Below are 56790 nucleotides of genomic sequence, written 5' to 3'. Positions count from 1 at the left end.
TCCTGATTGATCTGTATGCCGGAATCATTAACCCTGAGAGAAACCTTGAATCCATAAGCATCTTGCATATTCGTTGCTTCATAGAACAAATCATTGCATAGTTCAGATACTTTCTTACGGTTCATTTCTGTATCCCAGATATTCAAATTGATAGATACTTGGGATAAAACGCCTGACTTTGTTCCGGTATATTTCGTCTGAAAATCACCTAAGTCCGCAAACGGATATCCAACATCGTTCATAGGCCTGCTCTCATACACCTTTTTATCCAGCTTCCCGGATAGGAGCTTCCATATTGCATCATGTATTGCCTGTTCTGCAGTTCTCATGACTCCCTCCTACCTCAACAGCTTTTTCATATCTGCTTGGAATTTTGCTTCCTGCTCGTCAAGCGCGGGCTTTACGAACGGTTGTGCATCCATGAATCTTGTACCATATTCCAGATACGGTGAATACTCTGTTGTTGGACCTGATTCTGCCGTCATTCCTCCGTCAGTTATCTCTAAATCAACGCTCCGCTTTGTTTCGCCAGTCTGATATCCCTTCTTGAAGTCTGCATTATCCTGTATTTTCTGCTGTAGCCCCATACCATTCATGCGTACAACCTTTTTAACATCATTCAGGGTTACATTCTTTCGCAGCTGTTTTTCCAGTTTATCTAATCCAACAATCTTAATTTCCGCCATTTTCCGTCACCACAAAGCTGCATCTATCAGTCGGATAACGATCCGTATCGACTGTATATGCTTTTCCTTCCATTTCGATATAATCGTACGGCCGGTCGAATGCTCTTTGCAGACGAACGACATAGCGGTTCGGTTTAACATCGCCGAACACAGCTTGCTGCCTCTCGCTATTCATGTGTGTTACATTAGCATACTTCTTTTCCCGGATGCTCTTTTCCTCGTTCCATACCCCATTGTCCGGATCATATTCCTTCCGCCCGCTCTTAACAAAGATAATCGGTGTGTTGTATCTCATATAAACCTCAGCACTCCTCTTTTCTTTCCTTCGCGCCTTGCAATCCATTCCTTAATGTCAGAATCGTATGCATCGATGTCATTAGCATCGTCAAAGGAAATACTTTCTCCTTCCTGGCTGTAACTTGACATTCCCTCGTTCCCGAGGCGGTTAAATCTTGCAACGGAAACCTCACACACAATATATTCCAGTTCAGGCGGCACTTCTTCAATGTCAGACGGCAGGCGAAGAAGCACCTGCCGTTTTGCATGTTTTATTATCAGATCTATCTTGTCATCCAATCCGGATTCTCCGGAATCCACATCGACTAACAGTTTTACATCTTCAAATATTGACATTCAATCACCTACTCCGCTGCACTTTTTCCAGACTTCGCCTTTTTCGGACTGGGATCCTGGTTTTCGTCCTTTGCCGCTTCTTTCGGTGTCTCTGGATTTTCCTCTTCGACAAGTTCAATCAGCGGAGTTTTCTGCAGATTGTTACTTCCGGAAAGCTCGGCAATTCTTTCCTCGGAAGGCTTGAGACCTTTCCGTGGATACTCATCTCCGATTTCATATTCATGGTACAGATCTCCGCTTTTGGTTTTCTTTACATCCTGCAAATCAGCAAATGCTTTAATGACTCTATACATATTCCGTTACCTCCTATGCTCCTGCCGGTGTGATAGTTGAGATTACTACTCCATCCAGAAGTTCTGCATAGAATACAACTCCCGACATAATTAATGTTGTAATTGACGCATTATCGGCAGCGATTTGATGCGTCATACCCACGAGCCCCGTAGTATCTGAAGTAAGATTAAACGACTGCGCCAGATCGCCACTTCCTGCCGGCACATAAGCACCCCTTAAATTCTCCTTTGCCGTAGCAATTGTTTTTCCTTTTGCCAAAGCTGGCGTTACAATCGCAGTTCCAAGTCCAAGGAAATTTTCAATGTATGTCCAGCCGAACGCAGTCTGCATTGTAATCTGCGCAGAACCAAGATATTCTGCAACGTCATCTGAAGAAACAAAAAATACAGGTGTCGCATCTTCATCCTCGTAAAATTTCTTCACTTTTCCCCATCCTGCTGCAAGCGCACCCTGAAGAGTGGTTCCTACAGTAGAGCCGGTACCAGTAAGAAGAACATTATAAAAGTTTTTCTTTATATCTTTTCGGATTCCAGAAACCAGCTTCTCATCTGTCTGGTTGATTGCAATATTTCTGCCTACTTTCTGTATTGCCTCCGCAGTTGTCTGCTTGCGGTATTTATTGAGGCTTAACTCAACGGTTTTTGCAAGCTTTCTGTTAATTTTGGTCAGCGGAATAGTTTCTCCTTCCGCTACCTGTTCCGGAGTATTCACCTGTTCCATCTTATATACTTTAATCAATGTACCAGCAGACATTGGCTCAAGATCTGCAATCCCAAGCAAATTCTGAAGTTCCGTAATATTCGAGCTTAATCTAGTAGTAAAGTCTACCGAAATTGCCGGTTCCAAATCCGTGGCCACTACTTCATTTTCCGGTGCTGCAAAAATCTGCAGCTTCATATCTTTCATTTTCATATTTTTATTCCTCCTATTATTTAAATAAACTCATATTTTCGCGAATAAGGCGCTGTCTCTCAGTACGATCTTTTACAGCGAGAATCTGCTCTTTGGTTAGTTTTGAAGCCCCTCCTGATTTTGGTTCGTCGCCTTTCAGTGCTTCCTTTACAGCCTTTCCAACTTCTGCACGAAACAGTGCTGCGAATTCTTCTACTGCGCTTTTAGTAGATTCCGCATCGTCTTTCACAAGACTTTCCAGAAGCCGATCGCTTACATTGATATCATCATCCTGCAAAATCGCCCTTGCCTGATTCATCATTTCGGTACGCGTAGATTCTCTCTCGTACTTCTGAATTCGAGCTTCAAGTTCCTTCATTCGCTTTTCTGCCTTTTCCTCAGCTGTCATATTTCCCAGCTTCTCGGCTTCAGTAACTTTCTTTTCCTGCTTTTTCTGCCACTCAGCGAATTTTTGATCGATAATTCTATTAAGATCATCATCTGTGTACTTCTTTTCCCCTGGCTTTGGACCTGGATCAGGAGTTGGTTCGGGTTTAGGTTCCGGATCTGGATCCGGCGTTGGATCAGCAAATAACTGTAAGCTCATTTTTCTCAGCTGCTTTTTCGTAAATGTACGTTCTATTTTTCTAAAATTCATTTTGTTAGCCTCCGTTTTTGAATCTGTCATTGATTTCCGTAAGGATTTTCGAGTCTCACGCCTGCTCACCCGTAGTTTATAGTTTCCACGCCTAACTTCCATAGCTTTTATTGAGTTCCATGCCTGCTCGTTAATCAATCCGGACATTATCCGGGAACTCACGAGAAATCATACATATGCCGATAAAAAAAGAATCCACCAGAGTTTTGCTTACACCTGATAAATTCTTGTATATCATTCTGCAATTTCCATTATCGATATCGTATTCGATATCATCATCCGTCAATGCTTCAATCGAAGCAATCAAATTCTGAAATAAACACGATACCGCGCTACATACAATATCATATCCGTATGTCGCATACCCTGCGTGTCCGGAAATATCAATCTCGCCCTCTCGGACATTTACTACAATCAAGTAGCATCTCTCCTTTCTCTTCCGGTCATTCCCTACCGGTGGGAGACTTTGGATCACCGCCTTTCTACTGATAACCGCTTGCCGTCAAAACATACTGCATCTCCAATTTCCGCAATCTCATCGCCAATCATCACTCCTTTCAAATGTGATGCACCGTCAATAACACGATACACAAATCTTATTGTTCTGTAATTTATCCGTAATGCCAGCCACTGGGGCGCCAGCATATCCGAATCTTTTGTTATGGTGTACGAGCGCTTCACAGGCAATCAACTTCTTTAAATGTCTGGAATATCTTCGGAGACTGGATTGCAAACCAATCCACCATCTCTTCATTTTCTGCCCATGATCCGTAGTAGTGAGAAGCATTTGCGGACAGCCCACTCTCAGACAAATACGCATGGATGATCTCATGCCTGAGGACATCTTTATCGCATCGCTCCCTTCCCGTAGCTGTCATATCTTTGTCATTGCATCTTTTAATCCAAATATCTCTGTCATGCCTATTGCAAAGGCCTCCGGCATTTTCTCCAACTTCACTTAGATAATCCGGGAATTCATCCACAAATTTAATATTGTAATTAGTTCCGAGTATATTTACTATCTTCATAGCTCCTCCTTAAAATGGGTATAAAAATACCACCGGTCAATTACTGACTGGTGGTATCTACTGTTTGTTTAAATATCCGTTTTCATATAAAAATTTGTTTTCCTCGACTGTTAATACCGAAAAAGGGTTGATCCATGTGTCATCTTCCGAACTAGGTCCATCATACTTGTATTCTGACGGAATAAACCCAAGCTTTTCGCAAATTCTTTGATATTCTTTTTCTCTATCCATCAAAACACCTCCAAACTGATTCCTGCATCATCTAACTGTTTCTTTACGTTTTTAGTATACCCATCTTTTAACAACAGGTCAAGCGCTGAAACCGCCATTGGCGCATTAAACCTTTCATTGTCAACAGAATATTTATAAACCGTCCCATCATGACAAACAACCAGTCCGTATTTATATTTCCTGTCTTTGCACGCCATGATATCGGGAAAACTCGGTACACTGCTTCCAGGATGATTGTGTATAGCAATAACAGTATATGGCTTTGCCTCTTTCAGCATTTTCTTCATACTATCACTTGGAGAAGCTGTATTCTCTTTGTCATAATTTTTATTAATTTTCGCATTCCCCGTCTCACTATCCACAAACGCCAGATCCTCATACACCGTTCCAGAACGATGCTCTAACATATCAAGAGCATTTTCCCACAGTGATCTGCTGATTTTATTCTCTCCAGTGATATCAGTAAATTTTCTTCTGTATCCCGCAGAACTAATTGCAGATGTATTGATAACAGCATTTTTATACTTGTATTTTCGTTTACTCCCTTCTTTTTCTGAAAAAGTCCTTGACCGGTTCCACTCTTCTGTGGTTCCGCCATTATCCAAATAATACAGCCATTCTTCGTATTCCTCACTATCCATCCAAGCGGCTATACTACATCGACAATTCGGATGCATCGGCGGCGCGTTTACTGCAATTTCCATATCTTTAATCTTAAAATGCTTTCCGTTCAGCTCCTTGCATATTCCGCAGGCAGTTCCATTGCAAATAAATTGATAATCTTCAAACTCATTCTTCTCAAGAGACTGCTTCTGAGCTTCTATCTGCACTCTGGCGAGCTCCGTCCGCATAAGTCTCTCTGCATTGTACTCAGATACTCCGAATCTCTTCCGAATATGCACAGCGAGCTGCCGTGGATTCTTACCCTGGATCATTCCTTCCATCAAGAGTTTTGATAGCTCAGATTTTAGCATGTCCTGATACATCCAGATACGATCTGAATAAGTTGCATTTGCGAACGATGCATTCACAATAGCATGAGCGTATTTCGCATTATTCCTCACCGTCCCTCCAAGGATTCCAGCCATGCGTTCGAATTCCTGCAGGGATCTCTCAGTCAGAATCTGATCAAAATATTTTTGTAAACCGTCAAACCCGTCCACCAATTCAAGTCCGATATTTGCTTTCAGCATTTCAAACCGGTTTACCTTCATCGTAAGATTATATAGCCGCATCTCCTCATTTGCCTGATCGGAGAAGTTTTTTTCTTTCACATACTTTGCTGCCTTTCGTTCATATGCTTCGATATCCAGTTCAGAGACACGCTTCTTTGCTTCTGCCAGTGTAATTCCTTCTTTTTTGGCATACTTTGCATAAAATCCGTTAATCTCTTTTTGAATGTTATCCAACATATATTCGTAGCAATCATTGATAGCTTTTGAATACTCTTCTTCGGTCTTCAGGTTTTTCTTTAGGTTTTCCGCCTCGCGCTTCTGCCAGTATTCCTTACTGCTTGTCATTTGCATCAGCTCCAAACATTCGATTCATCACTGCATCATTGCCGATCTTATTCTGTTCTTTTTTCATCCGTCCGATTTCTTCCGAAACATTATCCACAATTGACAAAACTTTAAGCTTCGTCTCTTCTGACACAACACCCTCCAATTTTGATGCAATGTCGGATTCTTCTGCAAGGTTTGCAGGATAATTAGGAGTGAACTGGTATTTTATATTTAACCAATCATCTTTTTTCACACCGTGACTCTGCGATATTGGATTGGAAAATATCAATTTGTATCTGCGATTCATACCAGAAGTAAACTTTCTTTCTTTTTGTCGGAACAAGTTGTTCATCGACTGAAGTTTATATCTAAGCGCTATTCCAGAAGATGTTCCGAAATTTTCATCACTGATATTAGCTACCATTGACATCTGAAAAATCAAACGTTCTAGACGATTAATTAAATTTTCCTGAGTCGTATCTGCATTTGGTTTTTCAAGAAAAGCGACCGTTGGCATCGGAGACCCATCATCACCGCCTTCGAAATTAATAATTCTATTCCTTCTGATGTATGGAATGTCGTCATCATTAATTTTCGGACCTAGTATTTTCATATATGCATCTGCGAAATAATCTACGTCATTGGCTTTCTCAGAAATAGCTTTATTGTAAGCGTTGATTGCGGGCAATGCGCTTTCAAACAATCCCATACGTTCATCATTTTCGATGTACTCAGATGCCGGTACGCCATCGAAGCCATGTTTTTTAGGTTCACCGGTCCATTTATAAGTTCCCGCATTTTCAAAATGCTGCACTACACGGCTGTCAGACCAGCTTCCACGCTCGATATTATCCGCATCTTTGTAATACCTCACAAAAAACAGTTTTCGCTCTAAAATTGAATTATCAAAAATAAAAAATGATTCCATAGGAGATAAATACGTGATACCAATTTCACCGCCTGGATCCACGTAGTACATCTCATGTCCAACTCCGTGTATATCGCTTATTTTTGATATTTCAGCATTCCCATTGTCTTGATCATTGTATTGATCCAAAAATTCTAGATAAGCTGCAACTGTTTCGTTTTCACTTGTTGTTTTAATCGGTATTCCACAAAAAAAACCATTAAATGTATCTACGATATATTTTGCAAAATTAACACTGATTCGATTATCCGGTTTCCAGTCCGGCTTCTTCGGCTGATCATATATTTCGTATTTATTCTCATAAGCATTTTGCAACTTTTCATATCGGTTGTTTACAATCTGTTTATGCTTTCCTATGTATTCCGCCAATAAACTCGGCGTCATAATTGTTCCCGATGGAACCCTAAATATCGTATCATTCATTTATATCCCTCCCATTACTGGATTGTATCTCGGTTTTTTCTTTTCAAGTGACCGCAATAAGCTTGCCGCACTGTCCGGCGAATCATCGTGTTCTGCATGTTCTGAATAATCAAGAATTTCATTGATATATTCCGGATCCGTATCTTCCAACCAGACAATATTCTTCCAATTGCTTCGAAGATAAGTCGATATCTTCACAAATTTATTCATCGATTCGTCGTATGGATTTACACTGTATCCGAGTCCGCGCAGCTCCTTGGCCAGATATCCCTTATCAGCATTCTTTTCGCAAGATATTGAGCCGGCGCGGAACATCTTGTGATAAACTCCAATTTCGGATAAGCAGTCGTCCACATGCTTGTCCCACCGCTTTCCAAATCCAACGATCCGCCCATCCGAGATCTTATGGAAGATCGTGTATGCCGTACCGTCAGCTCCGTCATAAGCAGCATCTATATGAGCTACGCCGTTGTAGATCAGCTCTTTTTCTTTCGTGAACTTCGGTTCCTTAAACATGGCATCTTTATCTGCGATGTGCTTCAGCTCATAATTAGCAGCAAACAAGCTATCGCTCATGCTCTGCCGCAATTCTTCCAGTTTGTCTCTTTTGATCAGTCCGGTAGAATAGCAGTCGTACTTTCGAACATTTGGCATGATCGATATTGCATCTTCTTTATGCCAGGGCGTCCCAGTGTTGATGAAACGCCCACCACGGTTGCAGATATTCTGGAGCTCCATGTACTGAATCTTTGTCCGCTCACGCTCAGCCTTGCTGATACGATCCTTCAAATTCACAATGTCATCCGTCACAACGATATCGGCATGCTTACCGGTAATGCTAGTCCCGATACCAAGTCCTACTACCTGGGACACGCCCTTTGTGGATGTGCATAGATTTGTATGTATTTCGGAATTGTTCTCCTTTATCAAATCCAATTCGGTTCCATACAGATCGCGAACAACACTCTGCATTGCGCCGCTCTTTAATATCTTCTGCGACTGCGTCAGAACCTCAGTAACGTCATCATCCGTCTTCCGGAAGAACATCACATTTTCGTTTGGCTTGATCACAGTATGTATTGCCAGAAACAGAGATAGATCTGTCGTCTTGTACGAACCGCGATGCGCAAGCAGCGTCTGATCAGCATCAGCATACAAAAAAGACCTCAACCACTCATTGTGTAAAGTAGTCAGGTCTTTAAATCCTACCCAGTGTCCAATTTTATATGGTTCATTCCACAGGAGGTCCAGAACCGCTTGCTTTTCGCTGTTCAAAGTATGCCTCCATTTCTTTTATGGAATCGTCAATTGCCGGAGTCTTAACATCCAGTTTGTCATTCCACATGCCTAGGTGACGCCCGAGAAGCTCTAATGCCTTCTCTTTATCATTCAGCTTTATCTCGATGCCGTTCGCGCCTTCCTTGATTCCTGCAATAGCCCGGATCTGGTTGTCCTCCAGTTGGCTGGTATCTTTTATTACAACTCTTCCTCCGCGTAGTTCAACATAGTCTGTCACTTTCGCGAATGCAGATGCTGCAAGTTCCCGGACAACACGATCCTGCGTGACCTCTGTTCGCTCCTGGCGTTCTTTCATTCGGTCTGAAATATATTTCGCAACCTTGACATTTCTCAACATCCTACTTCCAGCCTGTGCTGCCGTTTCATCTTTTTTTACGTTTGGATACGCTACACGGTAAGCCCGAGTGGCATTCAAATCAATCAGGTATTCATCTGCAAATATTTTCTGTTTGTCTGTCACTTTGGCTCACCACCTTTCTTCACATAGAAAAAGCACCTGGTTTTTACCAAGTGCTTGGTTCAAATTTTGTCTCATCTGAAAGACATTCTAAATGGCGTCTTAAGTTTATTGATCATTCGTCTCTTTTACTCCCATATTTACTCTTTATGTAATTCTCGATTTTGTTTGCGTTATCCAACTTCCTGCTATTTACAAATTCAATCATATACTCAGCCATTTCATCTTGAGAACACTTGCAAATATTCATCATCGTAGATAGCAAAAAATCAATTCGAACATCATCAATATTATTTTTAAATGCCTCTTCTGACTTTATTAATTTGCCATATATTTGTTTTATCTTATACAATCCTACACAGTTGACAACAAGTGAAACTAAATAGAAGATATTGAAAAGTAAATGGTATATTAAGACCCAAGATATTGCCCAAAAAGCTGTTTCTTTTATTAGTTTTTCTTCACTAATAACGCACAATAATATACCGATAATACAAACTACTTCAAAAGCAATACTCTCAGACAAAAACACATAACTATTTAAGAATATTTCAATTGCATTCTCGCCATTTATTTCTTCTATAGAAATTATTTCTTCTTTCGAAAAAAGCGTCACGATAATGGCAATTCCACCTATCGAAAATCCTAATAAACCAATTATTCCACCAAGTACAGTTTCCATAATTTGAATAATCATATCCTGTATCGCATAAAAATTATCATATATTTTTAAATGATGCATTATGAGGATAATTACAACACTAAGGGAAAATGAATATTGCACTTCTTTTTCTTTAAAATTAACGAAATCCTTTATTTTATTATTCATCAAACCAAACCCTTTAGGAATTTCCTTTATTTATAAGTTCTTGACACGCACTTTTAAAATCTATAATATTATTTATTTCTTTTTTTACCGGAGCCTTATCTTCTGTACTATGGGTAATTCCATCACTGCCGACAGCCTCTACTTTTACATATCCATTTCCTGTAGATTTTTCAAATGACACATTACTATTTATTGAATTCGCATAATCTATTTGTTCTCTTACTATGTTTGATTCAATATTTAATCCCATTCTGCTTGCAGCATATAATTCTACATGCTTAATAGATAGATTTGCGTCTTCAAATTCTTCGAGTCTTTCTATTCCATTTTTTAAGATGCTTTCTCGTAGTTCTGTATCCGGATTTATTGGCTTGAAGGTGAATTTTAACTTCTGGATATTTCCAATACTCTGTAATTCTTTTTCAATATTTTTAACATCGAGTCCATTCGTATACCTACTTACAGAAAACATCATCGCATCTTCTTCGTCTTTGAAAATTGAATTCAACATATGCTCGAAAACGTCTAGAATCTCTTTATGACCAAATCTGATCGAAGTATAATAACCAATCTTTTCTTTAAATACATCATAATAGAATTCAATTCTTTCGGTATTATCAATATACTCTGTCACAAGTTCACCCGAAATACTCTCTGTCTTGTACGGAACTCTTCCTTTTTTATTTAAATACCCGTAAACATAAGTATCCGTTTTTTCTTTTATTCTCATCACGTAATTGTAAGAGACTTCTACCATCTTTTCATCATACATCTGAGTAAAACGGTATTCATATTCTAATCCGTCCTTGATGTTTATTAAGACTGGCAGAAGAACATCATAAAAATCATACTCCGAATCGTACATTTTGTAAACGTGACTCGAAATAATGTTAACCTTTCCAAAATATATTACTTTTTTCTCAGCCATTCTTTTTCCTCCGCTCTACCTTACACCGAACCCTACTTCCATAATATCCCTTTTTCCGACATTATGCAATAAAAACACCCCATTTGAATCAATGACAAACAGGGTGCTTTTGGGGGTTCAATCTTAAATTAACGAAGGAAGTTTTTTGAGCCGTTAGGTTTTCGCCTGTTGGCTCTATTGTTATTATAAATATGTATCGTATGCATGCTATGCGATGTTTAAATATTCATCGATTTTTCTACTCACGTTGCTCTGGTCCAAGTGCACTTTTTTTGCGACTTCCTTCTGCTTTACCGGTTTTTTCCCATCAATGAAATAGATCTTAAATATTCTTCTCGTGATACTGTCTTGTATGCGATCTACAAAATCCTCTATTTCTGCGCATTCTTTCTCCAGGTCTGATTTACGTCTCAGATCACGATCCTGAAGGCGCTCATATCTTTTATAATCAAAACCGACTACAGACTGTGGCATTGGATATCCCTTGCTGTAATCGAATATAACATTGTTTCCAATCAGCGTTTCACTCTTCCATCTGTTTTCCAATGTATACTCCAATTCTCTAATTTCTTCTCTTTTGCTCCTATACGCCAAAAGCCTATCCTTAGTCATTGCTTCCACCACTTACATCACTCCCTATCACATTTATACAACCTGCCTGTCCTCTTATCCCGGACTTCCACCAGCTCAAAACCCATGAGGCTTGCCACGTTCTGCATCGCAGTCAGCGCTTCCCTCATCCTGTGCGGCATCCGGTTATATTCCCTCATAGCTTTCTCCGCAGTCGGATCTCTGTATCCTTCCTGGTTCAACGTACCCCCTCCTCCTCAGATATTCTACAACCGAATATCTCTTCACAGTACTTTTTGTATTCTTCGCACATCCGGTGCTTCTTCGCTTCTTCAAGTGATATGTTATGCTGTCTTGCATATACTTTGCAATACTGTTTATACTGGACTTCTGCTTCATTCAATCTACTCACTCTCCTTTTCTGTACGGTACGGTTCTGGAAGTGGTTGCCATGCAATAACTTTTTCATACCCAAGTTCTTCATTGGTTTTGAACTCTGAATCAACAAATCCTAAAGTATGTTCATCGTAAATATCATTCCAGAAACCAAAACCATATTCCTCTTCATATTGGCAGAACATAGGTGGGTCTTCTTCATGGTTTTCAACAGTACACATATAAAATCTGTTATCTCTATCGTCCGGCAACCGCTCACTGCACGGGATCCACTCACCGAATTTCGGCTGTGCTTTTATGCAATCAAATACATGATATGCGAAGTCAGATAGCGTACAATCTATATTCTGCTCGTCTGTTTCAAATATTTTTTCAAGTTCTTCAATCAGCTTCTTCTCATCAATCATCTGCTATTTCTCCATTTCTACATCGTTCATGTATTTGTGGCATTTCCCATCATCCTCGCAGTAAGCAGCACATTGTTCTTTGATGCACTCATTTAATTGAATTCTCTGATAGTCTCCATGCCCTACCATCATTGCTTTTTCCCATACTACCTGCGTAAGGTCTGGGCAGAATTTTAATTTTCTATTGTTCATCTTCCTACTCCTCCTGTATCTTTCTCCTGTTTATCGCATTTCCACAACTTTTAGATTCTGCATCGCATCTATGAATACAATTATCTTTCTCGTCACATTCTTCGCAGCATATGTACCGGTTCTTGAAACAATTGTATTTACATGCAAATGTGTATTTTCCTCTTGGTTGCCTGCATACCTCGTAATGGTTTTTCAGATTCGGATTCACTATGCATTCTTTGCAGAAGTCTGAATTTCCACAGTCAAGCGCAGATTCCGCGGCTTTGTCTTGATGTATACAGCAGAAACAATCCTCGTCAGATTCCATTACTACAAACAGCTTATTGTATGCGTTTCGCACAAAGGCATCCAGATCAATAAAATCCCTTCTCCAAGATTCTGAATCGTACACATCATATCTTGTTGTAAAAGCAAATTCCGGTCTTCCCTCATCATCGACAGATACTCCATTTTCGTATTCTTCCTGCGTCAAATTCAGTTCCTGGAACTCCGGAATCGAAAATAATTTATCATTCAGCCAATCATACAAATTATTTGGCTCAATGGTAACTGTATAATATTCGTTATTGTTATAGGCTTCTGACCGAAAAGCATCTCTCATCTTCTGCATAATGATTTCCGCCTTTCTTGGCTGTCTATTCGGTGCTTGATCAAACAATTGGCCACCAACCACGAACATCAAATCTCTTTCACTTATTCTAATTGTCTCTTTTCTCATAACTATCTCCACTCCAATCTTTGTCCACAATTCTGGCAATAATTCCCGCCTTCTACAGTAGATATTCTTCTTTCACAGCAATGGCATGTACCAAATCTCAGCTTGTATCCTTTACTTATTTTTTCTGCCTTCTTTGCCTTCTGTTTCTAAACAGCTTCCCGGACTTCTTCCAGAGTGCCAATATCTTCATACTGCGCCAATTTCCGGCATACATCCACCATAAAATTGCAGTCGTCACAATCATTTTCTGGTCCGTTTCCACCACACGGCTTTTCAAAGCACTTCGGGAAATATGCTCCATAATCACTCCAAGCTGTTAGTCTTTCCATCTTTCATTCCTCCCCTACGCATACATCTTCACAAACTCATCAATCTGCTTCATTTCCCGATCATCAAGAAAGCAATCAAGCGAACAGCAATCAAAATCCTTCCCATCCCTCTGATAGTAAACGCTAAATCCCACGGCCTCTCCGCTGCTATCGTCCACCACATCGCCGTCCTCATCTATCAATACCGAATCATCATCCTTTCTTATGCATTCGACCGAGAATCCGTCATTGTTTCTCCAAGGGATATACGTCTTTGTATATCCCGGATCTTTTGAGTTGTTCATCTTCTTTAGTTCTTCTTTAATCTTCGTTGTGATGTGTTCTGTCATCATGTTTTTCTCCTTTCGTCATTTCCCCTAGTACATTAACACCAACTTCTTTTTCAAGCTCTTCGTTCATCAGACGGAAATAATCCTCATCTTCCTGCACGAATTGCATCTGAGCCAGCGCGAATTCCAAAAACTTCATAATCCGTTTCTGGCCAAAACCAAGCTTCCGGTGCATGAAGTCCACGCTGATCAGAAGAAATGCGTTGAGTGACATCAAGTAGTAATCATAAAACATTTCCTTTCTCTCTGCGTCGTACTTCGGATCTTTCATCGCCTGTTCGACCAGCTTGCGTATTTTATGCTTCTTAAGTTCTTTGTCTGCCCATCCCATTCTTACACCTCGCGCAAACGCATTGCTTCTTTCTTCGTTACTTTTTTACCTTTTTCGTACACATTACAGTTCTCGACATTGCACCCTCTACTGTGGCCAACGATAGCAAGATAATTACATCCGCCCCTTGCTGTCGCCAGTCCATCACGGTACCGACAGGACCGGCACAGATGCCGATCGGAATTATCTCCATCTCCGCGCTGCGGTTCTTTTCTTCCTCCTCCACGCGTCCGAAAGCCGGTGAGACCATTTTCATACACCCAGTTTTTTATTGTTCCCACACTAACTTTCATCAGTTCGGCGATCTCTTTGTTAGACTTTCCGTCAATCACATACCGTCTCAGCACTTCCGGATCATATTCTTTCTTCTTGCTATTATTCGCCGGAACTACCTCTTCTTTTTCCAGTTCCGGCGCTGTTGGGGGGGGGGGAGCTGCTTTTCCTCCCCGTCCTCATCATTCGCAGATTCAGATTCCTCCACTTCGGATTCTGCCGGCTCTTCATTCACATCCTCTTCGGCTGGTGTAATCACTTCCGAGCCTTTCATCATGTCCTGCACAGCTGCTTCAAACTCCGGATTTACAACAGCCGGCACATCGACCAGATACTTATTATTATCGTATTCCAGAAAATCGTATAACAGATTTGCATCCATCTTCCCGTCTTCGGAACACTGCAGCACAACTACTTTTCTGCCTTTCGCGTAATCAATCAACGCTTCTTTTACGCTCTTTTCGACTAACATTACTTTTTCTCTCCCTTCTGTAAGTTCTTCAAATGCTCCACCACCGCCGGCAAAGGCATCTATAATCAAATTTCTCATTCTGGCATCACCTCCGGGAAATCACTGAAGCTCATCTGCACCGGCGGAACATCTTCCCATTCCACACCAATATAGTCAAGCACTCTTCCCCATCCGAATTTCTCGCCAGTTTCTGGATCCGTGCAGCACTTATACATGTAAAATTCCCATTCTTTCGGGTTTCGTTCACGGAGCTTATCAAATCTATGCGTACGTTCTTCCATATGAATTCCAAACCCGCACATGCTACAACCGGTTCTCTGCGCTCCGGTGGTTCTTAAGTTCCCATTTTCATCCTTAACGATTTCACCATATATCTTAGGAATAATAGACTCTACCGGTTCATAAGGAATCAAATTGCCGTCTGCATCGCGGCTGTAATCCTGATCGTAATACAACTTTGCAAACACGCCAACGTGTTCGTGATACCACTTGTCCATTTCCATAGCCAGCTTTAATATGTCATTCCGCATGTATGGAGCGAATGGTGCGGATCTCATGACTGTTTTGCCGTAGTAGTTGCATCCGTGGTCTGTGAGCGCTTCTTCTCTCTGACCGCCTTCGCTGGCCATCATACCTAGGAACGGAAAGCTCTCATGATCTTTCGCCCAATCATCACACGGCTTTTCTTTCAGCCAGTAACAGCAGTCATTGCTTACCTTAAAATTTGGTTTCTGGTAATGTACACCTTCATTTTCGTTCTCATATCCTCCGAATAATTTGAGCCACTTCTGCGGTAATTTCATTCTGCTATTCTTTGCGTAATGTCCAAGCTCTCCACATTCTCCAGTGATTATCGCATGACGTACAGTCTTATTTTTCTCGCTCGGATTCTGAAGCAGTGCAATCTTACCGGCTATCCGCTTTGAAATAACCGGAAATCCGCACTCATTAAGTACTTGCACCTTTGTCTTATAGGGTTTTAAAATCGTCACTCCAAGCGCCTTATGCACCTTCTGAATACTCTTATCTTCCAGTGCTGAGACAGATATTGCAGGAACGTCAATCCCTATGTATTTCAGAAACACGCACAATGTAATGCTGTCAAGTCCTCCAACACTTACATGTGCATTCAGGCCCCTCTCATCCATCTGCTCTACAAATTCGTACGCTCTGAGTTCTGATCTTCTTTTCTTAACTTCGTATGGCTGTTTCTGCATGGCAACCATTCTTGCCCTTGCTTCACTTTTCTTCTTTTTCCATTCCACGAATTCTTCATCAGGCGTTGGAATATCTTCCATTTCTTCGCCATTTAAAAAATCAAACACTTCTTCCATTTTTCTTCAAGGAACCGATGCATCTTCACTCTGGCCAGAGTTCCGGTCTCCTTTCTTAAATCTTTTTCTCTATAAATTCTGCAGCACTGCCAAATCCATTCTCTTTCAGCGCTCTGATCAACTCATCTACATTCGCCATTTTCTTTTGCGTCTTATCGGCTGTCGATGATTCCTGGCACATTGATGTGCGCTCTACATCAATACCCATACCGTATCGGTCGTTCAGATACACGGCGTAATCTTCCAGTGTTGCGTAGTGATTTCCGAGATAATCAAAATCCATCACTTCTCGCGTCAGCTTATCAAATGATTCTTTCAGTCTGTTCAGACGCTTCTTCCCGAATCCGAACGTTGTATTAAGCGCCATGAACCAAACCGTCTGTGACGTCACATACAAGTTCTTAGACATAAATTCGATAAACTCATCAATCTCTTTCTGGGAGAACTTAAGCGGTGCACGGGTAAATCCTCTTTTACGGATGTCTGCTTCCAGACCATCTACGCCATCTTTTTTTGCAATGTTAAGAGCATATATCATACCCTGCATCCGGTATTCAAATTCTTTACTGGGTTTACTCATCTTTTCTTCACCTTGCGCTTTCGCTTTGTTCCAGAAAAGGAAATCCGTTTTCTGGAATTGCATTTGAATGTGTTTTTCATGTATCCTCCTACCTCAAAAGGTCCCTCGTAAGGCTGTCCATATCATAATCATGTTCTTCCATGTCACGGAATTTGCTCTCTTTCTTAGGCTTCTCTTTTATTCCGGTCTTCCATTTTCCATTCACTGGATACAGATTCTTCCAGCCACCGGAAGTTGCCTTTTGCAAGATTGCAATCTGTTCCGAAACATCAGATGACATTGAGATCAGTTCCTCTCTCATCGCCAGCACCTGTTCGTCAGGTATCTCTCCCCAGTGTTGTCTGCGCACATTAAGATACTTCTGAAATGCAGATTCAAGAGAATGGTCGCCGAAGGCACCTATATATACTTTCTTTTTATTTTCTTTTATTTCTATAGGCATTTCTTCGGAAGTAATTTTATTTTCTTCCGAATTAATTCCATTTTCTTCCGAAGAAATACGATTTTTAGGTGCATTGAATAAAGGCTCTTCCTCTTTTTCGTTTTTGAGGAGCCAATACTTGTCACTATAGAGCTGTCTTTTCATGCGCTTTACTGCTATATCGTAATAACGCCGCTGAATTCCAACAGAGGTGATGATGTTTTCTTTCATGAGGCCATCATCTAAGAGGCCTATCTCAGAGCAGAAGTGCACCACTTGCACGACAACCTTTTGATTCTTCACCCACTTGTTCCCGATCATCTTAATGATCATTTTCGATAGCTTATCCAAGGGGATCTCGGCATAGTAACCATTTTTGTACACAATACAGAGTATGCAATCATAAATCGTCACACCCAAAGGACCATATCGGTCCAGTAAATCGAAGATTTTATCATCTTCGTAAAAATCAAGCATCTTCGGAAAGTATGTAAGTCCTGGTTTATTAGGAGCACCGCGCCCCATAATAACACCTACCTTTCCCGATATTCTTCTACCGTGACATCCAACCCTTCAACAGCTGAATAGCACTTCTTCGCAGATACAAATACAATCTGCGTATCATCGTGGTATGCAACGCCATTTAATGCATCTGCAACCACCTTAACAATATTATCCATATCCGGTTTCTTTAAAGGGAGCTCTCGTCCTTCCAGCATATCTGCCTTACGCTTCTTGGAAGCGCTATTTGGCGGAAGGAACCTTGCTACGATCCTAAGTGATACCGGTTTTCCTCTCTCCAAATAAAATCCGCCTGCAGCATACAGGAATCGGTCTTTGATCAAATTCTCATACAAGACAGTCCTATCCGGAGTAACGGTCCTTGTCACACCATTATTGTGGAATGTCTTTGACCTGGCTTTCCCTTGTGGCTTTCCCGGAACGTGAAACGTCACTGTATCCATATTTCTCCTTTCTACCATGCCGGTGTTTTCACCGACATGGTCAAGATCATCGTTAACAGTTACATGTGTGATATGCTAATCAAAGGAGATACTTAAATTAATTTGCTTTCTGAGGTTCTGAAATCTCCTCATATTCCGCATCGACGATTGGTTCCTGCTCATCCAGCACTTCGCTCATATCAACAGAGATATCTGATTTGATAGTCTCATCATTCGTCATTGCTCTTACGAAATCTGATTTCACTGGTGCATATTTCAGACATCTTTTAATTACCGTCTTCTTCGCCATTTCCTCATAATTTGTCTTCCACGGGGAAAAACTGCTGCCAAAGCTCTGACTGAATTTCCGTGCATGAGCATCAATGTCTGTTTTGCTCATTACCTCAAATCCAAATCCGCCATTATTGGATTTCCAAAGCGCATATACCAATACCAGTGCTCCTCTATCTCCGATTGCCGGTTTATGAACCAGCTTCGGTTCCAGTCCCAATTCATATTCAAACTCATCGTTCTCGTATACGCACTGTGCCTGAATGGTCTGGATCTGCGGATTACGATATGCCAAATCCAAAAGTCCTTTGTATCCAACCTGGAACTGGCATTCAAGTTTTCCTTTATTTTTATATGGAATAAGATAAGCCTGTCCAAGCGGAGTGTTGGGCTCTAATCCCAACTGCGCTGCGTTCATAAGAGCGCCAAGGAATGACATCTGACTGCATTCCTGAAGCTTTGGGGTTGTGTTTAATGCCGACAAAGCCATTCTCGTGAAACGCTCTGGTGTAATCACATCCGGTAATGCTTTTTTGATTTCCGGCTGCATCGCCTTGATCATATCCGAAATGCTCATGTTCTTTGTCAGTTTTACCTTTCCCTCATTTGCGGTACGTTCCGCAAGCTGTTCTTTTACTGCCATATTCTTCTCCCTTTCTTATGCGATTTCTTTTACAGTAAACCGTCTGCTTGATGATGTTTTCATACATTTCTTATAGATATCCGGATATTCTTTTTTAAGCTTCTCACTGTCAACACCATTCCTGTTTACAGTTTTCCAATTCACCGAATACTCTTTACTTTCTGCTTTTTCTGCATCATCCATAAAAATCTTGATTTCCTGTTCAATCTGGTTCTTTTCTTTCTTGAGCTTTTCTTCTAACTCAATGATCTCTTTTCTCCGATTCAGCTTATCGTCAAATCCAAACAGATCGATGCATTTATTCTGAACACAGAACGCATATTTTTCCTTAATCACTTTATCTGCATCTTCACTTCCATCAGGACTTGGCATATTTTCCACTAAAACATTGTTGTTCCAGAAATCCGATTCCAGTTCAATAAGCATCTGAATGGTTTCTTCGTCTCTCTCAATTTTCTGCCACACGAATTGCTGCCCTAAAATGACACATGCTATATACCATGCACTCGCTCCGGTCACAGCCATATAATGATGGCACTGCAATTCATATTCGGCAGGGATCTTACCGTCCTTCCACTTATCTGCTGCATAAGCAGATGCGGTCTTGCATTCCAGTCCCGCATCTTCTCCAACAATTAACCGGTCCACATTCGCGAACATGAAATCGTGTTCCGGATGTACGAAAATTGCATTTGCTTTTCTTACCTTTTTCCCTGTATCTTCCATGAAGCGCTGTGCTACATACTGTTCCAAATCACGGCCTTGACGCATATGTTCATTATCTTCTGCTTCCGTAACGGCTGATGTCTTATCGAGATAGACGGCAACTGCAGATTTGTAAGGATTCAATCCACAAATTGCGCCAGCATCAGAGCCTCCGATTCCATTCTTTCTATGTGCAAGCCATTCTTCATGACTCATACCAACTGTTGATACTAATTTCTTAAGATTCATTGGTTACCTCCTCACATTCATCTTTTTCCTTCTGGCAATCGCATGCTTCTCCCGGATCCAGATTGCATCCACAGAATGGACATTCGTTATAATACATGCATATTCTCCTTTACTTCTGAGAGTTTCTGTACTGTTTCTTTATATTTTGATATATTGCTTTCGATATAAAAATTACTTCTTACATCCGGATCGTATTTGCTATCCCATCCGTTGGTACATACATCTACGCTAATAACATCAACATGTCCACCGAAATACATGAACGCCGTATCCTTTGAATCCGATTCGTTAATATCAAGAACCAAATCCAATATCTGATGAAACAATTCTCTTTTTTCTGGTTCAATCTTCACGTTTGCCATTGCTTTTTTCTCCATTCCGTTTTACAATTAATTTGGTTATTTTTCTGTGTGCCCGTCCGGAGTTGCCGCTCCAGGGCACTTTTTAATTTTTACAGTTTTGCGCTCACTGCTTTGCAAACAGTCTGCAACGAGTCCCATGTAATACACCGCCAATTTTAAATAGTTGTTCGTTGTATCGTCTCCCAGGTCAACACCGTCAAACAGCTTTAATTCATCATCAATTTTCTTGATAAATGTTTTCGTTCTCATACTTTTAATTGCCATCTTAACCCACTCCCATCAGCCAAAGAAAAAACATTCCAAATGTAAATACCACCGTAAACAGCGACGCTCCGATTGATCCGATCAGTTCGAGTTTGTCTTCGACTTCAATCTCGCGGTCCACGCCTTTCATCAGTCTTTCGTTATCTCTGCACATTTTAATCACCTCCCTCTGGTATGAATGGAATCCCGAGCTCATCGCAGAACTTCCTCGTTTTAATGATATATCTCCTCTGGCGCCCGCCCTTACTCGGCGGTATAATATCCACCGCTTTGGTGAGTCCTTTCTGCGCCATGAAGATGATTACTTTTGCCGGGATTCCAATCCCTTTCGATGCTTCTCCGGCTGTAAGGTATACTTCTTTCAATGTGGTTCACCTCGCTTGTTGATATCTTTAATACATTCAGCGAACTGCTTTGTTGCTTCACACATGTCCTGGACATATCCATCTACAATTTCGAAGTAGCGGGTAGCTAATACTCTCGTGAATATAATTGAAGTTAAAGCAGAACTTCCAATGCAAATTACAATCATCCACATTTTTTTCATCACCTCGCTTATCATGTTCTTTTTATAGGACACCTGATTCGCTACTATCATTCCAAGAAGTATTCGATAGATACTCCGAAGTAGTCGGCAAGAATGGATAGCTTATCCATTTTGGGCTTGCTTCTTCCTGATTTCCAATCCGTAAATGTTGATTTTGTAATTCCAGTATCTACGGACACGCGATAATCAGTAACATGCTTCTTGTCTCTTAATTCGACATATTTTTCATACATATAAAAAATCACCTCATTTCCGAACTTTCTATTGATTTTAGTTCGGAAATCAGTTACAATATATTTACCAGATACATTGACATTGAATTGAGCCACAATTCTGTTTTGATTTCCGAACTTTATGGTTTTATTATAGTGCGGATATCAGAACTTGTCAATACATTTTTGTACGGAATTCATAACTTTTTTTAGAGGTGTAATATGTATGAGATTTATTGCAAGTTAAGGGATGCAATGGGAGTTAAAGATGCAGACGTTGTAAAAGCAACCGGAATAACAAAATCAACCTTCTCCGATTGGAAAAGCGGACGTAGCAAACCAAAGGATGAAAAAATTCAGAAGATTGCAGATTTTTTTGGTGTAACTGCTGAATATCTGAGAACTGGGAAAGAAACTGACAAAAAAGAACCTCAGCTGAATCCCAAAGATCAAAAAGATATAGAAAACATCCTGCAGAACACGGAACTTTTGCTTAAGCAGGAAGGTCTCATGTTTGATGGTCAGCCAGCAAGCCAGGAAGCTATAGATTCTATTTTGTCAGCTATGCAGATCGGCATGGAGATGGCCAAAAAGAAGAACAAAGAGAAGTACACTCCCAAAAAGTACAAAAAGGATTGATTATATGAATATTAAACAAAAAGCGAATTCACTGGCCAGAAAATATAACAGCCGGAATCCGCTTGAGATCGTTAAGAATCTCAATGTGATACTTGTGTATTATCCATTAAGAGATGTGCGCGGATTTTATCAGTACTTTCAGCGGAACAACATTATCTATATAGATGATGAGCTCTCGGAGAATGAACAAAAAGTTGTCTGCGCTCATGAGCTTGGACATATGTTTTTGCATAAAAATTCCAATGCTCTTTTTATGGATACGAGAACGCATTTTGTTAAAACCAAGTATGAAAATGAAGCAAACACGTTTGCTGCAGAATTATTAATACCGGATTCTGTAATTCTTGATAATCCAGGAATGACAAAAAATCAAATAGCAAGAATTATGGGATACGAAGAAAAAATATTGGATTTTAAAACGATATAACCGCACAGCGTTTATATATATAGTGTAAGGTGGAAAGAAGAGGATAACAAATGAAAAGTAACAAAAAACTTAAAATTGCTTTATTAATTGCAATTTTAGCTATCGTGGCGGCCGGTTTCAGTTCGTGGTATTTTCTAATAAAAAAACCGTACGACAACGCTGTATCAGCATTCAATGATGCGGCAGCCAAAGTGAACGAGAAAAATCGTGAACTCGATGAAGCGATTAATTCCGCTAAAGAAGTATTAAATACTGGATCTCCCGTATACGATGAAACGACAATTAACGATCTTACCGTAGCCATATCGGACGCAAATCTTGCAAAGAGGGAAATTCCCAAATTGCCAGATGAAACTGAAAACATTGTAAAAGCTACTAAGGAGTTATCAGATCCTTTAGACTATTCGGATGTTATTTCTAACATCGATATCAAGAAAAAGGCATTAGAAAACAGCGTTAAGCAAATGATGCAAATAACAAATCCGAGTGGTGATTTCATTATACAGCGCCTTCAAGGCATTGAAGGAATCTCTTCTTGCCAAGCCGTTACAGAAGATCATGATCCTAATGGAATGTTAAACAAGCAAGGCGGATATACATCTGCAACGTACTTTTCCAGTCCTTGGATAAATCAAGACGAAGTATATGGAAACGATGTAGTCGACAAAGGGACTGAGTGTGGAGGAGGAATAGAAGTTTATCCTAACGTCGAAGACGCTGAAAAACGTAATTTATATTTGTCGTCGTTCGATGGATCGGGATTTTTGAATCCAGGTTCACATGTAGTATTAGGTACAATCGTAATACGGACATCATCGAAGTTGACCGCAACACAGCAAAACGATCTAACGCAAAAGATTGTATGCAGATTATTATCATTATAAAAACATCGCGTCTAGCGTTTATATAAAAAGTGTAAGGTAAATAAAGAGAAAAGAGGATTTTATTATGTCAAAGAAAAAGCCTAATGGCGGATCCGGTTGTGGAACAGTTCTACTGTTTGCCTTTCTGTTATGTATCGCTATTGCGATATATTCCTACGCTTGGATTCCAGCTATCGGAGCGATCATCTTTTTTTTCGTAAAAAAAGATCGGACTGATAGGACGAGAAATCTGATTATTTCATCCGTTGTCGCTATCACTTCATTATTTGTTTTTATTGGAATGAAGGCGACGCCAGAATTATCAGGTATTAATGTTGAGTGGGGCAAGACAGAATTCACTGTTTCTGATAAAGTCGAAATAAAAGTCACTCCCATTCCAAGTGATGCAAAAATCAAATCTTTGGAGATGTCCGAAAATCCAATTGCACAATTGGAATATAAAGACGGAAAGGCAATTATTTCGTTTGAATCGGAGGGGGAAGCTTCTGTATTCTTTACAGCCAATGGGAATGTCCAAAGCGGCATGGAAGATATAAAGGTCGTGTCGCAAGCGCAACTTGACGATAACACTGGGGAAAGTGATGAAAATCAACCAGTAAATACAAATGCTCATAAGGTAAAAGTTCATTTTATTGATGTCGGACAAGGATTGTCCGTTCTAGTACAATCAGACGGGAAGAACTTAATTTATGACGGTGGCGACAGAAGCACCTCAAGCTTTGTCGTGTCCTATCTAAAAGAACAAAACGTGGAAACTATCGATTATTTAATTTCTTCTCATTACGACGATGATCATTTAAGCGGTTTGATTGGTTGTTTGAATGCATTTAATGTAGAAAACGTCATAGGATCGGATTATATTCACGATTCCAATCTATATCAGTCATTCATAGATACCGTATCATCAAAGAACCTCGAAGTACAGCATCCATCTGTTGGCGACGTTTTTGAATTAGGATCAACTGAATTTACAATTCTATCACCTAAAGAGATCAATCAAAGCGAAAGTAATGATAACTCTGTTGCAATTAAAATTACTTGTGGGGAGAACGGTTTTATTTTGACCGGAGATGCAGAATCAGGTAGCGAAGCTGACATGATTGCTTCTGGAATCAATTTATCTTGTGATGTATTGTGTTTGGGGCATCACGGATCAGCAAGTTCAACGAGCTGGGACTTCCTCCAGAAAACAGTACCCGAATTTGCAGTAATCAGCTGTGGTGCTGATAATCAATATGGACATCCAGATAAAGATACCCTCGATAAATTATCGTCAATGAATATATCATTATATAGAACCGATAAGCAGGGCACAATTATCGCGGAATCTGATGGCGAAAATATATCTTGGAATACAGAACCATGCAATGACTATTCCCCGGGAAGCATCGAAGACGCTGGAACCGAAGTGCAAACGACAGATTCGGCGCAAACATCTGAACCAAATCAAACTCAAGAACAGCAAGAACGCATGGTTTGGATACCTCAAAGTGGAAGCAAGTATCACAGCAACTCCTCTTGTAGCGGTATGAAAAACCCAACGCAAGTGACGCAGTCAGAAGCTGAAGCTATGGGATATGAACCTTGTAAACGATGCCATTAAATAAACAAAACCGCCCCTGCGCCAACAGGAACGGTTCATACAAACTACATATCCGAAGATATACAGTTCTCTAAGCAAATATATTGTATCATCTTCGGAACAGCCACGCAAGCGGAACTCATGTTCTTCGCTGGCTGTTATTTTTATACCAAAAATGTGCGACGTCGCACAAAAGGAGATGATTAACATGGCAAGACCAAAGAAATATCCCAAGCTACCAAACGGCTACGGAAGCATCAAGAAGCTTTCCGGGAACCGGCGAAACCCATTCGCGGTATATCCGCCCGCCACGGAGCTGATCGCGCCCGGCCAATATGCACCAGTTAAGGCGATCTGTTACGTGGACGATTATATGAAAGGTTTCTCTGTGCTTACCGCTTACCATGCGGGGACATACTATCCTGGATTCGAGCGGACATTGAATCACCTGAAAGGAAATCCGGATGCTCTTCTGGCAGATTACAACCAGGCATTCAGGAAAGATACAGAAACATCTCAGGAGAAGCTCCCAACCTTCGCAGAGGTGTATGAACGGTTCTACAATTATAAGTACGTGGATTCCGGAAAGAAATACTCTGAAGCTTCGCTCTATTCCACCAGAGCTGCATTCAAGAACTGCTCTGCCATCCACGATCGTGCTTTTGCAGAGCTTCGTCATGACGATCTGCAGAGCGTCTTGGATGATTGCGGTCTGAAGCACTCTTCTCTAGAGCTGATTCTTTCACTGCTGCATCAGATGTATGCCTTTGCTGAGATCTATGAGCTGGCAGAAAAGGATTATTCTGCGCATCTTCAGATCAAGAAGGAAGAGGACGATGAGCACGGAGTGCCATTCACAGACGCAGAACTGAAAATTCTTTGGGATAACAAAGATGATGAGATTATTGAAATGATTCTGATTATGTGTTACTCCGGATTCAGAATCAAAGCCTACAAAACGCTCAAAGTGGATCTGAAGAAGAAGTATTTTCAGGGTGGTGTAAAAACTGCTGCCGGCAGGGATCGCATTGTTCCAATCCATTCCGGAATATACGATCTTGTAAAACGTCGAATAAAGCGATTCGGTTCGCTTTTGAATATTTCTACCAATGCATTCAGATTGTCCATGTATGACGCTCTCAGCCGCGCTGGAGTTGAAAAGCACACACCTCACGATTGCAGACATACGTTCTCGCGTCTCTGCGAAAAGTACAAGGTAAACGAGAACGACCGGAAGCGAATGCTTGGACATGCGTTTAAAGGGGACATTACAAACAGTGTGTATGGTCACCGCGATCTCGACGACCTTCGGGATGAAATCGAAAAGATTAAGATAAGTTGATTTGTCACTAACGTGTTACTAACCGTTTTGATTATTCTCGTTTTATCATGAGCGGATAATAAATGATATAAATACTTGAAATGCTTGATTTTACTGGGTTTCAAGATGTTTTTGCCGTATTGACAAGGGTTCTTCAAAATCACGCAAAATTAATTTTCATTTAAGAAATTTTCGATTTCTTTTAGAATCTACTCATACTTTAGACACATTTTCAGTATATACTTAGAGTCAGATAGTTGATAACACAACTATCTCCCCCCTCATAAAGTAAGCGCAATCGGGGATTCCCGATTGCCGCACTTTACTCTCATTCCTTTAGATAACGATAAAGAAATCCGCCAGTCCCCATGACTGGCGGATTTTCTTTATTCATTATCATTCTTGTCACTGTTTTCAGCTATTTTCGCCCCGGCAAATCCTGCCAGCACTGCCTGCAGATCAATTCCTGTGGATTCTTTGAGTCCATCCGTCACCTGATTCAGAGTTCCCATAATATCTTTCATCAGTTTTGCGGAATTTCCTTCACCGTACATCGTAATCTTATCAACTTTTGCGAGTGGTTCCGCATTGATCTGCGCTTCTTTTGACTCTCTGTCAGCCTCCGCCTTTACAACTGCTTTTTCTTTCTGTGCTTTTGCAATTGCATTGGCAATCTCCAGTTCGGAACTTACCTGTGCATCGTTCACCTCTTTCTTGGCGATCGCCTGAGCCCGGGCGATTTCTTTTTCACTTTCTGCTCTTGAAATCGCCGCATTTTTCTGGATCTTAACGATATTATCCACACCAAGGTTCTCAATGACACCATTCTCATCCACAAAATTCTGCACGTTAAAGCTGACAATATCAAGTCCCATCGCCGCAAGGTCCGGCTCGGAGTTCTCTTTTACAAGTGTCGCAAATTTCTGGCGGTCTGAAACCATTTCCTCCAGATTCATCTTGCCGACGATCTCACGCATGTTACCTTCCAGAACTTCTCTTGCAACCTGCTTGATATAGTCTGTCGGCTGATTCAGGAAGTTCTGAGCCGCCAGTCCAAGTCTCTGTTCATCATCACTGATCTTCACATTGACGGCCGCATCGACCCGGATGTTAATATAATCGGCTGTCGGAACCGCACTCGATGTCTTCACATCGATTGGAATCAACTGCAGATTCAAAGCATCCTTCTTTTCAAGAAACGGAATCTTGATGCCTGCTTTACCGATCAGGACTTTTGGCTGTTTCCTCAGACCGGAAATGATAAATGCCGTATCGGGAGATGCTTTCACATACTCTGTAGCCAAAAACAGAACAAGGATTACCACGACCACCGCAACAGGAATAATCACACCTGCCATTTCAATAATTTCACTTAACATTTTCGATTTTCAAAATAGATAAATCGGTCTATCGCGTCAAGAATGTCTTCAAAATCCTCTCTCGGCGCCAGATCGATATATTCTCCAAGGATTTCTTCCTCTCGGTCCTTGTACCTTCCATAGAAAATATCGTAAAGATTATGTCCCCGCATATGGATCCGAATCTCTTCCATATGATCTTTCACATCCTGCACACATATAAGATCATGTCCGATTACTTCCCGAAGCTTTTTGCCGCTGGAAAGGCGATACAAATATTCCTTCCATTTTACGAGGAACGCTTCATAAAACGCTTCTTCCGAATCAACGATCCCGATCTTCGCCATAATACAGGGATTAAAGAAATAATTTTCAAAAGAATAATACTTCAAAATCAGTACATTTTTCTCTGTCACGCGCGGCAGTCCGTCTGCGTCCTCCAGATTGCGTTCTTCATAATAACGACACAAACTGCGCTTCAGCTTTTCACTGTCTTTGCCGTCTCCATCACGGATCATAAGGAACGAATCTTTCAGATAAATCTGGTTCATATATTTTAAATTCGCATACGTCTTGATGTTTGTGCAGCTGTTCGTTGTAATAATCGCAACTCTGGAGAGCTTTCCCTGTTCATCATATATCTCGGAATAGTATTTTCTGAGAAGAAGCGGCAGACGGCTTTTGTCCTGCTTTCCTTCCACGATGAATACAAAATCCACGTTCATCAGATCATTTGCCGAGTATCCCAGGTCATTCAGCACCGCACTGATATCCGTCTTCTCTTTCACCTGCGAAAATCCGTCCTCATCCTCTACAATCTGGCGAATCTGACGATTGTTGAAATTGGGAAGTAGGTTCGGAGAATGTGTGGAAAACATGACCTGCTTTTGTTTTGCCAGCCGATACAGAATATCTCCACTTACTTTCTGGAGCTGTGGATGCAGGAAGATTTCCGGCGTCTCCACGATCACAATGCATGGGAGCGCATTCTCATCATCCAGTCCTGTTTCCAAAAGGGAAAGCATGTAAATACTCCTCATCCCTTTGCCCATGTGTTCCGCCGGATGTGTTTCATTCCTGGATTTTCCCCGTATCTCGGCAGTCACCTGCAGCATACGTTCCACGTCACGATTCATAGAATAAATAATCTCCGCCTGTCCGCCGTTTTTGCGGAAATTCTGATTCACTTTTCTCGCAAATGCATCCAGATTCAGCTGGTAAAGCTTATAATCCAGAAGCTTAGCCGCCTCAAACGCATTCATTTCTTCCGGCGTTTTCTGATTGATCAGTCCGATACATGAAAAACAATGTGTACACTTCTTGGCGCGTTCAAACATACAACAATCCGCACGCATCTTCTTGAGCAGTTCATCCTCCTGAAGCAGAAGAATATCATCCTGAAGCTGCCTGAGATTTCTCTGTGCATCTACGTGATAAATTCTCGGAAATACCTCTAAAATATAAGGGTTATTCTTCTTCACACCATCACTATAACGTATCTTTCCATCCCGATTCGCCACAAACTCAAAGTCCACTTCACCGTCTTGAAAAGAAGGCAGTTTTTTGCAGAAATCCTGAAACCAGATATCATATCTTCTGTACTGACTTACAATGCCGTTCTGATGAAGTACATGCAAATCTTCTTCTGTTATCTCAAGCGTCATAAATATTTCAATATTCGGGAAGTCTTCCTGAAAATCTTCCGTACAGATCTGATAGGTCCCGCCCACCGCACAGACGGCCTCCAGCACTGCTGTCTTTCCGGTATTATTCTTTCCCACCAGAATTAATGCATTTTCAATCTCTTTGATGTACATATTACGGATAGATTTGAAATTTTTAATCCGAAGATTGGTAATCCTCATATGCAGCACCTCCACATCGCTATTTGCCTTTATCTTATCACAGCAAAGAATAATTAAGACATTTTTTGTAGCTTTCTTAAGAAGTTTTTTATATTTTTTCGATTTCTTTAATGGTCTCATCACATTTTGGACATATTTTCAGGGTATACTAAGTACCAGATAGTTGATAACACAACTATCTCCCCCCTCATAAAGTAGCGCAATCGGGGGAACCCGATTGCCACACTTTACTCTCATTCCTTTAGATAACTATAAAAACAACGAAACCCGTCAGCCGAAAGGTTGGCGGGTTTTCGCGTATCCAATTCATTTTTACAGCATCAGGCGATATATATTTTCCACATCCTGCTGATTCAATGTAACAAAACCACCGGTTGTTCCGTTTTCCACATCTCCATAGCAGCAGGTATATGCAAGTTTCTCAATATCTTCTTCTTTTGCTCCGAGTTCTTCAAAATTTTTTGGCATACCAATTGAAATCAGGAAATTCCTGAGTGCTTCGATTCCTTCTTTTGCTGTTCTCTCCGGATTCTGGAAATCCATCTGACATCCCCATACTCTTACCGCGATCTGCGCAAAACGCATGACATCATGGTGAAGATTATAAGTAAAGACAGCCGGCATAACCACAGCAAGCCCTGCACCATGTGCGCAGTCATACATTGCCGAAAGCTCATGCTCAATGCAATGGCTCGTCCAGTCCTGACTTCTTCCCACACCACAGGAATTATTATGCGCCATCATCCCGGCCCACATGATATTGGCACGTGCATCATAATTATCCGGATCTTCGATCACTCTTGGCCCCTCGTGGATCATCGTCAGAAGCAGAGCTTCGATCATCCGGTCTGTACATTCCACTTCTTTGGTATTCGTCAGATAACGCTCGTACAAATGTGCCATGATATCCGTAATGCCGCACGCAGTCTGATAAGCCGGCAGTGTCTGCGTCAGGGCAGGATTCATAATCGTAAATTTGGGTCTCAGTGCTTCCCCCGTAGTGGATCGCTTATACATTCCCTCTTCTTTCGTGATGACAGAATCAGCAGAGCCTTCGCTTCCTGCTGCCGAGATTGTGATCACCGTACCGATCGGCACGGCCTCATTTACAATACCGCCCTGATAATAATCCCAGAAATCCCCATCATACGGGACGCCTGCCGCGATCGCTTTGGCTGAGTCGATCGTGCTCCCTCCACCCACAGCGAGAATAAAATCCACGCCTTCTTTCCGGCAGAGTTCGATTCCTTCATATACGAGTCCGCTTCTCGGATTCGGCTTTACACCGCCAAGTTCTACATAACCAATCTGTTCTTCTTCCAATGATTTCTTCACGCGCTCAAGCAGTCCGGAGCGGATAACGGAACCGCCGCCGTAGTGAATCAATACTTTTGTTCCCCCGAAACGTTTTACATATTTTCCTGTTTCATTTTCCGTGTCTTTGCCAAACGCAAAATACGTTGGTGCATAAAATGTAAAATTTTCCATACATTCTCCTTTATCTTCATCATCAAAAGTCTGAAAAGTTTCCTTTTCTGTCAGAAAATTATACCATGCGGAATGGGGAAAAACAATCGAAGTTTCATCCCTAAATAAGTTTATGGATTGAAAACATACTTATCCAATCGTTCAAACGCCTCCTGCACCCTTGTAAACGGAAGCGCCAAATTCATTCGGATCGAATGTTCTCCGTGAAACGGTCTTCCATCCTGCCAGCCGACACCTACACGATATCCCGCTTTCAGTAGCTCATCCATCGTCTTGCCATTTTTTTCGCACCACTCGGTGCAGTCCAGGAACAACATATAGGTTCCCTGCGGCTTGCTTAACGTCACGCCATCAAAATGTTCCAGAATATAATCATATGCGTAGTTCACATTTCCGGACAATACTTCCCGCAGTTCATCGACCCATTCCATACCTTCCGGTCTGTAAGCTCCCATCAGAGCATACATGGACAATACATTCATGGAATTATAATGGCACTTACTGCTGCAGGCGCGTACGCGGTCACGCAGATAAGAATTATAAATAATATGATAGCTTCCAATCAGTCCCGCCAGATTAAATGTCTTGCTCGGTGCGTAAAGTGCCATTGTACGATTTCTTGCATCTTCGCTGACCGACTGCAGCGGAGTATGATGATTTCCATTTAAAATGATATCGGACCAGATTTCATCTGAAATCACGATACAGTCATTCTTCCGATACACTTCCATTGCTTTTTCCAGCTCTTCGCGCTCCCATACTCTTCCGGTCGGATTATGCGGATTGCAGAAGACCGCAACGTGGATCTTATTCTTCTTGATCTTCTGATCCATGTCGTCATAATCCATTCGCCAGATTCCTTCTGCATCACGTTTGAGCTCACTGAGGACGATCTTGTATCCGGCATTGGTAATACTTCCTGTGAACCCGATATAAGTCGGACTGTGTACCAGAACACTGTCTCCGGGAGCTGCAAATGCATTTAGCGCTGAGACAAGTCCGCCAAGTACACCATTCTCGTATCCGATACATTCCTTCGTGAGACCAGTGACATGGTTCCGTGTCTCCTGCCAGTTGATGATCGCCTGATAGTACTCTTCTCTTGTTGAAAAATATCCAAATGCCGGATGCGAAAGTCGCTCGCTGATTGCTTCCTGCACAGTCGGGACGGTCGCGAAATTCATATCCGCTACCCACATGGGGATAAAATCAAACCCCTCATCACGAGGTCCGAATGCCGGGGATTTTTCCGGCACATCAACTGCTATGGCATCCTTTCCTAAACGATCCATAATTGTTGTAAAATCATACTTCATTATTTATGCATCCTCCTTGTTATACAAATGGCAGGCCACAAAATGACCCGTTCCAATCTGTTTCATTTCAGGTTCGATTTCCCCGCATTTGGCAGTTGCATACTTGCATCTTCCTCGGAAACGGCATCCTTTTGGGGGTGAAATCGGACTAGGCACATCGCCTTTTAAAACAATACGTTCTCGTGTTGCTTCTACATCAGGATCAGGTATCGGAATTGCAGACAAAAGCGCCTGTGTATATGGATGGACAGGATGTGAGTATAATTCATCTGAAGATGTTAATTCTACAATTTTACCCAGATACATTACAGCAACCTGATCTGAAATATGTCTCACCATAGAAAGATCATGTGCTACAAATAAATATGTAAGCCCCATTTTATCCTGCATTTCCCGAAGTAAATTTACAATTTGTGCCTGAATAGAAACATCCAGTGCAGAAATAGGTTCATCACATACCAGAAATTCCGGATGAATTGCTAATGCTCTTGCAATTCCAATCCTTTGACGCTGTCCGCCGGAAAATTCGTGAATGTATCTGTTTGCATGCTCACTTTGAAGACCTACCTGTCTTAACAATTCCTGTACTATTTCCCGTTCTTCCTTTTTGGAAGCCATATGATGAATCCGCATTCCTTCTGCTATAATGTCGTTCACTTTCATACGTGGATCTAGAGAAGCATATGGATCCTGAAAAATTGTTTGTACTTTTTTGGTAAAATCTTTCCTGTCTTTTCCACGCATCTCATGGACATCCTGTCCTTTAAATAACACTTGTCCTCCGGTACGGGAATATAAACCTGTACAGGTTCGCCCACAGGTTGTTTTTCCACATCCCGACTCCCCTACCAACCCAAGGGTTTTTCCCTGATATATTTCGAACGAAACATCATCAACTGCTTTCAATATCTGATTATTCCCCATAGGAAAATATTTTTTCAAATGGGATACTTTAAGGACTGGTTCCATTTTTATGCTTTTTCCACACATAATGCGCCTCCCGTCTCAAATGGACATTCTTTTTTTCCTTTTTCATGATGTAACCAACAAGATGCCTTATGATTTCCATCAAACTGAAATACCGGTGGTTCCTGTCTTGTACAGATATTCATACAGTACGGACATCTGTCTGCAAATGCACATCCTTTAATCGGAAGAAGAAGATCTGGTGGAGTGCCCTCAATAGATACTAGATTCTTCTTTCGATCTCCATCCAGTCTTGGAACCGCATTTAGAAGACTCCATGTATATGGATGTCTCGGATGATAAAAAATATCTCGTCCACATCCCTTTTCAACAATTTTTCCAGAATACATGACAGCAATATGGTCTGCCATATCTGCTACGACCCCTAAATCATGCGTAATTAATATTATAGATGTTTTTAGTTCTTTTTGCAATTCTTTCAACAATTCCAAAATCTGTGCCTGTATCGTCACATCTAACGCAGTGGTTGGTTCATCTGCAATTAACAGTTTCGGACTGCATGCGAGAGCAATTGCTATCATAACTCGTTGTCTCATTCCTCCCGAAAATTCATGTGGATACTGCTTTATTCTCTTTTCAGGCTCCGGGATTCCAACTTTTCCAAGAAGTTCAACTGCTTTCTTCATCGCATCCTTTTTTTTCATTTTTTTATGTATGATAAGATTTTCTGCTATCTGCTTTCCAACGGACATGGTTGGATTCAAAGCTGCCAAAGCATCCTGGAAAATCATGGCACATTCTCCACCACGATAAGATTCCCATTCTCTTTCAGACTGCCCTATCAGATTCTTACCCGCATAAATAATTTCACTGCCTTCTTTCACTATACCAGGTGACTGGATCAGTCCCATGATCGTCTTGGCTGTTACTGTTTTTCCACACCCGGATTCTCCTACTATTGCAAGAGTTTCTCCTTCTTCTACCGTAAAGTTAACACCCCTGACAGATTTCACCTCGCCCGCATAAGTCTGATATGAGACACACAGATTTTTCACCTCAATTAAATTATTCATCTGAATTTCTCCCTTTCAAATAACGCAATGCATATTCTGTATACATGCGTGCTCCAAAATACAGCATACTTTCGTCAATTTTGAAGCCACTGCTATGTGCCGGACTTCGTTCTTCTTCCGATTCATTTCCAACTCCTAAAAACGCATATACACCTGGAACTTTTTCCAGATAATAGGCAAAATCATCAGAACCTGTGGAAGGATTTCCCTCATAAAGACATTTGTGTCCCATTAACGCAACTGCACACTCTGTTGCCAAACGACTGCAATTTGCATCATTGATTACCGGCGGCAGACCACACTGGCAAATTAAATCTGTCTGAACACGATAAGCAGCAGCAGTAGACTCAACTACACGTCTTACAGCCACCGGCAACTGCTCTTGAATTTTCTTGCTGTAATATCTTAAAGATCCTGTAAGTTGCGCTTCATCTGCAATAATATTTGCTTTTGTTCCAGCATGAAACGTTCCAACAGATACAACTGCCGAGTCTAGTGGACTTATTTCTCTGCTTATAATCGTCTGTAAGTTCATTACAATAGCTGATGCCGCCGGAATCACATCAATACCACAGTCTGGCGCTGAACCGTGTCCGCCTTTTCCTTTAACAGTAAGTGAAAAGAACCCTGCTCCAGCCATACAAATCCCCTCTTGTACCCGGATTTTCCCCGTAGGAATTCCTTCTTGAACATGAATCGCAAAAGCTGTTTCAACCCCGTCTAAAGCACCTTCAGCCAACATCTGTTTTCCGGCCCCGGCAAATTCTTCTGCCGGTTCAAATAAAAGGCGAACTGTACCGCCAAAATCATCTGCCGCCTCTGCTAACAATCGGGCAGCTCCCAAAAGCATAGCGACATGTGCATCATGTCCACATGCATGCATAACACCTGCATTTTTCGAAGAAAAAGATTCACCGCTTTCCTCCTGTATTGGTAAAGCATCCATGTCTGCCCGGAGTGCTACAATATTATTTCCGGGTTTTCTGCCATGGATCTCAGCAATAATTCCTGTAGGGCACTTTTGAAATCTTTTGACATTATATCCAAATTCTTCCAACTCTTTTTGTATTCTTGCACTTGTCTTTTCTTCTTTTAGTCCAAGTTCCGGATATTTGTGAAAATGTCTGCGCATTTTTACAACATATTCCTGCAACTCTTTATCCGTCATATTTTTACTCCTTTATTTTACCATTTTAGGTTCTAATGCGTTTCGTAAAACATCTCCAAGGACATTAAAACTAAGTACTGTTAATAATATTAATGCTCCTGGGAACAAGGCTAATGTTGGCACATCCATAATCTGAGATTGCGCATTCTGAAGCATACTCCCCCAGGAAGACATCGGAAGTTTTACTCCGAATCCAAGAAAACTCAAAGAAGACTCTGTTAAAATGGCTCTAGCTATACTTATACTTGCGGCAACTATAATCGATGGTATCATATTGGGAATAATATGTATGAGCATAATTTCCATATTTCCTGCCCCCATATTTTTAGCAGCAAGAACAAAGTCTCTTTCTTTTAAAGACATTGTCTCCGCACGTACGATTCTGGCAACTCCCATCCATGAGAACATACCAATAATAACAACCATAGTAAACATACTTGGCGAAAGGAATGAATTAATTATGATAATCAGGAGAAAACTTGGAACAGACATGAAAATATCTACTGCACGCATCATTAAATTGTCTATTGTACCACCTATATATCCACTTATAGTTCCATATATGGTTCCCACTATGACTGAAACCAACATCGAGAAAAACCCCACAGTCAATGATACACGCCCCCCATACAAAGCGCGCGTAAAGTAATCTCGCCCTAAATTATCTGTACCAAAGAAATGTTCTTTATTTGGCAGTAAAAGCTTACTCCTTAAATCCATTGCATCTGGATCATATGGGGAAAGTGGTGCAAGAAGTGAGGCAATTATAATAATAATTAAAATAATCAAACAGATGATTGCCAATTTGTTTTCTTTTAAACTCATCAGAAGATTATAGAAGATGCCTCTCTCATAAATTTCATCTTGCACTTTATTTTCACGATTTGCAGGATCAAATGCATCTTCTTTTTCTATTTCCTCCAATATTATTTTATCATTATCAAGATTCATGTATTTTTTTTACCTCCTGCTTAATTCGTGGATCTGCCACCCCATATAATAAATCCGCAATGAAATTTCCTATAATCAAAATTACACAAGACAACATTGTAAATCCCATGATCATTGGGTAATCTCTTGAATTAATAGCGCTCATTCCGAGAGTTCCCATGCCTGGCCATCCAAAAACTGATTCAATGATAAAGGAGCCGGTAACCAGACTGGCAAGATTCATACCTGCAATAGTAATAATTGGAAGCAAACAATTTTTCAAAACATGTCCTGTCATAATTCGTCTTTTTGAAACACCTTTGGCTTTTGCTGTCAGAACATATTCTTCTTCCAACTGAGTAATGGTGTTAGAACGAATATATCGTGTAAATACTGCTGTATTCCCTACGCTTAATACGATCCCGGGCAGAATTAAATGCCACAAAATATCAAGAACCGAATTACTTCCTACTGTTCTCATTCCATTACTGGGAAGCCAGTGCAAGTTCAGCGAAAAGATGATTATCAACATTAACGCAAGCCAAAAAGCGGGAATAGAGATTCCAATATATGCAAATATGCTGATAAACTGGTCTGCAGCCTTATTTTTTTTCATTCCAGACACCAAACCAAGTGGAATTGACATTAAAATTGACAAAACAAATGACGTCCCCATTAAAAGCAATGTTGCAGGAAGTTTTTCAAAAATCTGTTTTGCAACTGGTTGATGATTAATCAATGAATTTCCCCAGTTTCCTCTGCAAATATTTGACAACCATGCCAGATACTGTTCTGCGATTGTGCCATCTAATCCCAAATCTACGCGGAGCTCATCAATTTCCTGCTGTGTCATATCTTGCCTGATATACATATTTATCGGATCTCCCGGTGCAAAATGAATAATCATGAACGAAAAGATTGACACAAGTATAATTACTGGTATCATTTGCAAGATTCTTTTTACAATATACCTTCTCATATTGTCTCCTTTTCAAAAAAAGAAGGGACTGTGAGAAACATTCCGTTCTTCCAACCCCTTCTTTTACAGTTTTAATTAGTTATTAATTTGTCATGTAAAGCTGTGTATAGTCTTCGAATACCGGTACTACATTAATCGCATCACATCCTTTTAGATGCTTGTCTACAGCTAAAATGAAGTTGCAGTCAGAGATCGGAACCATTGTATATGCATCTTTAATCTGTTGCTGTAATTCGGCATAAATCTGAGCACGTTCTTCTGGATCGGTTGTTGCATCTCCTTTATTCCACAAATCGGCAATTTCATCAGTTGTACATAAGTTTTTACTTAAAAATCCCTGATTACTAAACATGTACTCATCTCCCTGATTGTCTCCATTTGTTGAATAACCATTCAATCCTAAATCCCAATCTCCTAAATCAGTATAGAAGAATTTTTCAAAAAATCCTTGTGTTTCATAACCAGTTACTTCAACGTTAATACCAACTTCTTTCAACTGCTGCTGGATAATTAATGCACAGTCTTCCATATTTGCACGGCTTGAGTTATAAACAAGCTGAAGTGTTTTTCCTTCAAGTCCGGCTTCTTTTACCAGTTTTTTTGCTTCTTCAAGATCATGTTTGTATCCATCAATATCTTCATAATAGAAATTCTGATCACAGAAAACAGTTTTCGCCGGAACGGCAATGTCGTCAGAACCATATGCTCCTTCTACAATTGCAGGAACATCTAAAGCCGTCGCAATTGCTTTTCTGGCTTCAATGTTTTTCATCAATTCACTGTTCGAATTAAATCCCATGTAGTTGATTCTGCCTTCGTCCAATGTTACCATTTCATAATTGTCATTTGCAGCATATTTTTCATACTTGTCAATGGTAGATACACGAATAATATTCAACTCTCCATTTTCAAATGCAATTTCCTGTGCACTTTCATTTGGCATAATTTTAAATATAACTGTATCAAGATTAACATCGCGATAGTAATCATCAAATTTTTCAAGTGTGAGACTTTCGCCTTTTTTCCATTCTTTTACTTTATATGGACCAGAACCAACACCCTGTGTAGTGTTCAATGCTGAAGAAGCTATGTTTTCCTCTCCTTCATAGACATGTTTCGGAATCAGTTTCATTGATCCGAGAGTTGCCACGTACGAAGCAGAAACTTCTGGAAGTTTCACAGAAAATGTCAATTCATCAATCTTTTCAACTGTAACTGGTTTCTGATTTACTTTCGTTCCACTGCTTGATTTATTATCAGGATTCATACGAAATTCAAAATTCCACAGTACATCGTCTGTTGTGATACTCTCTCCATCATGCCATTTCAAATTGTCGCGAAGCTTTACTGTAATCGTAAGTCCATCATCAGATACTTCATGGCTTTCAGCAAGATAGTAACGAACACCATCTTTTGAAACAATATAAAGCGGATCATAAACAGGTTTTAACATAGTCATTCCTTCATCACCTGTTTCGTATAGGATATTTAAACTTGAAATGTCTGTAGGCATTGCTCGAACAATGGAACCGCCTTCAATTTTTTCTCCAGTTGCTTCTTCCTTTTGTGTCTCTTCTTTTGTGTCTGTTGTCTTCTCTTCACTCTTTCCTCCACATCCGGCAATCAAACCTACTGCCATAAACGATGCAAGAAAGATCGCTAAGATTCTTTTCTTCATAAAAGTATCCTCCTTTTTGTCTCTCACCAGTTTGTCTGCATCTTCTGCGAGAGTATAACCTAAATATCACTTTGATTATAAAAGGAATTCATAGAAATCGGAATTTACAAACATTCCTTGTTGTTCATAAGGTTAACAAATAGCACGAAATGTAAAGCTTCTATGGCATTGATTAGGTGTATAATAAAAAGTTTATGGGAAATATGATCCGCAGTTTCTTGAAACTCTTCACATATTTCCCATAAACTAATGATAGAATGCACTGATTGGCTCCGGTATACAACCGCATATCAGTTGTGTCATTTCTTTAGGACTTCTGTTATCCTTCGAACGTATCCACCTGAAAATTACTGTCGTTCTTGTCAAATTCCACATATAAAGTGAAATCATAACTTCTTCCGAAAGTTCGCAAACTCCCAACTCCCGTTTCAATTGACTTTCCATGCATGCCACCGCATAATCAGTCACATAATCTTCTATACAATTCTGCCCACGATAAGAAGAAACGTTGATATAATAATCTCGTTCCTCTAACATATACTCCAGAATTCTGGTATGATATTTTCTCCAGTTTTCACCAGTAAATCCTTTGCAAATCTTGTCTGCATCTGTTCTGTAAATCCAGCAGACAAAATCATATTTATCCTTAAAGTGATTATAAAATGCTGTTCTTGATACTTGACTGTATCGCACGATGTCCTGAACACCTATATCGGTAAACGAATTATCTTTAAGAAGTTCCTTTACTGAATTAGCCAGAACTCCTTTCGTATCGGGCTTTAACATACTTCCTCATCCCACCCTTTTGATATTATTTTATCGTTTTTCGGGGCAGAAGTCCAATTGATTAACTTGATATTTCGACATTTTTATTGTTTTTTTCTATAAGCGACTAGGGGACGGGTACATAGACACTCACTCATATCACCACAATCGTTTTCCTAACACTTGCCCATTATAATTCATAACTCTCCACTACCACTTTCCTATTCACGATCCCCTTCTCCCAGATCATCAAATGTACCTGAAAATTAATCCCGTCTTTCACATTCACAAAAGGTTCTTCTCGGAGAAGCACAGATTCCTGTCCCTGAAGTTTCAGTTCTTCCTGCCTCTTTTTCACCTTCTCAATCAACGCCATATATTTTTGATCTTCTTCTCCGAATGAGCGCCTCGGATATACTGCAGATTCTTCTTTTAATCTCTTATTTAATAAATCCACCAATTCTGCATGCGCATTCCGGTGCAGCATTCGTGCGATCTCTTTAGCCACCATCGAAAGAGGATATCTTCGATAGAATCTGAGGATCCGCTTCATTCGCTTATCATTCACCTTGCCGGCCAATTCTTCCATCACCGTGATTGCCTCTTCGGATGGTCTCCATCCATCTTCTCTCGGTACAATATATTGATTCGGAACCGCCGGATAACAGCAATAATTCAACGGCGGGAATTCCGACAATGCAGCTAATTCTCGCTCCTTGGGCGTGCAGAATTCCTCCCCCAGATAATACAATTTATCTCTTAAGATTGCGATCCGATACTCCAGCTGTCTGAGATATTCGTATCCCTGTACCCAGAAATGTCCGATTTCTCCATAATCATAAAGATGTACCTCTGGAAATATATCATCAAAAAACAGAGTGACCACTGAATTTCCCTGGCGTACAATCAAAATATACTCCTTACCATTATGGCTGATGGAGGCTTCCAGCTCTCCTTCATAGTCTTTCCGGTACTCCCCGGTCATCCTTGCATTTTTAAACACCAGAAAGCTCTCCACCGCATCATTCATCAAATAAACAAGACGAATGTCCTTGTCTGCCTTTTCTTGCTTTTCCCGAAACACCAGTTCAAATTGATCCTGTTCCAGAAGTTCCTGCAGCATAGCTAATGCATCCACTATTCCAGTTCTCCTTCATTTGCTTCTTCCACCACAACTTCCGCCTGACCAATTTTTTCCGTAAACGCGAATCGGATGACTGCCTGTGACCAGTTCAGGCTGATCTTTGCTCGTTTTCCTTTCTCTTCTCCTGCCTTTTGGATCAACTCCAACAGTTCTTCGAGTACCGTTTTCGTCAAATATCCTCCTCGCCAGTGGAATGTGAACATTTTCCCTTTCTTCGCCGCCTGAAGCGCTCTCTTATATACCTCTTCCTTTTTGGTAAATGATAATTTCTTTTCTTTATAATAAAAATGATCCCCATCTATACAGGCCGGTGCCGGTACGATCAAAGGCTCATGATCCCGAAAGATACTTTTATCATCCAGGTTGAAATAATCGTAACGCACTTCATCCTTTCCAAGCGTATTATCAAACGTTGCATCCAGATGATAATATTTTCCACCGATTTTCACAATATTCCATGTATGGCGATATTTAATCCCCTTATCCGGGTTGTTGCCGCAGACTGTAATGATGCACCAGATTCCCAGTGCATCACACAAAATCTTTACTGACTTTGCAATACCCTCACATACCCCGACACCTTGTCCAAGCGGACCGATGATTTCATGGGAATATGGCTTTTTCAGCTTATCATAATGTATATTTTCACAGATAAAATCGTGTATGTATTTCTCTTTGTCCCACTCGGGCAAATTCATTGCCGGGCGTACTAATTTGTCAACTCTCGCCTTCATGGCTTTCTGATGCTCTTTAATTTTCCCTTTTTCGAACAGATACTCCGGGACAAATATGAGATTGGGTGAATCCGGATAATATTTGTATTTATAGCCGGGCACCCAGAATATTTCCGGGTGGTCGAGGCGAAGGCGGAAGAACACGTTGTAAAGGTCTTCTGCTTCTAGTCGGGGAATCTGAAATTCATCTGAAATTGCAAGCACCCCCTGAAGGATTGCATGGTATGCCGCCTGCTGCTGTTTTGTCATCTTGTTGTAATAGTATGGTTCCATAGATCCAATTACCTCTTATTTCATCAAGGGATGACTACCGACTCTTCTTCACCACATTCTTATAAAAGTCAACTCCCATCGGAAGTGTCCCCTGATAAATATTCTCGTTCAACGCATGAATGCTTCCGTACTGCTGCCCATCGCTGTACAGCGGCGCAAAGCGGATACAGTTTTTGCTGACTTCGGAATAGTATTTTGCGTCGGTTCCGCCGGTCATGATATACGGGCAGATACCGATTCCCGGATACATTTCTTTTGCTGTTTCTTCTACAAGACGGAATGCATTGCTGTTATAATCTACGATCGGGCATGGCGGATCCTGGCAGATGATTTCTGTCTCGATATCATATTTCTTTGCGATTTCACTCACGGCTTTGATGCTCTCTTCATTTGGCTGGTGATGGCTGAAACGCATATTGCCGGTCACATAGGCCTCCTGGGGGAGTACGTTCAGGCCATCGGATCCTTTTGCCGTGGTGAATGCGAGTGTCGTGTGGATCATCGCGCCTGCCACGGAGTTGATAGATGGAAGTAATTTCTCCAGAAGCGGCTTGAACAGCCACATATTGGCAAAGATTACTTTCATTCCAAAATCCATATTCGGAGCGCAGCGCCGGAACATTTCATCCAGTGTCGGTGTGAATTTGTTCACGAACGGGCTGTGTTTTTCTACATCTACCATAAATTTTCCGAGACGAACAAGCGGAGAATTCTTCTTCGGTGCGCTCGCGTGTCCTCCGTTGCTTCTGGCCGTGAATTTGACATCCCCATATCCTTTTTCCACAACGCCGACCATGCCATAGGTTCCTTTGACTCCACCGATCGGCTCTTCGATAATCATGCCGCCTTCATCCAGTACCAGCGCAAGTTCGATTCCCTGTTCTTTCAGATATTCAACGGTAGCCGGAGCTCCGTCACCGCTCCACTCTTCAGTACAGCTGCTTCCGATATAGACATCTACTTCCGGCTGATATCCTTCTCCGATCAGTTCTTCGATCGCCGTGAAGATGCAGAAAAGGCTTCCTTTGGTATCCACCGTTCCTCTTCCCCATACTCTTCCTTCTTCGTCGATGTCACCACTGAAAGGGGCATGTTCCCAAGTTCCGCCTGCTTCTACCACATCCTGGTGGCTCATAAAAAGAATCGGGTTTTGACTGCTTTTTCCGCTCCATTTAAAGAGCAGGCTTCCGTTAAATACGTGCTTCTCACAGTTCTTATGCACGTTCGGAAATAATTCTTCCAAAACCTCATGAAATTCATAGAACTCGCTTCTGTCTTCCTGATTCAAACAGGAGATCGTCTCTTTCTGAATCATTTTTGCCAGACGTTTTCCGTATTCCACACTCCGCTGACTCGTATCAAGCTTCACTTTTGCTTCCTTTGCTTCAGTCGGCTTCAGCATGACCGCGCGGAGCACTACAATGAGAATCAGCACTGCAAGAGCCGCCAGAATCACTCCAATAATCATCATATTTTTCTTCCTCCTTCTTTTTTAAAGCTCACGGGTCAAGTCCTTGACCCATATGTATTTACGATAGTGATACATCACCCATGGGATCTTGCCCACTTCGTCCAGACAGGTACACGCATATACAACGAGCACCGGCCAGTTCTTTTCGCTCTCATACAAATAAAAGTATATGGTATTGCACAGGAAAAAGCAATCTGTTTTATCGGGTGCCCGGATACGACATCAGGGGATGTCTCTTCGTTTCCGAAGGGCACATCCCCTGACATAAATTCCATATTTTTCATTTACGCGCTGATTGCATTCCCGGTATAAAGCTGATAATACTTTCCTTTTTCCTCCATAAGCTGTTCGTGCGTTCCCCGCTCAATAATTCTTCCCTGTTCGAGAACCATGATACAGTCTGAATTCCGTACCGTTGACAATCTGTGAGCGATGACAAATGTGGTACGTCCGTGCATCAGTTTATCCATACCGTCCTGAACGATTCGCTCGGTTCTTGTATCGATCGAGCTGGTCGCCTCATCAAGAATTAGTACAGGTGGATCTGCGATCGCTGCCCGGGCAATCGCAAGAAGCTGTCTCTGACCCTGACTTAAGTTTGCCCCATCTCCGTGAAGCATGGTATCATACCCCTGCGGGAGTCTTCGGATAAATCCGTCTGCATTGGCAAGCTTTGCCGCTGCAATGACCTCTTCATCGGTCGCATCCAGTTTCCCGTAACGAATGTTTTCTTTGACCGTTCCGGTAAATAAGTGTGTATCCTGAAGTACGATTCCCAACGACCTTCTCAAATCCGGTTTCTTGATCTTGTTAATATTGATGCCGTCATACCGGATCTTTCCGTCCTGAATATCATAGAAACGGTTGATCAGATTGGTGATCGTCGTCTTTCCTGCTCCGGTAGATCCTACGAATGCGATCTTCTGTCCCGGTTCCGCATAAAGTTTCACATCGTGAAGAACGATCTTCTCGTCTGTATATCCAAAATCAACTCCGTTGAAGACTACATGACCTTTCACTTCTACATAATCTGTAGTTCCGTCTGCCTGATGCGTATGTTTCCATGCCCATCTTCCGGTACGCTCCGCACTCTCTACAAGCTTTCCGTCTTCTTCTTTTGCATTGACCAGCGTAACATAACCTTCATCCTTCTCAATCGGTTCATCAATCATCCGGAAAATTCTCTCTGCACCGGCCATTGCCATAACAACCGCATTGAGCTGGTTACTGATCTGGTTAATCGGCATACTGAAGCTCTTATTAAAAGTCAGGAAACTTGCAAGTCCGCCGAGTGTAAATCCGCCTACATGATTCAGCGCAAGAATACCTCCCACAATCGCGCAGATTACATAGCTCACATTTCCAAGCTGTGCGTTGATCGGTCCTAACACATTGGCAAAGGTATTGGCTCTGTCTGCACTCTCAAAGAGCTTATCGTTCAGTTCTTTGAATCGTTCTTCATTTTCCTCTTCATGGCAGAAGACTTTGACAACCTTCTGTCCATTCATCATTTCCTCAATATATCCGTTAACCTTTCCAAGATTCACCTGCTGTTCCATGAAATATTTTCCACTCTTGCCTGCCGCGAATCCGGACGCTTTGATCATGAGCGCCACCATAACCAGGGTCACAATCGTAAGCGGAATATTCAAGATCAGCATACTGACAAATACACTGATGATCGTAAATCCACTGTTGATCACCTGCGGAATACTCTGGCTGATCATCTGTCTCAACGTGTCGATGTCGTTCGTATAGACCGACATGATATCTCCATGAGCATGAGAGTCAAAATACCTGATCGGCAGTTTTTCCATGTGTTCAAACAGATCATTTCGCAGATCCCGCAGCGTTCCCTGCGTTACATTGACCATGATCCGGTTATACAAATAGGTACACAGTACTCCCAATGCATAGAACACGGCCACTCTGCCAATCGCATGTGCAAGCGGTCCGAAATCCGGCGTGTCGGAAAGCAGAAACGGCGTAATGTAGTCATCGATCAGGTTCTTGGTAAACATGGTTCCCTGCACATTTGCAAGCACACTTCCGCAAATGAATAAGAACACGAAAATACAATGGATCTTATAGCTTTTGAGAACATATTTCATCAGTCTTATAAATAATTTCCCGGGATTCTTAACCTTCGGTTTTGTTCCTCTTGGAGCTCCCGGCTTCATTGGTCCTGCCATCTTCTATTCACCTGCCTTTTCATCAAAATCTCCGCCGCCTTTTGTCTGAGATTCATATACCTCACGGTAAATCTCATTTCCGGCAAGCAGTTCTTCATGCGTTCCGAATCCATCCACTTTTCCTTCATTCAGGACAAGGATCCTGTCCGCACTCTGCACACTTGAAACTCTCTGTGCAATAATCAGTTTTGTCGTATCCGGTATTTCCTCAGCAAAAGCTTTGCGGATTTTGGCATCGGTTGCCGTATCCACCGCACTGGTACTGTCATCCAGGATCAGAATCTTCGGTTTCTTAAGCAGTGCCCTCGCGATACAAAGTCTCTGCTTCTGACCGCCGGATACGTTATTTCCGCCCTGTTCAATATGTGTCTCATATCCTTTTGGAAATCTCTGAATAAATTCATCGGCGCACGCCAGCTGACAGGCTCTCTCACATTCTTCACGAGTCGCATTTTTATCACCCCAACGCAGATTATCCAGAATCGTACCCGAAAACAGTACATTATTCTGCAGCACGACGGAAACCTGATTACGGAGGGATTCCATATCATATTCCTTAACATTTCTTCCGCCTACAAGCACTTCTCCCTGCGTCACGTCATACAGACGGCTTACCAGATTCACAAGCGAAGTTTTCGCACTTCCCGTCCCTCCGATAATTCCTATTGTTTCACCGGAGCGAATGCAGATATTGATATCTTTCAGCACCGGCTCTCCCGCATCTTTTCTATAAGAAAAATCCACATTCCTGAATTCAATAGAACCGTCTTTCACTTCATGAATCGGTTCTTCCGGATTCTTCAGATCACTGGTCTCACTTAGAACTTCAGAAATACGTTTAGCACTTGCCATACTCATGGAAATCATAACGAAAACCATGGACAGCATCATAAGACTCATCAGAATATTCATACAGTATGTCAGAAGACTCATCAATTCTCCGGTGGTCAATGTATCAGAAACGATCATTTTTGCACCGAGCCAGCTGATCAGCAGAATACAGGTATAAACGGTAGACTGCATGATCGGTGAATTGTAAACCAGATTGCATTCAGCCTTTTTAAAGATCTTATAAATATTCTCACTCGTCCGCTTAAATTTTTGTGTTTCCTCTTCTTCTCTTACATAAGCTTTTACCACCCGGATCGCTGACACATTTTCCTGCACAGAAGCATTCATATCATCATATTTCGGAAAAGCCATCTGAAAATATTTGGTTGCATTGCTCATGATAAAGAACAAAATTCCTCCCAGAATAATTACAGCAATCAGGTAGATGGAAGCCAGGCGCGCGTTAATACGGAATGCCATCACCATCGCACAGATCAGGCTGGCAGGCGCACGTGTAAACATCCTGAGTACCATCTGATAGGAATTCTGGATATTTGTCACATCCGTCGTAAGTCTTGTCACAAGCCCGGCTGTGCTGAACTTATCAATATTGGAAAATGAAAATGTCTGGATATTGCGAAACATCGCTTCTCTTAAATTTCTCGCAAATCCTGTGGAAGCCTTCGCTCCGAACCTTCCTCCCATAATTCCGGCAAAAAGCCCCACAAAGGCTGCAACGATCATCACCGCTCCGACTTTGTAAATGTGTCCCATGTCTCCGGCATTGACTCCGTCATCAATAATAGAAGCCATCAAATACGGAATCATCATTTCCATGAGCACTTCCAGAATCATGAACATCGGCGTTATGATTGATGCAGCTTTAAATTCTTTTACTTCTTTCAGTAATGTCTGAATCATCTCTCTCCTCCTTGTTGATAAAAAGTTCCTTTTGTTTTATAAGATTTTTCTCTAATTTCTCAGTAACAATAAAAAAGGCATCCAATTCTTCATCTGAGATTCCTTCCAGCGTCCTGACATTAAGTCCACTGATGATCCCTTCGATTTTTTCATGGGTATAAATCCCTTTCTCTGTGAGCAATACTTTCTTAAGGCGGGCATCATAGTCCACCGACTCTCTCCGAAGATATCCTTTTTTCTCCATCAACTGAATAACGTTCGTGACAGACGAACGCCCTACTGAAAAGTGCTTTTCAATGTCTTTTTGAAAAATATCGCGGTCCCGGTTCTCATACAGATACCGAATGATCCATCCGTGCATCAGTGTAATCTCATCGATTCCTGCTTCCTTCACATGCATCGACAGGTTCCGGCGCATCATATGATCCAGCCGCTTGAGGACCAGACCGACCTGATCCCGCTTCTTTTCTGTCATCCGACTACCGCCTTTCTTTTAGTTCGTTTTCGAATTGTTCGATACTAAACATATTTTACTTCAATATTTCTAAATGTCAATCTTTTTCTTGACTTTTCGTCTATATTTTGGGTAAGCAAAAAGAGCAGTTAAACAACTGCTCTTCTCATATACTATGATCTATCTTCCATCTTCACATACTCTCTGTGCGGTGCCAGAGGCTTATATGCCGGACGAATGATCTTATCTACATTTTTCAACTCTTCCAGACGATGTGCACTCCAGCCTACTATACGTGCTGTCGCGAAAATCGGTGTGTAAAGCTGCTCCGGAATTCCCAGCATACTGTATACCAGTCCACTGTAGAAGTCCACATTCGCATTTACACCTTTGTACATCTTTCTCTTCTGTGCTATGATCTCCGGCGCCATCTTTTCTACTTTTGCATACAGATTGTATTCTTTTTGACACCCCTTCTCGACAGCAAGCTTTTCTACAAAGCTCTTAAAGATATCTGCACGCGGGTCAGAAACAGAGTAAATCGCATGCCCCATTCCATAGATCAGACCCTTCTTGTCAAATCGCTCTTTGTTCAAAAGGCCTTCCAGGTATGCACGCACCTCATCATCATCGTCCCAGTCCTTTACTTCTTTCTTCATATCGGCAAACATCTGAGTCACTTTGATATTGGCACCTCCATGCTTCGGGCCTTTCAGAGAAGCCATCGCCGCTGCCACGGTAGAATAGGTATCCGTTCCGGATGAAGTCACAACGTGCGTCGTAAATGTCGAATTATTTCCGCCGCCATGATCCATATGCAGTACAAGTGCCATATCCAGAAGCTTCGCTTCCAGATCGGTATACTGTCTGTCCTCACGCAGCATCATCAGGATATTCTCCGCTACAGATTTATCCGGCTCCGGTGCATAAATATAAAGGTCATCACCCATGCGATAATTATATGCATGATAGCCGTAAACCATCAGCATTGGGAACTGGCTGATCAAATTCAAGCACTGTCTCAGGACATTCGGAATGCTTGTGTCATCTGCCTTGTCATCATAAGAATACAAATTCAGAATCGAACGCGACAGGCTGTTCATCATATCACGACTGGGGGCTTTCATAATAACATCCCTGACAAATGTCGGCGGCAAGGTTCTTCGCTCCACCAGCATCTCATGAAACTCCGCAAGCTGCTTAGCATTCGGAAGTTCTCCAAAGAGCAGAAGATATGCGACTTCCTCAAATCCAAAGTGTCCTGCCTCCAGAAATCCTCTGACAAGATCCTTGATATTATACCCCCGATAATAGAGATTGCCTTCACAAGGGACTTCTTCGCCATTCACGATCTTCTTTGCGCAGACATCCGAAATATTCGTAAGCCCGGCAAGTACACCCTTCCCATTCACATCCCGAAGACCACGCTTCACATCATATTCCGTGTAAAGCTCCTTGTCAATCGCATTACTCTTCTCACAGAGCGCCGCAAGTCTCTCAATCTCCGGTGTATTCTCGAACAACACCTGCTCCACAGTTTTTCCGTTATTGGTCATCTACCATACCCCTTTCTTTCTGTCTTAAACCAATAAGTACCTTTCGCCATCAAGCGTCTCCAATTTTGGTGTGTTGCTCTATTCTATCAAATAGTATACAAAAATACAATCCTATAATTCTTAAAGTTTTATAACCTAATTATTAATTGTTACTGTTCTGAGCCAAGCAGATTTGACAAAAACTGTTACATTAATTTCCAGCTGGGAAATACGGTCTCAGTGCATTTGCAACACTGCTAATTGGCATCGTCTGAAGCCATACATGCCCCGGTCCGGTAATTACAGTATTAAACAGTCCTTCGCCTCCGAATACCATATTTTTAAGTCCCGGTACCGTCTGGATATCCATCTGGCAGCTCGCAGTCATTGCGGCAAGATATCCGGAATCTATCACGATCTGCTGTCCAGGCTGCAGATCATACTCCACAACGTGTCCATCGAATTCTGCAAATACAATTCCATTTCCGGATACTCTCTGCAGGATAAAACCTTCCCCTCCGAACAGTCCAGAGGCTACTTTTTTCTGAAAATGCACGGTCAGGCTTACTCCTGCTTCCGAAGCCAGAAATGCCTTCTTCTGAAAAATATATTCCTGTCCCGGTCTCACCTCAAACGCCTTAATCGAACCCGGAAAACTGGATGCAAATGCGATCAGTCCCCTCCCGCCCTGAGACGTGTAAGTATTCTGAAACATGGATTCTCCGGAAAACATTCTTCCGAATGCTTTACCGATTCCTCCATTGGTAGATGTGTCCATTTTCATATTCGGAGACATCCATGACATAGATCCTCTCTCTGTCACCATCTGCTCCCCATCCTCCAGTTCGCAGATTACTACCGGTAATGTGTCACCTTGTATCTGATACCTCATACTTGTTTCCTCCTATATTCTACATCAGCTCACCGATGTGATTTGCAAGTTCTGCAAACTCTTCCAGTGTAAGAGCCTCTCCCCTGATACTTGCCCCTCTTCCCAGACGGTCGATTGCCTCACTGATGACCTCTTTCGGCAAATCCAATTCCGGCGAGTTTTTAAGCCCGTTCGCAAGCGTCTTTCTCCTCTGATTGAACGATGCCCGGATAATCCGGAACATCAGTTTTTCATCTCTGACGTGTACCGGCGGCTGCGCATGTCTGGTAAGTCGGATCACAGCAGATCCCACAGTAGGTCTCGGCATAAAACAATTCGGCGGTACATTTGCAACAATATACGGTTCGGCATAATACTGAACCGCAAGCGACAAAGCACCATAATCCTTTGTACCTGGTCCTACCTGCATTCGGTCTGCCACTTCCTTCTGCACCATAACTGTAATACTCTCCAGCGGCACATGATTTTCGAACAGTCCCATGATAATCGGTGTCGTAATATAATATGGAAGATTCGCAACCACCTTAATCGGCTTTCCTCCATTTTTCTCTTCTGCAAGCGCAGCAATATCCACTTTCAGAATATCTTCGTTAATCACTGTCACATTATCATAATCTGATAAAGTATCCTCCAGGATTGGGATCAATGCTTTATCAATCTCCACCGCCGTCACTTCTCGCGCCGCACATGCAAGATACTGCGTCATCGTTCCAATCCCCGGCCCGATTTCCAACACAAAATCATCCTTCGTAATGTCCGCTGCCCGGATAATCTTATCCAGTACATGCGTATCAATCAGAAAATTCTGTCCGAATTTCTTCTGAAAATTGAATCGATATTTCTGCAGAATCTCAATGGTATTCTGCGGATTCCCTAATGTCGGTTCTTTCACTTTGCTGTCTCCTCTCGTTTCTCACATAATACGGCAGGGATTCTGCCTGCTAAACAGGATCCAGCCGATACATTCTGCGTGCATTTTCTTCCGTTGTGGCAATCACTTCTTCTGCCGAAATCCCCTTCAATTCAGCAATCTGCTCTGCAACATATAATAAATAAGATGATTGATTCCGCTTACCCCGAAACGGTTCCGGTGCAAGATAAGGACAATCTGTTTCCAGAAGGATACGCTCCAGTGGCACTGCCCCCACGACTTCTTTCATCTTCTTTGAATTCTTAAACGTAACCACTCCGCCGATTCCAATGTAAAATCCCATCCTCACATATTCCTCAGCCATCTCTTTTGAATAGGAATAGCAGTGAATCACACCCTCAAGATCTTTCGCATAATTCTCCATCACATACATTGTATCCGCAGCAGCATCACGGCTGTGGATCACCACCGGGAGATTCAGTTCCTTTGCCAGTTCAAGCTGACGTACAAACCACTTTCTCTGAACCTCATGCGATTCGTTATCCCAATAATAATCCAGACCGATTTCTCCAACCGCAACCACCTTATCCTCTTTAAAAAATTCCCGCATCTTTGCGAACTTTTCCTCATCAAGAACCCCCACCTCATCCGGATGAATCCCGACAGCCGCATATACATGCGGATACTTCTTTGCAAGCTCCACTGCGTGTAAACAAGATTCATACGTGGCACTTACATTTACAATCGTTCCTACCCCAAGGGACGGCATTGCTTCCAGAAGCGCATCCCGGTCTTCCTGAAACTGCTCATCATCATAATGAGCGTGTGTATCAAATATCATTTTTGTCACCCTTCATTTGTCTCTATAGTCCATACCAATTTGCATGATACATTTGTAGTATATCACATTCTTTCTTAAAGAAAAATATATTTTTCTCTTGCCCCTTGTCTCCTACTTATGTATACTAGAGGTAGTGTAAAAATGGAAGTCGGGGCGACTATCCATCCAGCAAGTTAAAGGAGGTTTTTGCAATGAAAGTATATGATACTGTAAACAATGTAGAATTAGAGGCTGATACTCAGGGACTGATTGATATCATGGTAGCAGGACGTCAGGTTGATGTATATCTCCCGGCACCAAGATCCGATGCTGACGGATATCTTACATGGGATGTAGAACACTGGTCATCTATCGACAACAGACGTTTTATCCGCTGCTATTCCTACAAAGGAAGAGTTCTCAGTGAATCTACAGGTCATAACCTGTACGATCTGGCAAATGATTTCAAACCGGAAGAAGCTGTAAAAATTGAACTCAGCTAAGCTGACAAAAATGGCGGGAAATTCAAGTAAATTTCCCGCCATTTTTGTTTCATATTTTTACAGAGTAATCACCTGATCCACTCCTGCCGGTGCAAGTGCTGCGTATACGTTCGGGAAACATCCGATTCCTGCCGGTGCGATCAGCTTGTCAGCGATATCTCTCTGGTAACAGCATCTGTCGCATGCCATCAGAAGAACGCCTGTCTTCTCACTTAATTTCTGAAGTCTTGCAGCGATATCAGATCCTTCGACAAGCATATATGCATTGTCGAAGAAGAACATCATACCAGCAACCTCAACTCCGTGACGATCTTCTTCCATCTGAGGAATAATCATGTTCTCAAGGATTTCTCTTGCGTGTTCGGATTCCAATAAATAAGCTACTTTCATGGTATAAAACCTCCTGTAAAAATGTTTTTATACTTCAAATGTAGCCTTCGCCTCTCTTACCGCGATGTGAATATCTGCTTTGATAAGGTTGTCCGGGTCCAGCTCCATTTCAGTAACATACTGGTCGAATTCTGCACTGCTGCAGAAGAAATTCATGACATTTCAGCATGAACCTGCCCAATTCGACAATTCTCCGAGTGGAAAAGTCAGCGCATGAAGCGTCTTCGGCGCATAATCTGCCACTTCTCCATTCACAATTTTTACAAAGACCGGTTCGCCGGATACCGCGGATACAGAATGCACCTCTGAATCCTGATGGAAAGTAAATGCCGCTCCGATCGCATCGATCGCGCACATTGCCGTAAAGCTTCTTCCATCCGCGAGTGTAACATGATGATTGGTCGGAAGTGCAGATACCGGATAAATAAAATTCACATCGTTTTCTTCACTTACTACCATTCCATCCTTTTCCTGGAGTACACGGACGCAGTCCCAATATTCCTGCTCCGTCATAGACAGTTCTTGAATCACACCTGCTTTATCTTCCTCGAGATTAAATGCTCTGCCTTCATTCACTGTAAACTCCAGAATATAATGTCTCACCTGATTCTGTCTGCTATTAAACTTACGCTCTACATTCTGTTCCATATTCAATTGCTCCCCTTCTAACTCTTTCCTTCTAAAATTCCTTATACTTTATCCAAATATTGCCAATTTCTATTCATTCAATCTTATTTTTATGCCGTAGCTTCTTTTCCCGCATCCACTCCCTGAATGAATTCCATCAGGTCCTTATCCTCTTTTGTGAAGACGCCTCCGCTTAAAGCGCCCTTGAGGATCGTGGTAAGCTGATCCACATATTCATGATACTGCGGTGCCGTACGGTCGCGCGGCCTTGGAAGATCGATCTTCACATCCGCCAGAATCTTTCCATGGTCTCTGGACATGACAATGACCCGGTCACTCAGATAGATCGATTCATCAACATCATGCGTAACCATAAGTGCTGTTGTCTTTCTCTGCTGCAAGATACTTTCAAGCTGCATCTGGAGAAGCTGTCTCATCTGAAAGTCTACAGCCCCAAGTGGTTCATCCATCAGAAGTACTTGCGGGTCACAGGCCAACGCACGCAGAAGTGCAACTCGCTGCTTCATACCACCGGAAATCTCATGGATATAATAATTTTCATATTGTGTCAGCTGTGCCATTTCAAGAAGCTCCGCAAGTTTTTTCTTCCGTTCTTCTTTCGGCATTTTCTTTTTTTTCATCGGATATTCTATATTTTCACCGACTTTTAACCACGGAAATAATGCATAGTTCTGGAACATAAAAGACCGATCCGGTCCCGGTTTTGTCACTTCTTTTCCGTTTACCACAATTTTTCCGGCATTGGGCTTCTGAAATCCTGCTATGATCGTAAGTGTTGTCGTCTTTCCACAGCCGGAGGGCCCCAGAAGCGAAACAAACTCTCCTTCCTCCACCTGAAAAGATACATCGTTCAACACGATATTATCTTCTTCTCCTTTTTTCCTGCCCTTAAAAGTTTTCGAAATTCCTTCTACTGATATGGACATTTTCTAATCCTCACTTTCTTCTAACCGTAAAAATTGAATTGTTTTATCCTGAAGCCAGCTTTTTTCCACTCCCAGTTTCTCTGCCAGGTATTCCGGCTTATTCAGCTTGTCAACTGCTTTGTTGTAGCTATTTATAAAATCTGCAAACACTTCCGTCTGAGCAAACTTTTTGTCAACGACGATAACATAGGAAATATAATCCGTATCAGAAAGCGGCTTGCACAAGTAAGATGGCACTCCCGCGGCCTTTGTTAAATCCTGAATCACTGCGTCCACCTGTCCGTCTTCCAGAGAATACAGAATTCCTTTTTGCGTAATTTCCTCAAATTTTTCAATCTGGGGGTAGGTTTTCTGCGCAACTGCCTTTTCCTGCTCTCTTCCCTGACTGACTCCAACCGTTCTTACCTGATCAAAATCATCTTTAAAACAGATCACTTCTGCATTCATCACGGTTGGTCCATAAATCATGACGTTCTCATTTTCCTCAACCGTATGCTGTGCGATATGACCGCAATAAAACGCAACATTGATCTCATCCGCACTCAGTGCCCACTGAGCCATATTACTTCAACAATCTTTAAAGGAAGAACTCTCCATAGTTTCCGCGATCGTATATTTACCACTCAATTCATCAACCGTTTCATTCATCAGCACTCCGGAGATATCGTCTCCTGCACCGATCCGGATCACTGCATCCCCATTTTTCTCCCTTTCCTTCGGGAAGAAAACGGTTACCATAACTCCGACCAGAATAAAACCTGCCAGAAAAACCACAATCTTTTTATCACTGTTCATCTGCTATGCCTTCTTCATTTTCGATCTGATAGCTTTCAACAATGCATATGCTGCATACGCAACCAAAATCCCACTACAGATCCATTCTCCCCAATCCGGCAGTGCAATGATCAGTTTATTGGCCTGCTGAATCGTGTGTGACGTTCTGTCAAAATCCAGTACCGGATTGAATCCCGGCATAAGCAGACGGTTTGTAAGATAACCAACCAGATTGGATATCACAACCACCATGGAAAAATACATAAACATGGCTCGTTTTCCAATCGTTTTGGAAATCGTAAGCAGCTCCGGAATATTGGTTCCGGCTCCGGCCATCAAAAAGGTGATCGCCACTCCGGGAGCCGCACCGCTCGCAACCAGCGCTGCAATAAACGGGATGTGTCCTACTGCGCAGACATACATGAGTGCTGCGACAACTGTAATCCCCAGAAGGGAGATCATACCCGGATTCCCCAGATAATCCTGCACAAATGACTGTGGTACCACTGTAAAAAGAAATCCCGCGATCAGCATTCCGGACACCGTGTATTTGCTGATAGTCACGCTCAGTTCTGTAAACGACCATCTCAGTCCACTCTTCAGTTTTTCCCAGACGGACGGTTCCTCGAATTCCAGCTGGATCATAGCCGGTTCTTCCTCTTCGTCTGTTTCCAGGGAAATGGTTCCTTCTGCTTCTTCATTATTCTTATTTCGAAGACCGATATGCAGTTCATTCCCCGCGAAATGATTTGCCACGATTCCAATAATCATCGGCGCGACAAATCCGGTTATTATGTATATAATCGTAATTTCTTTTCCCAAAAGTCCCCATGCCAGAATCACAGCCAGAGGATTGATCATCGGTGTACTGGTCATAAATGCCAGTGTCGGCCCCAGATATGCACCACTGTAATACATACTGATTCCAAGCGGGATCGTACCGCAGCTGCAGATCGGTATAAACATTCCGGACAGTGTTGTCCAAAACACGCCGCTGATCCGTTTGGAACCGATCGCGGTTTTCTGAATCTTCTCCGGTTTCAGGAATTCATGCAGCACACCTGCCACAGCAAAACTGAATACCATCCACGAAGAAGAACTGTTCAGCATTGACCACGCGGACTGAATGATGCTGAAAATAAAACTTCCCAATTCGGATATCATAACTTCAATGCCTCCTCAAAAGCCTGACGCACAGCAGGTTTCGTCAGCTTTGTAATTGCTTTTTTCTCATTAATAATCAGCATACTCTTCGTAATTGCTCCGTACTTTTTAATATAATCGAAATCCTTGCCGGCGCGATAAATTCTTACATTTACCCGTCCTTCATATTCTTTCTCCAGGACTTGAACCAAGTCGCCAAATACTTCGCATCACGCACATGCACTGATATACTCGATACAAGGCTTTTCCACTTTTTACTACACCTCCAGATTTATTCCGTATTATTATATCTTTATTTATTCGTTCTTTCCGTATTTATAGAAAAAAAATAATATTTTGACCATATTTTATTATTTTGTTCAATATTCCTATATTAATTAGTGACATGCTCCCACTACTTAAGCCCTAAAGCTTTGAAGTAGGGGCTTCTTACTCAATAACCCGATAGGGCTAAGTATCAATAAGCTATCCCCGCGTGCCCCGCGGTTCTT

Annotated in this window: 72 protein-coding genes (1 of these 72 only partly in view); 6 read left to right on the top strand and 66 right to left on the bottom strand. The window is 41.7% G+C overall.

Annotation, left to right across the window (positions count from 1 at the left end; all coding sequences use genetic code 11):
• The 39 genes from ACTNB3_RS11635 to ACTNB3_RS11445 form a co-directional block, all read right to left on the bottom strand.
• Nucleotides 1-329, bottom strand: the 5' portion of a protein-coding gene (locus ACTNB3_RS11635) for a hypothetical protein (RefSeq protein WP_441025831.1). Its footprint begins 61 nt before the window's first position; 329 of the gene's 390 nt are visible here — the first part of the coding sequence; it begins with the start codon at nt 327-329; its stop codon lies off the left edge, out of view.
• 9 nt (nt 330-338) lie between these two features.
• Entirely contained in the window at nt 339-686 is a 348-nt protein-coding gene (locus ACTNB3_RS11630) for an HK97-gp10 family putative phage morphogenesis protein (RefSeq protein ID WP_441025830.1), read from the bottom strand.
• Nucleotides 673-981 carry a hypothetical protein gene (locus ACTNB3_RS11625; protein ID WP_441025828.1) on the bottom strand — a complete coding sequence of 103 codons (309 nt, stop codon included), beginning with the start codon at nt 979-981 and terminating at the stop codon, nt 673-675. The genes ACTNB3_RS11630 and ACTNB3_RS11625 overlap by 14 nt, the downstream gene beginning before the upstream one ends.
• Nucleotides 978-1319: a phage head-tail connector protein gene (locus tag ACTNB3_RS11620; RefSeq protein ID WP_441025826.1), complete on the bottom strand. Its 342-nt coding sequence runs from the start codon at nt 1317-1319 to the stop codon at nt 978-980. The genes ACTNB3_RS11625 and ACTNB3_RS11620 overlap by 4 nt, the downstream gene beginning before the upstream one ends.
• A gap of 8 nt (nt 1320-1327) precedes the next feature.
• Nucleotides 1328-1612 (bottom strand): hypothetical protein, encoded by a 285-nt coding sequence (locus tag ACTNB3_RS11615; protein ID WP_441025824.1) that lies wholly within the window; start codon nt 1610-1612, stop codon nt 1328-1330.
• Nucleotides 1613-1625: 13 nt separating this feature from the next.
• A complete protein-coding gene (locus ACTNB3_RS11610) occupies nt 1626-2525 on the bottom strand; it encodes a hypothetical protein (RefSeq protein ID WP_441025822.1) in 900 nt (299 codons plus the stop codon).
• A gap of 16 nt (nt 2526-2541) precedes the next feature.
• Nucleotides 2542-3162 (bottom strand): DUF4355 domain-containing protein, encoded by a 621-nt coding sequence (locus ACTNB3_RS11605; RefSeq protein ID WP_441025820.1) that lies wholly within the window; start codon nt 3160-3162, stop codon nt 2542-2544.
• Nucleotides 3163-3292: 130 nt separating this feature from the next.
• Nucleotides 3293-3580, bottom strand: coding sequence for a ribosomal-processing cysteine protease Prp (locus tag ACTNB3_RS11600; RefSeq protein ID WP_441025818.1), 288 nt, complete (start codon nt 3578-3580; stop codon nt 3293-3295).
• A 53-nt stretch (nt 3581-3633) separates the two neighbouring features.
• The gene (locus ACTNB3_RS11595; protein WP_441025816.1) at nt 3634-3843 is read right to left on the bottom strand and encodes a hypothetical protein; all 210 of its coding nucleotides are present in this window, start codon (nt 3841-3843) and stop codon (nt 3634-3636) included.
• Nucleotides 3840-4190: a hypothetical protein gene (locus ACTNB3_RS11590; RefSeq protein ID WP_441025814.1), complete on the bottom strand. Its 351-nt coding sequence runs from the start codon at nt 4188-4190 to the stop codon at nt 3840-3842. Before ACTNB3_RS11590 ends, ACTNB3_RS11595 begins: the two co-directional genes overlap by 4 nt.
• 57 nt (nt 4191-4247) lie before the next feature.
• Nucleotides 4248-4421: a hypothetical protein gene (locus tag ACTNB3_RS11585; protein ID WP_427818977.1), complete on the bottom strand. Its 174-nt coding sequence runs from the start codon at nt 4419-4421 to the stop codon at nt 4248-4250.
• Entirely contained in the window at nt 4421-5941 is a 1521-nt protein-coding gene (locus tag ACTNB3_RS11580) for a minor capsid protein (RefSeq protein WP_441025812.1), read from the bottom strand. The genes ACTNB3_RS11585 and ACTNB3_RS11580 overlap by 1 nt, the downstream gene beginning before the upstream one ends.
• A complete protein-coding gene (locus tag ACTNB3_RS11575) occupies nt 5928-7274 on the bottom strand; it encodes a phage portal protein (RefSeq protein ID WP_441025810.1) in 1347 nt (448 codons plus the stop codon). Before ACTNB3_RS11575 ends, ACTNB3_RS11580 begins: the two co-directional genes overlap by 14 nt.
• The gene (locus ACTNB3_RS11570) at nt 7275-8549 is read right to left on the bottom strand and encodes a hypothetical protein (protein ID WP_441025808.1); all 1275 of its coding nucleotides are present in this window, start codon (nt 8547-8549) and stop codon (nt 7275-7277) included. It abuts the gene before it with no gap.
• Nucleotides 8506-9033, bottom strand: coding sequence for a terminase small subunit (locus ACTNB3_RS11565; protein WP_441025806.1), 528 nt, complete (start codon nt 9031-9033; stop codon nt 8506-8508). Before ACTNB3_RS11565 ends, ACTNB3_RS11570 begins: the two co-directional genes overlap by 44 nt.
• A gap of 112 nt (nt 9034-9145) precedes the next feature.
• Nucleotides 9146-9859, bottom strand: a complete 714-nt coding sequence (locus ACTNB3_RS11560; protein WP_441025804.1) for a hypothetical protein — start codon at nt 9857-9859, stop codon at nt 9146-9148.
• A 13-nt stretch (nt 9860-9872) separates the two neighbouring features.
• Entirely contained in the window at nt 9873-10787 is a 915-nt protein-coding gene (locus ACTNB3_RS11555) for a hypothetical protein (protein ID WP_441025802.1), read from the bottom strand.
• A 207-nt stretch (nt 10788-10994) separates the two neighbouring features.
• Entirely contained in the window at nt 10995-11411 is a 417-nt protein-coding gene (locus ACTNB3_RS11550) for a hypothetical protein (RefSeq protein ID WP_441025800.1), read from the bottom strand.
• A 5-nt stretch (nt 11412-11416) separates the two neighbouring features.
• Nucleotides 11417-11599: a hypothetical protein gene (locus tag ACTNB3_RS11545; protein WP_441025798.1), complete on the bottom strand. Its 183-nt coding sequence runs from the start codon at nt 11597-11599 to the stop codon at nt 11417-11419.
• The gene (locus ACTNB3_RS11540; RefSeq protein WP_441025796.1) at nt 11596-11760 is read right to left on the bottom strand and encodes a hypothetical protein; all 165 of its coding nucleotides are present in this window, start codon (nt 11758-11760) and stop codon (nt 11596-11598) included. The genes ACTNB3_RS11545 and ACTNB3_RS11540 overlap by 4 nt, the downstream gene beginning before the upstream one ends.
• Before the next feature lies 1 nt (nt 11761).
• Nucleotides 11762-12160 carry a DUF551 domain-containing protein gene (locus tag ACTNB3_RS11535; RefSeq protein ID WP_441025794.1) on the bottom strand — a complete coding sequence of 133 codons (399 nt, stop codon included), beginning with the start codon at nt 12158-12160 and terminating at the stop codon, nt 11762-11764.
• Between the two features lie 3 nt (nt 12161-12163).
• The gene (locus ACTNB3_RS11530) at nt 12164-12352 is read right to left on the bottom strand and encodes a hypothetical protein (protein ID WP_441025792.1); all 189 of its coding nucleotides are present in this window, start codon (nt 12350-12352) and stop codon (nt 12164-12166) included.
• Nucleotides 12353-12356: 4 nt separating this feature from the next.
• A complete protein-coding gene (locus ACTNB3_RS11525; RefSeq protein WP_441025790.1) occupies nt 12357-13070 on the bottom strand; it encodes a hypothetical protein in 714 nt (237 codons plus the stop codon).
• Nucleotides 13071-13216: 146 nt separating this feature from the next.
• Complete coding sequence (locus tag ACTNB3_RS11520) at nt 13217-13399, bottom strand: hypothetical protein (RefSeq protein WP_441025788.1); 183 nt, start codon at nt 13397-13399, stop codon at nt 13217-13219.
• A 14-nt stretch (nt 13400-13413) separates the two neighbouring features.
• The gene (locus ACTNB3_RS11515; RefSeq protein WP_441025786.1) at nt 13414-13731 is read right to left on the bottom strand and encodes a hypothetical protein; all 318 of its coding nucleotides are present in this window, start codon (nt 13729-13731) and stop codon (nt 13414-13416) included.
• Nucleotides 13700-14059, bottom strand: coding sequence for a hypothetical protein (locus ACTNB3_RS11510; RefSeq protein WP_441025784.1), 360 nt, complete (start codon nt 14057-14059; stop codon nt 13700-13702). Before ACTNB3_RS11510 ends, ACTNB3_RS11515 begins: the two co-directional genes overlap by 32 nt.
• 2 nt (nt 14060-14061) lie before the next feature.
• Complete coding sequence (locus ACTNB3_RS11505) at nt 14062-14406, bottom strand: sigma factor-like helix-turn-helix DNA-binding protein (protein WP_441025782.1); 345 nt, start codon at nt 14404-14406, stop codon at nt 14062-14064.
• Between the two features lie 41 nt (nt 14407-14447).
• Entirely contained in the window at nt 14448-14882 is a 435-nt protein-coding gene (locus ACTNB3_RS11500; RefSeq protein ID WP_441025780.1) for a hypothetical protein, read from the bottom strand.
• Nucleotides 14879-16102, bottom strand: coding sequence for a hypothetical protein (locus tag ACTNB3_RS11495; protein ID WP_441025845.1), 1224 nt, complete (start codon nt 16100-16102; stop codon nt 14879-14881). Before ACTNB3_RS11495 ends, ACTNB3_RS11500 begins: the two co-directional genes overlap by 4 nt.
• Before the next feature lie 91 nt (nt 16103-16193).
• Nucleotides 16194-16718: a hypothetical protein gene (locus ACTNB3_RS11490; RefSeq protein ID WP_441025778.1), complete on the bottom strand. Its 525-nt coding sequence runs from the start codon at nt 16716-16718 to the stop codon at nt 16194-16196.
• Nucleotides 16719-16806: 88 nt separating this feature from the next.
• Nucleotides 16807-17664, bottom strand: coding sequence for a Lin1244/Lin1753 domain-containing protein (locus ACTNB3_RS11485; protein WP_441025776.1), 858 nt, complete (start codon nt 17662-17664; stop codon nt 16807-16809).
• Between the two features lie 8 nt (nt 17665-17672).
• Nucleotides 17673-18104, bottom strand: a complete 432-nt coding sequence (locus tag ACTNB3_RS11480) for a RusA family crossover junction endodeoxyribonuclease (RefSeq protein WP_441025774.1) — start codon at nt 18102-18104, stop codon at nt 17673-17675.
• A gap of 97 nt (nt 18105-18201) precedes the next feature.
• Entirely contained in the window at nt 18202-19017 is an 816-nt protein-coding gene (locus ACTNB3_RS11475; RefSeq protein ID WP_441025772.1) for a recombinase RecT, read from the bottom strand.
• Nucleotides 19018-19032: 15 nt separating this feature from the next.
• Nucleotides 19033-19971: a YqaJ viral recombinase family protein gene (locus ACTNB3_RS11470; RefSeq protein ID WP_441025770.1), complete on the bottom strand. Its 939-nt coding sequence runs from the start codon at nt 19969-19971 to the stop codon at nt 19033-19035.
• 86 nt (nt 19972-20057) lie between these two features.
• Nucleotides 20058-20333, bottom strand: a complete 276-nt coding sequence (locus ACTNB3_RS11465; RefSeq protein WP_441025768.1) for a hypothetical protein — start codon at nt 20331-20333, stop codon at nt 20058-20060.
• 36 nt (nt 20334-20369) lie between these two features.
• Nucleotides 20370-20597, bottom strand: a complete 228-nt coding sequence (locus tag ACTNB3_RS11460; protein ID WP_441025766.1) for a hypothetical protein — start codon at nt 20595-20597, stop codon at nt 20370-20372.
• A gap of 1 nt (nt 20598) precedes the next feature.
• Nucleotides 20599-20751, bottom strand: a complete 153-nt coding sequence (locus ACTNB3_RS11455) for a hypothetical protein (RefSeq protein WP_441025764.1) — start codon at nt 20749-20751, stop codon at nt 20599-20601.
• A gap of 1 nt (nt 20752) precedes the next feature.
• The gene (locus tag ACTNB3_RS11450; protein WP_441025762.1) at nt 20753-20962 is read right to left on the bottom strand and encodes a hypothetical protein; all 210 of its coding nucleotides are present in this window, start codon (nt 20960-20962) and stop codon (nt 20753-20755) included.
• Nucleotides 20963-21191: 229 nt separating this feature from the next.
• Complete coding sequence (locus ACTNB3_RS11445) at nt 21192-21377, bottom strand: helix-turn-helix domain-containing protein (protein ID WP_441025760.1); 186 nt, start codon at nt 21375-21377, stop codon at nt 21192-21194.
• Nucleotides 21378-21578: 201 nt separating this feature from the next.
• Here ACTNB3_RS11445 and ACTNB3_RS11440 point away from each other — a divergent pair, with 201 nt between their 5' ends.
• The 5 genes from ACTNB3_RS11440 (at nt 21579) to ACTNB3_RS11420 (ending at nt 26230) form a co-directional block, all read left to right on the top strand.
• Nucleotides 21579-21995: a helix-turn-helix domain-containing protein gene (locus ACTNB3_RS11440; protein ID WP_441025758.1), complete on the top strand. Its 417-nt coding sequence runs from the start codon at nt 21579-21581 to the stop codon at nt 21993-21995.
• A 4-nt stretch (nt 21996-21999) separates the two neighbouring features.
• The gene (locus ACTNB3_RS11435; protein WP_441025756.1) at nt 22000-22422 is read left to right on the top strand and encodes an ImmA/IrrE family metallo-endopeptidase; all 423 of its coding nucleotides are present in this window, start codon (nt 22000-22002) and stop codon (nt 22420-22422) included.
• Nucleotides 22423-22472: 50 nt separating this feature from the next.
• Complete coding sequence (locus ACTNB3_RS11430; protein WP_441025754.1) at nt 22473-23306, top strand: hypothetical protein; 834 nt, start codon at nt 22473-22475, stop codon at nt 23304-23306.
• A gap of 64 nt (nt 23307-23370) precedes the next feature.
• A complete protein-coding gene (locus tag ACTNB3_RS11425; RefSeq protein WP_441025752.1) occupies nt 23371-24909 on the top strand; it encodes a ComEC/Rec2 family competence protein in 1539 nt (512 codons plus the stop codon).
• 187 nt (nt 24910-25096) lie between these two features.
• Nucleotides 25097-26230, top strand: coding sequence for a tyrosine-type recombinase/integrase (locus ACTNB3_RS11420; RefSeq protein WP_441025750.1), 1134 nt, complete (start codon nt 25097-25099; stop codon nt 26228-26230).
• Between the two features lie 365 nt (nt 26231-26595).
• On the opposite strand, the gene ACTNB3_RS11415 is transcribed toward ACTNB3_RS11420, so the two are convergent.
• From ACTNB3_RS11415 to ACTNB3_RS11315, 21 genes are all read right to left on the bottom strand, one after another.
• The gene (locus ACTNB3_RS11415) at nt 26596-27588 is read right to left on the bottom strand and encodes a flotillin family protein (protein WP_441025748.1); all 993 of its coding nucleotides are present in this window, start codon (nt 27586-27588) and stop codon (nt 26596-26598) included.
• On the bottom strand, nt 27582-29432 hold the full coding sequence (locus ACTNB3_RS11410) for an ATP-dependent nuclease (protein ID WP_441025746.1): 1851 nt from the start codon (nt 29430-29432) through the stop codon (nt 27582-27584). The genes ACTNB3_RS11415 and ACTNB3_RS11410 overlap by 7 nt, the downstream gene beginning before the upstream one ends.
• A gap of 312 nt (nt 29433-29744) precedes the next feature.
• Nucleotides 29745-30920 (bottom strand): iron-containing alcohol dehydrogenase, encoded by a 1176-nt coding sequence (locus ACTNB3_RS11405; RefSeq protein WP_427820548.1) that lies wholly within the window; start codon nt 30918-30920, stop codon nt 29745-29747.
• Between the two features lie 110 nt (nt 30921-31030).
• Nucleotides 31031-32236 (bottom strand): MalY/PatB family protein, encoded by a 1206-nt coding sequence (locus ACTNB3_RS11400; protein WP_441025744.1) that lies wholly within the window; start codon nt 32234-32236, stop codon nt 31031-31033.
• A 3-nt stretch (nt 32237-32239) separates the two neighbouring features.
• Entirely contained in the window at nt 32240-33226 is a 987-nt protein-coding gene (locus ACTNB3_RS11395) for an ABC transporter ATP-binding protein (protein ID WP_441025742.1), read from the bottom strand.
• A complete protein-coding gene (locus tag ACTNB3_RS11390) occupies nt 33208-34236 on the bottom strand; it encodes an ABC transporter ATP-binding protein (RefSeq protein WP_427808077.1) in 1029 nt (342 codons plus the stop codon). Before ACTNB3_RS11390 ends, ACTNB3_RS11395 begins: the two co-directional genes overlap by 19 nt.
• Nucleotides 34229-35404 carry a M20 metallopeptidase family protein gene (locus ACTNB3_RS11385; protein WP_441025740.1) on the bottom strand — a complete coding sequence of 392 codons (1176 nt, stop codon included), beginning with the start codon at nt 35402-35404 and terminating at the stop codon, nt 34229-34231. The genes ACTNB3_RS11390 and ACTNB3_RS11385 overlap by 8 nt, the downstream gene beginning before the upstream one ends.
• A gap of 12 nt (nt 35405-35416) precedes the next feature.
• Complete coding sequence (locus ACTNB3_RS11380) at nt 35417-36355, bottom strand: ABC transporter permease (protein WP_427820551.1); 939 nt, start codon at nt 36353-36355, stop codon at nt 35417-35419.
• Nucleotides 36345-37313: an ABC transporter permease gene (locus ACTNB3_RS11375; RefSeq protein ID WP_427808083.1), complete on the bottom strand. Its 969-nt coding sequence runs from the start codon at nt 37311-37313 to the stop codon at nt 36345-36347. Before ACTNB3_RS11375 ends, ACTNB3_RS11380 begins: the two co-directional genes overlap by 11 nt.
• 82 nt (nt 37314-37395) lie before the next feature.
• A complete protein-coding gene (locus ACTNB3_RS11370) occupies nt 37396-38991 on the bottom strand; it encodes an ABC transporter substrate-binding protein (RefSeq protein ID WP_441025737.1) in 1596 nt (531 codons plus the stop codon).
• Nucleotides 38992-39237: 246 nt separating this feature from the next.
• Nucleotides 39238-39777, bottom strand: a complete 540-nt coding sequence (locus tag ACTNB3_RS11365; protein WP_441025735.1) for a TetR/AcrR family transcriptional regulator C-terminal domain-containing protein — start codon at nt 39775-39777, stop codon at nt 39238-39240.
• Between the two features lie 169 nt (nt 39778-39946).
• Nucleotides 39947-40894, bottom strand: coding sequence for a DUF3878 family protein (locus ACTNB3_RS11360; RefSeq protein ID WP_441025733.1), 948 nt, complete (start codon nt 40892-40894; stop codon nt 39947-39949).
• Nucleotides 40894-41907 carry a transglutaminase domain-containing protein gene (locus ACTNB3_RS11355; RefSeq protein ID WP_441025731.1) on the bottom strand — a complete coding sequence of 338 codons (1014 nt, stop codon included), beginning with the start codon at nt 41905-41907 and terminating at the stop codon, nt 40894-40896. The genes ACTNB3_RS11360 and ACTNB3_RS11355 overlap by 1 nt, the downstream gene beginning before the upstream one ends.
• Before the next feature lie 34 nt (nt 41908-41941).
• Nucleotides 41942-43378: a M20/M25/M40 family metallo-hydrolase gene (locus ACTNB3_RS11350; RefSeq protein WP_441025729.1), complete on the bottom strand. Its 1437-nt coding sequence runs from the start codon at nt 43376-43378 to the stop codon at nt 41942-41944.
• 284 nt (nt 43379-43662) lie between these two features.
• A complete protein-coding gene (locus ACTNB3_RS11345) occupies nt 43663-45570 on the bottom strand; it encodes an ABC transporter ATP-binding protein (protein ID WP_441025727.1) in 1908 nt (635 codons plus the stop codon).
• Nucleotides 45571-45573: 3 nt separating this feature from the next.
• Nucleotides 45574-47322: an ABC transporter ATP-binding protein gene (locus tag ACTNB3_RS11340; protein WP_441025724.1), complete on the bottom strand. Its 1749-nt coding sequence runs from the start codon at nt 47320-47322 to the stop codon at nt 45574-45576.
• Nucleotides 47285-47797, bottom strand: coding sequence for a MarR family winged helix-turn-helix transcriptional regulator (locus tag ACTNB3_RS11335; protein WP_427808098.1), 513 nt, complete (start codon nt 47795-47797; stop codon nt 47285-47287). The genes ACTNB3_RS11340 and ACTNB3_RS11335 overlap by 38 nt, the downstream gene beginning before the upstream one ends.
• Nucleotides 47798-47949: 152 nt before the next feature.
• Nucleotides 47950-49332: a citrate/2-methylcitrate synthase gene (locus ACTNB3_RS11330; protein ID WP_427808100.1), complete on the bottom strand. Its 1383-nt coding sequence runs from the start codon at nt 49330-49332 to the stop codon at nt 47950-47952.
• A gap of 190 nt (nt 49333-49522) precedes the next feature.
• Nucleotides 49523-50203, bottom strand: a complete 681-nt coding sequence (locus ACTNB3_RS11325; protein WP_441025722.1) for a TIGR00266 family protein — start codon at nt 50201-50203, stop codon at nt 49523-49525.
• A 19-nt stretch (nt 50204-50222) separates the two neighbouring features.
• Nucleotides 50223-51095 carry a 16S rRNA (adenine(1518)-N(6)/adenine(1519)-N(6))-dimethyltransferase RsmA gene (rsmA, locus tag ACTNB3_RS11320; RefSeq protein ID WP_427808104.1) on the bottom strand — a complete coding sequence of 291 codons (873 nt, stop codon included), beginning with the start codon at nt 51093-51095 and terminating at the stop codon, nt 50223-50225.
• A 49-nt stretch (nt 51096-51144) separates the two neighbouring features.
• Nucleotides 51145-51915, bottom strand: coding sequence for a TatD family hydrolase (locus ACTNB3_RS11315; RefSeq protein ID WP_427808128.1), 771 nt, complete (start codon nt 51913-51915; stop codon nt 51145-51147).
• 191 nt (nt 51916-52106) lie between these two features.
• On the opposite strand from ACTNB3_RS11315, the gene ACTNB3_RS11310 reads away from it, so the two are divergent.
• On the top strand, nt 52107-52397 hold the full coding sequence (locus ACTNB3_RS11310) for a hypothetical protein (RefSeq protein WP_441017150.1): 291 nt from the start codon (nt 52107-52109) through the stop codon (nt 52395-52397).
• A gap of 57 nt (nt 52398-52454) precedes the next feature.
• On the opposite strand, the gene saoD is transcribed toward ACTNB3_RS11310, so the two are convergent.
• The 6 genes from saoD to saoT form a co-directional block, all read right to left on the bottom strand.
• Nucleotides 52455-52787, bottom strand: coding sequence for a DsrE-related protein SaoD (saoD, locus tag ACTNB3_RS11305; protein ID WP_427808108.1), 333 nt, complete (start codon nt 52785-52787; stop codon nt 52455-52457).
• A gap of 27 nt (nt 52788-52814) precedes the next feature.
• Nucleotides 52815-53435, bottom strand: a complete 621-nt coding sequence (gene saoL / locus ACTNB3_RS11300; protein WP_441025720.1) for a MerB-like organometallic lyase SaoL — start codon at nt 53433-53435, stop codon at nt 52815-52817.
• An 89-nt stretch (nt 53436-53524) separates the two neighbouring features.
• On the bottom strand, nt 53525-54361 hold the full coding sequence (gene saoA / locus ACTNB3_RS11295; RefSeq protein ID WP_427820693.1) for an ABC transporter ATP-binding protein SaoA: 837 nt from the start codon (nt 54359-54361) through the stop codon (nt 53525-53527).
• A 3-nt stretch (nt 54362-54364) separates the two neighbouring features.
• Nucleotides 54365-55156 carry an ABC transporter substrate-binding (seleno)protein SaoB gene (gene saoB / locus ACTNB3_RS11290; protein ID WP_427820694.1) on the bottom strand — a complete coding sequence of 264 codons (792 nt, stop codon included), beginning with the start codon at nt 55154-55156 and terminating at the stop codon, nt 54365-54367.
• A 3-nt stretch (nt 55157-55159) separates the two neighbouring features.
• On the bottom strand, nt 55160-56299 hold the full coding sequence (gene saoE / locus ACTNB3_RS11285) for an efflux transporter SaoE (protein ID WP_441025717.1): 1140 nt from the start codon (nt 56297-56299) through the stop codon (nt 55160-55162).
• Complete coding sequence (gene saoT / locus ACTNB3_RS11280; RefSeq protein WP_441025714.1) at nt 56296-56550, bottom strand: thioredoxin-like (seleno)protein SaoT; 255 nt, start codon at nt 56548-56550, stop codon at nt 56296-56298. Before saoT ends, saoE begins: the two co-directional genes overlap by 4 nt.
• Nucleotides 56551-56790 lie beyond the last annotated feature (240 nt).

Origin of the sequence: Bariatricus sp. HCP28S3_D3 (assembly GCF_052065755.1) — a bacterium.
Classification (GTDB): domain Bacteria; phylum Bacillota; class Clostridia; order Lachnospirales; family Lachnospiraceae; genus Allocoprococcus.
Note: the sequence above shows the minus strand (reverse complement) of the source record. Positions and strands in the feature narration are given on the sequence as shown.

Excerpts from the sequence above, each read along its gene's own strand:
- ACTNB3_RS11630 (WP_441025830.1), bottom strand. The coding sequence starts at position 686 with ATGGCGGAAATTAAGATTGTTGGATTAGATAAACTGGAAAAACAGCTG.
- ACTNB3_RS11625 (WP_441025828.1), bottom strand. The coding sequence starts at position 981 with ATGAGATACAACACACCGATTATCTTTGTTAAGAGCGGGCGGAAGGAA.
- ACTNB3_RS11620 (WP_441025826.1), bottom strand. The coding sequence starts at position 1,319 with ATGTCAATATTTGAAGATGTAAAACTGTTAGTCGATGTGGATTCCGGA.
- ACTNB3_RS11615 (WP_441025824.1), bottom strand. The coding sequence starts at position 1,612 with ATGTATAGAGTCATTAAAGCATTTGCTGATTTGCAGGATGTAAAGAAA.
- ACTNB3_RS11610 (WP_441025822.1), bottom strand. The coding sequence starts at position 2,525 with ATGAAAATGAAAGATATGAAGCTGCAGATTTTTGCAGCACCGGAAAAT.
- ACTNB3_RS11605 (WP_441025820.1), bottom strand. The coding sequence starts at position 3,162 with ATGAATTTTAGAAAAATAGAACGTACATTTACGAAAAAGCAGCTGAGA.
- ACTNB3_RS11590 (WP_441025814.1), bottom strand. The coding sequence starts at position 4,190 with ATGAAGATAGTAAATATACTCGGAACTAATTACAATATTAAATTTGTG.
- ACTNB3_RS11585 (WP_427818977.1), bottom strand. The coding sequence starts at position 4,421 with ATGGATAGAGAAAAAGAATATCAAAGAATTTGCGAAAAGCTTGGGTTT.
- ACTNB3_RS11580 (WP_441025812.1), bottom strand. The coding sequence starts at position 5,941 with ATGACAAGCAGTAAGGAATACTGGCAGAAGCGCGAGGCGGAAAACCTA.
- ACTNB3_RS11575 (WP_441025810.1), bottom strand. The coding sequence starts at position 7,274 with ATGAATGATACGATATTTAGGGTTCCATCGGGAACAATTATGACGCCG.
- ACTNB3_RS11560 (WP_441025804.1), bottom strand. The coding sequence starts at position 9,859 with ATGAATAATAAAATAAAGGATTTCGTTAATTTTAAAGAAAAAGAAGTG.
- ACTNB3_RS11555 (WP_441025802.1), bottom strand. The coding sequence starts at position 10,787 with ATGGCTGAGAAAAAAGTAATATATTTTGGAAAGGTTAACATTATTTCG.
- ACTNB3_RS11535 (WP_441025794.1), bottom strand. The coding sequence starts at position 12,160 with ATGATTGATGAGAAGAAGCTGATTGAAGAACTTGAAAAAATATTTGAA.
- ACTNB3_RS11530 (WP_441025792.1), bottom strand. The coding sequence starts at position 12,352 with ATGAACAATAGAAAATTAAAATTCTGCCCAGACCTTACGCAGGTAGTA.
- ACTNB3_RS11525 (WP_441025790.1), bottom strand. The coding sequence starts at position 13,070 with ATGAGAAAAGAGACAATTAGAATAAGTGAAAGAGATTTGATGTTCGTG.
- ACTNB3_RS11520 (WP_441025788.1), bottom strand. The coding sequence starts at position 13,399 with ATGGAAAGACTAACAGCTTGGAGTGATTATGGAGCATATTTCCCGAAG.
- ACTNB3_RS11515 (WP_441025786.1), bottom strand. The coding sequence starts at position 13,731 with ATGATGACAGAACACATCACAACGAAGATTAAAGAAGAACTAAAGAAG.
- ACTNB3_RS11510 (WP_441025784.1), bottom strand. The coding sequence starts at position 14,059 with ATGGGATGGGCAGACAAAGAACTTAAGAAGCATAAAATACGCAAGCTG.
- ACTNB3_RS11500 (WP_441025780.1), bottom strand. The coding sequence starts at position 14,882 with ATGAGAAATTTGATTATAGATGCCTTTGCCGGCGGTGGTGGAGCATTT.
- ACTNB3_RS11495 (WP_441025845.1), bottom strand. The coding sequence starts at position 16,102 with ATGGAAGATATTCCAACGCCTGATGAAGAATTCGTGGAATGGAAAAAG.
- ACTNB3_RS11490 (WP_441025778.1), bottom strand. The coding sequence starts at position 16,718 with ATGAGTAAACCCAGTAAAGAATTTGAATACCGGATGCAGGGTATGATA.
- ACTNB3_RS11485 (WP_441025776.1), bottom strand. The coding sequence starts at position 17,664 with ATGGGGCGCGGTGCTCCTAATAAACCAGGACTTACATACTTTCCGAAG.
- ACTNB3_RS11480 (WP_441025774.1), bottom strand. The coding sequence starts at position 18,104 with ATGGATACAGTGACGTTTCACGTTCCGGGAAAGCCACAAGGGAAAGCC.
- ACTNB3_RS11475 (WP_441025772.1), bottom strand. The coding sequence starts at position 19,017 with ATGGCAGTAAAAGAACAGCTTGCGGAACGTACCGCAAATGAGGGAAAG.
- ACTNB3_RS11470 (WP_441025770.1), bottom strand. The coding sequence starts at position 19,971 with ATGAATCTTAAGAAATTAGTATCAACAGTTGGTATGAGTCATGAAGAA.
- ACTNB3_RS11465 (WP_441025768.1), bottom strand. The coding sequence starts at position 20,333 with ATGGCAAACGTGAAGATTGAACCAGAAAAAAGAGAATTGTTTCATCAG.
- ACTNB3_RS11460 (WP_441025766.1), bottom strand. The coding sequence starts at position 20,597 with ATGGCAATTAAAAGTATGAGAACGAAAACATTTATCAAGAAAATTGAT.
- ACTNB3_RS11455 (WP_441025764.1), bottom strand. The coding sequence starts at position 20,751 with ATGTGCAGAGATAACGAAAGACTGATGAAAGGCGTGGACCGCGAGATT.
- ACTNB3_RS11445 (WP_441025760.1), bottom strand. The coding sequence starts at position 21,377 with ATGTATGAAAAATATGTCGAATTAAGAGACAAGAAGCATGTTACTGAT.
- ACTNB3_RS11440 (WP_441025758.1), top strand. The coding sequence starts at position 21,579 with ATGTATGAGATTTATTGCAAGTTAAGGGATGCAATGGGAGTTAAAGAT.
- ACTNB3_RS11435 (WP_441025756.1), top strand. The coding sequence starts at position 22,000 with ATGAATATTAAACAAAAAGCGAATTCACTGGCCAGAAAATATAACAGC.
- ACTNB3_RS11430 (WP_441025754.1), top strand. The coding sequence starts at position 22,473 with ATGAAAAGTAACAAAAAACTTAAAATTGCTTTATTAATTGCAATTTTA.
- ACTNB3_RS11425 (WP_441025752.1), top strand. The coding sequence starts at position 23,371 with ATGTCAAAGAAAAAGCCTAATGGCGGATCCGGTTGTGGAACAGTTCTA.
- ACTNB3_RS11420 (WP_441025750.1), top strand. The coding sequence starts at position 25,097 with ATGGCAAGACCAAAGAAATATCCCAAGCTACCAAACGGCTACGGAAGC.
- ACTNB3_RS11415 (WP_441025748.1), bottom strand. The coding sequence starts at position 27,588 with ATGTTAAGTGAAATTATTGAAATGGCAGGTGTGATTATTCCTGTTGCG.
- ACTNB3_RS11410 (WP_441025746.1), bottom strand. The coding sequence starts at position 29,432 with ATGAGGATTACCAATCTTCGGATTAAAAATTTCAAATCTATCCGTAAT.
- ACTNB3_RS11405 (WP_427820548.1), bottom strand. The coding sequence starts at position 30,920 with ATGGAAAATTTTACATTTTATGCACCAACGTATTTTGCGTTTGGCAAA.
- ACTNB3_RS11400 (WP_441025744.1), bottom strand. The coding sequence starts at position 32,236 with ATGAAGTATGATTTTACAACAATTATGGATCGTTTAGGAAAGGATGCC.
- ACTNB3_RS11395 (WP_441025742.1), bottom strand. The coding sequence starts at position 33,226 with ATGTGTGGAAAAAGCATAAAAATGGAACCAGTCCTTAAAGTATCCCAT.
- ACTNB3_RS11390 (WP_427808077.1), bottom strand. The coding sequence starts at position 34,236 with ATGAATAATTTAATTGAGGTGAAAAATCTGTGTGTCTCATATCAGACT.
- ACTNB3_RS11385 (WP_441025740.1), bottom strand. The coding sequence starts at position 35,404 with ATGACGGATAAAGAGTTGCAGGAATATGTTGTAAAAATGCGCAGACAT.
- ACTNB3_RS11380 (WP_427820551.1), bottom strand. The coding sequence starts at position 36,355 with ATGAATCTTGATAATGATAAAATAATATTGGAGGAAATAGAAAAAGAA.
- ACTNB3_RS11375 (WP_427808083.1), bottom strand. The coding sequence starts at position 37,313 with ATGAGAAGGTATATTGTAAAAAGAATCTTGCAAATGATACCAGTAATT.
- ACTNB3_RS11370 (WP_441025737.1), bottom strand. The coding sequence starts at position 38,991 with ATGAAGAAAAGAATCTTAGCGATCTTTCTTGCATCGTTTATGGCAGTA.
- ACTNB3_RS11365 (WP_441025735.1), bottom strand. The coding sequence starts at position 39,777 with ATGTTAAAGCCCGATACGAAAGGAGTTCTGGCTAATTCAGTAAAGGAA.
- ACTNB3_RS11355 (WP_441025731.1), bottom strand. The coding sequence starts at position 41,907 with ATGGAACCATACTATTACAACAAGATGACAAAACAGCAGCAGGCGGCA.
- ACTNB3_RS11350 (WP_441025729.1), bottom strand. The coding sequence starts at position 43,378 with ATGATGATTATTGGAGTGATTCTGGCGGCTCTTGCAGTGCTGATTCTC.
- ACTNB3_RS11345 (WP_441025727.1), bottom strand. The coding sequence starts at position 45,570 with ATGGCAGGACCAATGAAGCCGGGAGCTCCAAGAGGAACAAAACCGAAG.
- ACTNB3_RS11340 (WP_441025724.1), bottom strand. The coding sequence starts at position 47,322 with ATGATTCAGACATTACTGAAAGAAGTAAAAGAATTTAAAGCTGCATCA.
- ACTNB3_RS11335 (WP_427808098.1), bottom strand. The coding sequence starts at position 47,797 with ATGACAGAAAAGAAGCGGGATCAGGTCGGTCTGGTCCTCAAGCGGCTG.
- ACTNB3_RS11330 (WP_427808100.1), bottom strand. The coding sequence starts at position 49,332 with ATGACCAATAACGGAAAAACTGTGGAGCAGGTGTTGTTCGAGAATACA.
- ACTNB3_RS11325 (WP_441025722.1), bottom strand. The coding sequence starts at position 50,203 with ATGAGGTATCAGATACAAGGTGACACATTACCGGTAGTAATCTGCGAA.
- ACTNB3_RS11315 (WP_427808128.1), bottom strand. The coding sequence starts at position 51,915 with ATGATATTTGATACACACGCTCATTATGATGATGAGCAGTTTCAGGAA.
- ACTNB3_RS11310 (WP_441017150.1), top strand. The coding sequence starts at position 52,107 with ATGAAAGTATATGATACTGTAAACAATGTAGAATTAGAGGCTGATACT.
- saoD (WP_427808108.1), bottom strand. The coding sequence starts at position 52,787 with ATGAAAGTAGCTTATTTATTGGAATCCGAACACGCAAGAGAAATCCTT.
- saoA (WP_427820693.1), bottom strand. The coding sequence starts at position 54,361 with ATGTCCATATCAGTAGAAGGAATTTCGAAAACTTTTAAGGGCAGGAAA.
- saoE (WP_441025717.1), bottom strand. The coding sequence starts at position 56,299 with ATGATATCCGAATTGGGAAGTTTTATTTTCAGCATCATTCAGTCCGCG.